The organism is Mycobacterium sp. IDUB_39, from assembly GCF_055419205.1.
This window is the reverse complement of the sequence record NZ_JBVAXF010000011.1, coordinates 55,513-112,356: the sequence shown is the minus strand read 5'-3', so window position 1 is coordinate 112,356 and position 56,844 is coordinate 55,513. Positions and strand designations below refer to the sequence as shown.

General features: G+C 66.9%; 55 protein-coding genes and 1 tRNA gene (2 of these 56 cut by a window edge). 24 read left to right on the top strand and 32 right to left on the bottom strand.

Annotated features, from left to right (window positions below):
* On the top strand, positions 1-108 hold the 3' end of the coding sequence (locus tag ACZY0X_RS29400; RefSeq protein WP_463775426.1) for a TetR/AcrR family transcriptional regulator. The gene continues 471 nt to the left of window position 1, outside the view; 108 of the gene's 579 nt are visible here — the last part of the coding sequence; the start codon falls outside the window, past its left edge; the stop codon is at positions 106-108.
* Positions 109-117: 9 nt separating this feature from the next.
* On the opposite strand, the gene ACZY0X_RS29395 is transcribed toward ACZY0X_RS29400, so the two are convergent.
* From ACZY0X_RS29395 to ACZY0X_RS29360, 8 genes are all read right to left on the bottom strand, one after another.
* Positions 118-807, bottom strand: coding sequence for a recombinase family protein (locus ACZY0X_RS29395; RefSeq protein WP_463775425.1), 690 nt, complete (start codon positions 805-807; stop codon positions 118-120).
* Positions 808-840: 33 nt separating this feature from the next.
* Positions 841-999, bottom strand: coding sequence for a hypothetical protein (locus ACZY0X_RS29390; RefSeq protein WP_318990736.1), 159 nt, complete (start codon positions 997-999; stop codon positions 841-843).
* Positions 996-1,178 carry a hypothetical protein gene (locus ACZY0X_RS29385; RefSeq protein WP_463775424.1) on the bottom strand — a complete coding sequence of 61 codons (183 nt, stop codon included), beginning with the start codon at positions 1,176-1,178 and terminating at the stop codon, positions 996-998. The genes ACZY0X_RS29390 and ACZY0X_RS29385 overlap by 4 nt, the downstream gene beginning before the upstream one ends.
* A gap of 29 nt (positions 1,179-1,207) precedes the next feature.
* Positions 1,208-1,744 carry a flagellar hook-length control protein gene (locus ACZY0X_RS29380; RefSeq protein ID WP_463775423.1) on the bottom strand — a complete coding sequence of 179 codons (537 nt, stop codon included), beginning with the start codon at positions 1,742-1,744 and terminating at the stop codon, positions 1,208-1,210.
* Positions 1,741-2,232 (bottom strand): hypothetical protein, encoded by a 492-nt coding sequence (locus ACZY0X_RS29375; RefSeq protein ID WP_463775421.1) that lies wholly within the window; start codon positions 2,230-2,232, stop codon positions 1,741-1,743. The genes ACZY0X_RS29380 and ACZY0X_RS29375 overlap by 4 nt, the downstream gene beginning before the upstream one ends.
* Before the next feature lie 544 nt (positions 2,233-2,776).
* On the bottom strand, positions 2,777-4,486 hold the full coding sequence (locus ACZY0X_RS29370; protein ID WP_463775420.1) for an AAA family ATPase: 1,710 nt from the start codon (positions 4,484-4,486) through the stop codon (positions 2,777-2,779).
* A gap of 124 nt (positions 4,487-4,610) precedes the next feature.
* Positions 4,611-4,832 (bottom strand): helix-turn-helix transcriptional regulator, encoded by a 222-nt coding sequence (locus ACZY0X_RS29365; protein WP_463775419.1) that lies wholly within the window; start codon positions 4,830-4,832, stop codon positions 4,611-4,613.
* A gap of 300 nt (positions 4,833-5,132) precedes the next feature.
* Positions 5,133-5,387, bottom strand: coding sequence for a helix-turn-helix domain-containing protein (locus ACZY0X_RS29360; RefSeq protein ID WP_463775417.1), 255 nt, complete (start codon positions 5,385-5,387; stop codon positions 5,133-5,135).
* Between the two features lie 69 nt (positions 5,388-5,456).
* Here ACZY0X_RS29360 and ACZY0X_RS29355 point away from each other — a divergent pair, with 69 nt between their 5' ends.
* From ACZY0X_RS29355 to ACZY0X_RS29345, 3 genes are read left to right on the top strand one after another with little or no spacing between them, the layout of a single operon-like run.
* Positions 5,457-6,035, top strand: coding sequence for a hypothetical protein (locus ACZY0X_RS29355; protein WP_463775416.1), 579 nt, complete (start codon positions 5,457-5,459; stop codon positions 6,033-6,035).
* A complete protein-coding gene (locus ACZY0X_RS29350; RefSeq protein WP_463775415.1) occupies positions 6,032-7,417 on the top strand; it encodes a site-specific integrase in 1,386 nt (461 codons plus the stop codon). Before ACZY0X_RS29355 ends, ACZY0X_RS29350 begins: the two co-directional genes overlap by 4 nt.
* Before the next feature lie 52 nt (positions 7,418-7,469).
* The gene (locus tag ACZY0X_RS29345; RefSeq protein ID WP_463775414.1) at positions 7,470-8,825 is read left to right on the top strand and encodes a hypothetical protein; all 1,356 of its coding nucleotides are present in this window, start codon (positions 7,470-7,472) and stop codon (positions 8,823-8,825) included.
* Positions 8,826-8,911: 86 nt separating this feature from the next.
* Here ACZY0X_RS29345 and ACZY0X_RS29340 read toward each other — a convergent pair.
* The 4 genes from ACZY0X_RS29340 to ACZY0X_RS29325 form a co-directional block, all read right to left on the bottom strand.
* Positions 8,912-8,986 (bottom strand) — tRNA-Val (locus ACZY0X_RS29340).
* Positions 8,987-9,032: 46 nt separating this feature from the next.
* On the bottom strand, positions 9,033-9,497 hold the full coding sequence (locus ACZY0X_RS29335) for a peroxiredoxin (RefSeq protein ID WP_463775413.1): 465 nt from the start codon (positions 9,495-9,497) through the stop codon (positions 9,033-9,035).
* 7 nt (positions 9,498-9,504) lie between these two features.
* Positions 9,505-9,927: a DUF3052 domain-containing protein gene (locus ACZY0X_RS29330; protein ID WP_354526214.1), complete on the bottom strand. Its 423-nt coding sequence runs from the start codon at positions 9,925-9,927 to the stop codon at positions 9,505-9,507.
* Positions 9,928-10,021: 94 nt separating this feature from the next.
* Positions 10,022-10,597 (bottom strand): hypothetical protein, encoded by a 576-nt coding sequence (locus ACZY0X_RS29325; RefSeq protein WP_463775411.1) that lies wholly within the window; start codon positions 10,595-10,597, stop codon positions 10,022-10,024.
* A gap of 158 nt (positions 10,598-10,755) precedes the next feature.
* Between ACZY0X_RS29325 and aceE the strand changes: the two genes are divergently transcribed.
* From aceE to ACZY0X_RS29290, 7 genes are all read left to right on the top strand, one after another.
* The gene (gene aceE / locus ACZY0X_RS29320) at positions 10,756-13,545 is read left to right on the top strand and encodes a pyruvate dehydrogenase (acetyl-transferring), homodimeric type (RefSeq protein ID WP_463775410.1); all 2,790 of its coding nucleotides are present in this window, start codon (positions 10,756-10,758) and stop codon (positions 13,543-13,545) included.
* 55 nt (positions 13,546-13,600) lie between these two features.
* Positions 13,601-14,887: a PucR family transcriptional regulator gene (locus ACZY0X_RS29315; RefSeq protein ID WP_241404591.1), complete on the top strand. Its 1,287-nt coding sequence runs from the start codon at positions 13,601-13,603 to the stop codon at positions 14,885-14,887.
* 126 nt (positions 14,888-15,013) lie between these two features.
* On the top strand, positions 15,014-15,943 hold the full coding sequence (locus tag ACZY0X_RS29310) for an ACP S-malonyltransferase (RefSeq protein WP_463775408.1): 930 nt from the start codon (positions 15,014-15,016) through the stop codon (positions 15,941-15,943).
* 76 nt (positions 15,944-16,019) lie between these two features.
* Positions 16,020-16,313, top strand: a complete 294-nt coding sequence (gene acpM, locus ACZY0X_RS29305) for a meromycolate extension acyl carrier protein AcpM (protein ID WP_463775407.1) — start codon at positions 16,020-16,022, stop codon at positions 16,311-16,313.
* Positions 16,310-17,560, top strand: coding sequence for a 3-oxoacyl-ACP synthase KasA (gene kasA, locus ACZY0X_RS29300; RefSeq protein WP_463775406.1), 1,251 nt, complete (start codon positions 16,310-16,312; stop codon positions 17,558-17,560). The genes acpM and kasA overlap by 4 nt, the downstream gene beginning before the upstream one ends.
* 37 nt (positions 17,561-17,597) lie before the next feature.
* Positions 17,598-18,851 carry a 3-oxoacyl-ACP synthase KasB gene (kasB, locus tag ACZY0X_RS29295; RefSeq protein WP_463775405.1) on the top strand — a complete coding sequence of 418 codons (1,254 nt, stop codon included), beginning with the start codon at positions 17,598-17,600 and terminating at the stop codon, positions 18,849-18,851.
* A 48-nt stretch (positions 18,852-18,899) separates the two neighbouring features.
* Positions 18,900-20,321: an acyl-CoA carboxylase subunit beta gene (locus ACZY0X_RS29290; protein WP_463775403.1), complete on the top strand. Its 1,422-nt coding sequence runs from the start codon at positions 18,900-18,902 to the stop codon at positions 20,319-20,321.
* A 90-nt stretch (positions 20,322-20,411) separates the two neighbouring features.
* On the opposite strand, the gene ACZY0X_RS29285 is transcribed toward ACZY0X_RS29290, so the two are convergent.
* Positions 20,412-21,161, bottom strand: coding sequence for an SDR family oxidoreductase (locus ACZY0X_RS29285; RefSeq protein ID WP_463775402.1), 750 nt, complete (start codon positions 21,159-21,161; stop codon positions 20,412-20,414).
* A 63-nt stretch (positions 21,162-21,224) separates the two neighbouring features.
* Here ACZY0X_RS29285 and ACZY0X_RS29280 point away from each other — a divergent pair, with 63 nt between their 5' ends.
* Positions 21,225-22,100: a LysR family transcriptional regulator gene (locus ACZY0X_RS29280; protein ID WP_463775401.1), complete on the top strand. Its 876-nt coding sequence runs from the start codon at positions 21,225-21,227 to the stop codon at positions 22,098-22,100.
* A 2-nt stretch (positions 22,101-22,102) separates the two neighbouring features.
* Here ACZY0X_RS29280 and ACZY0X_RS29275 read toward each other — a convergent pair whose 3' ends face one another.
* On the bottom strand, positions 22,103-23,662 hold the full coding sequence (locus ACZY0X_RS29275) for a glycerol-3-phosphate dehydrogenase/oxidase (protein WP_463775400.1): 1,560 nt from the start codon (positions 23,660-23,662) through the stop codon (positions 22,103-22,105).
* A gap of 19 nt (positions 23,663-23,681) precedes the next feature.
* Positions 23,682-24,266, bottom strand: coding sequence for a TetR/AcrR family transcriptional regulator (locus tag ACZY0X_RS29270; RefSeq protein WP_463775399.1), 585 nt, complete (start codon positions 24,264-24,266; stop codon positions 23,682-23,684).
* Between the two features lie 50 nt (positions 24,267-24,316).
* Here ACZY0X_RS29270 and ACZY0X_RS29265 point away from each other — a divergent pair, with 50 nt between their 5' ends.
* Positions 24,317-25,897, top strand: a complete 1,581-nt coding sequence (locus ACZY0X_RS29265) for an FAD-binding oxidoreductase (RefSeq protein WP_463775466.1) — start codon at positions 24,317-24,319, stop codon at positions 25,895-25,897.
* A complete protein-coding gene (locus ACZY0X_RS29260) occupies positions 25,894-26,799 on the top strand; it encodes a diacylglycerol kinase (RefSeq protein ID WP_463775397.1) in 906 nt (301 codons plus the stop codon). Before ACZY0X_RS29265 ends, ACZY0X_RS29260 begins: the two co-directional genes overlap by 4 nt.
* Before the next feature lie 16 nt (positions 26,800-26,815).
* Here ACZY0X_RS29260 and ACZY0X_RS29255 read toward each other — a convergent pair whose 3' ends face one another.
* The 3 genes from ACZY0X_RS29255 to ACZY0X_RS29245 all read right to left on the bottom strand — a co-directional run bounded on the left by ACZY0X_RS29255 (position 26,816) and on the right by ACZY0X_RS29245 (position 29,077).
* Positions 26,816-27,328: a DUF3145 domain-containing protein gene (locus tag ACZY0X_RS29255; RefSeq protein WP_463775396.1), complete on the bottom strand. Its 513-nt coding sequence runs from the start codon at positions 27,326-27,328 to the stop codon at positions 26,816-26,818.
* 110 nt (positions 27,329-27,438) lie between these two features.
* On the bottom strand, positions 27,439-28,263 hold the full coding sequence (locus tag ACZY0X_RS29250) for a serine hydrolase domain-containing protein (RefSeq protein WP_463775394.1): 825 nt from the start codon (positions 28,261-28,263) through the stop codon (positions 27,439-27,441).
* Between the two features lie 34 nt (positions 28,264-28,297).
* The gene (locus ACZY0X_RS29245; RefSeq protein ID WP_463775393.1) at positions 28,298-29,077 is read right to left on the bottom strand and encodes a dioxygenase family protein; all 780 of its coding nucleotides are present in this window, start codon (positions 29,075-29,077) and stop codon (positions 28,298-28,300) included.
* 30 nt (positions 29,078-29,107) lie between these two features.
* On the opposite strand from ACZY0X_RS29245, the gene ACZY0X_RS29240 reads away from it, so the two are divergent.
* Both ACZY0X_RS29240 and ACZY0X_RS29235 read left to right on the top strand, forming a co-directional pair.
* The gene (locus tag ACZY0X_RS29240) at positions 29,108-30,193 is read left to right on the top strand and encodes an S-(hydroxymethyl)mycothiol dehydrogenase (RefSeq protein WP_463775391.1); all 1,086 of its coding nucleotides are present in this window, start codon (positions 29,108-29,110) and stop codon (positions 30,191-30,193) included.
* The gene (locus tag ACZY0X_RS29235) at positions 30,193-30,816 is read left to right on the top strand and encodes an MBL fold metallo-hydrolase (RefSeq protein WP_463775390.1); all 624 of its coding nucleotides are present in this window, start codon (positions 30,193-30,195) and stop codon (positions 30,814-30,816) included. The genes ACZY0X_RS29240 and ACZY0X_RS29235 overlap by 1 nt, the downstream gene beginning before the upstream one ends.
* Positions 30,817-30,838: 22 nt before the next feature.
* On the opposite strand, the gene ACZY0X_RS29230 is transcribed toward ACZY0X_RS29235, so the two are convergent.
* Positions 30,839-31,546, bottom strand: coding sequence for an SHOCT domain-containing protein (locus tag ACZY0X_RS29230; RefSeq protein WP_463775388.1), 708 nt, complete (start codon positions 31,544-31,546; stop codon positions 30,839-30,841).
* An 87-nt stretch (positions 31,547-31,633) separates the two neighbouring features.
* Here ACZY0X_RS29230 and ACZY0X_RS29225 point away from each other — a divergent pair, with 87 nt between their 5' ends.
* Both ACZY0X_RS29225 and ACZY0X_RS29220 read left to right on the top strand, forming a co-directional pair.
* Positions 31,634-32,719, top strand: a complete 1,086-nt coding sequence (locus ACZY0X_RS29225) for a class I SAM-dependent methyltransferase (protein WP_463775387.1) — start codon at positions 31,634-31,636, stop codon at positions 32,717-32,719.
* A gap of 135 nt (positions 32,720-32,854) precedes the next feature.
* Complete coding sequence (locus ACZY0X_RS29220; protein ID WP_463775386.1) at positions 32,855-33,478, top strand: hypothetical protein; 624 nt, start codon at positions 32,855-32,857, stop codon at positions 33,476-33,478.
* Here the strand turns inward: ACZY0X_RS29220 and ACZY0X_RS29215 are convergent.
* The 6 genes from ACZY0X_RS29215 to ACZY0X_RS29190 form a co-directional block, all read right to left on the bottom strand.
* Complete coding sequence (locus ACZY0X_RS29215; protein WP_463775385.1) at positions 33,455-34,354, bottom strand: SPFH domain-containing protein; 900 nt, start codon at positions 34,352-34,354, stop codon at positions 33,455-33,457. The two genes, ACZY0X_RS29220 and ACZY0X_RS29215, sit on opposite strands and share 24 nt — an antisense overlap.
* Before the next feature lie 90 nt (positions 34,355-34,444).
* Positions 34,445-36,220 (bottom strand): acyl-CoA dehydrogenase family protein, encoded by a 1,776-nt coding sequence (locus tag ACZY0X_RS29210; RefSeq protein WP_463775384.1) that lies wholly within the window; start codon positions 36,218-36,220, stop codon positions 34,445-34,447.
* A 10-nt stretch (positions 36,221-36,230) separates the two neighbouring features.
* A complete protein-coding gene (locus ACZY0X_RS29205) occupies positions 36,231-37,988 on the bottom strand; it encodes an Hsp70 family protein (protein ID WP_463775382.1) in 1,758 nt (585 codons plus the stop codon).
* Positions 37,985-38,803: a potassium channel family protein gene (locus ACZY0X_RS29200; protein ID WP_463775465.1), complete on the bottom strand. Its 819-nt coding sequence runs from the start codon at positions 38,801-38,803 to the stop codon at positions 37,985-37,987. Before ACZY0X_RS29200 ends, ACZY0X_RS29205 begins: the two co-directional genes overlap by 4 nt.
* Positions 38,804-38,815: 12 nt before the next feature.
* Positions 38,816-39,868: a DUF4185 domain-containing protein gene (locus tag ACZY0X_RS29195; protein WP_463775463.1), complete on the bottom strand. Its 1,053-nt coding sequence runs from the start codon at positions 39,866-39,868 to the stop codon at positions 38,816-38,818.
* Positions 39,865-40,392 carry a hypothetical protein gene (locus ACZY0X_RS29190; protein ID WP_463775381.1) on the bottom strand — a complete coding sequence of 176 codons (528 nt, stop codon included), beginning with the start codon at positions 40,390-40,392 and terminating at the stop codon, positions 39,865-39,867. Before ACZY0X_RS29190 ends, ACZY0X_RS29195 begins: the two co-directional genes overlap by 4 nt.
* Before the next feature lie 62 nt (positions 40,393-40,454).
* On the opposite strand from ACZY0X_RS29190, the gene ACZY0X_RS29185 reads away from it, so the two are divergent.
* A complete protein-coding gene (locus tag ACZY0X_RS29185) occupies positions 40,455-41,195 on the top strand; it encodes an SDR family NAD(P)-dependent oxidoreductase (protein ID WP_463775380.1) in 741 nt (246 codons plus the stop codon).
* A gap of 116 nt (positions 41,196-41,311) precedes the next feature.
* The gene (locus ACZY0X_RS29180) at positions 41,312-43,816 is read left to right on the top strand and encodes a glycogen/starch/alpha-glucan phosphorylase (protein ID WP_463775378.1); all 2,505 of its coding nucleotides are present in this window, start codon (positions 41,312-41,314) and stop codon (positions 43,814-43,816) included.
* Here ACZY0X_RS29180 and ACZY0X_RS29175 read toward each other — a convergent pair.
* Both ACZY0X_RS29175 and ACZY0X_RS29170 read right to left on the bottom strand, forming a co-directional pair.
* Positions 43,810-44,745 (bottom strand): LLM class flavin-dependent oxidoreductase, encoded by a 936-nt coding sequence (locus ACZY0X_RS29175; RefSeq protein WP_463775376.1) that lies wholly within the window; start codon positions 44,743-44,745, stop codon positions 43,810-43,812. The two genes, ACZY0X_RS29180 and ACZY0X_RS29175, sit on opposite strands and share 7 nt — an antisense overlap.
* A 36-nt stretch (positions 44,746-44,781) precedes the next feature.
* A complete protein-coding gene (locus tag ACZY0X_RS29170) occupies positions 44,782-45,183 on the bottom strand; it encodes a DUF732 domain-containing protein (protein WP_463775375.1) in 402 nt (133 codons plus the stop codon).
* A gap of 220 nt (positions 45,184-45,403) precedes the next feature.
* Between ACZY0X_RS29170 and ACZY0X_RS29165 the strand changes: the two genes are divergently transcribed.
* Genes ACZY0X_RS29165 through ACZY0X_RS29155 form a run of 3 tightly spaced genes read left to right on the top strand, consistent with a single transcriptional unit; the run spans position 45,404 to position 49,226 of the window.
* Positions 45,404-45,835: an MmpS family transport accessory protein gene (locus tag ACZY0X_RS29165; RefSeq protein WP_463775374.1), complete on the top strand. Its 432-nt coding sequence runs from the start codon at positions 45,404-45,406 to the stop codon at positions 45,833-45,835.
* The gene (locus ACZY0X_RS29160) at positions 45,832-48,741 is read left to right on the top strand and encodes an MMPL/RND family transporter (RefSeq protein ID WP_463775372.1); all 2,910 of its coding nucleotides are present in this window, start codon (positions 45,832-45,834) and stop codon (positions 48,739-48,741) included. Before ACZY0X_RS29165 ends, ACZY0X_RS29160 begins: the two co-directional genes overlap by 4 nt.
* Positions 48,738-49,226: a DUF5078 domain-containing protein gene (locus ACZY0X_RS29155; RefSeq protein ID WP_463775371.1), complete on the top strand. Its 489-nt coding sequence runs from the start codon at positions 48,738-48,740 to the stop codon at positions 49,224-49,226. The genes ACZY0X_RS29160 and ACZY0X_RS29155 overlap by 4 nt, the downstream gene beginning before the upstream one ends.
* A 135-nt stretch (positions 49,227-49,361) precedes the next feature.
* Here the strand turns inward: ACZY0X_RS29155 and ACZY0X_RS29150 are convergent, their stop codons facing one another.
* From ACZY0X_RS29150 to ACZY0X_RS29130, 5 genes are all read right to left on the bottom strand, one after another.
* Positions 49,362-51,032: a hypothetical protein gene (locus tag ACZY0X_RS29150; protein WP_463775370.1), complete on the bottom strand. Its 1,671-nt coding sequence runs from the start codon at positions 51,030-51,032 to the stop codon at positions 49,362-49,364.
* Positions 51,033-51,169: 137 nt separating this feature from the next.
* Positions 51,170-52,816 carry a dipeptide ABC transporter ATP-binding protein gene (locus tag ACZY0X_RS29145; protein ID WP_463775368.1) on the bottom strand — a complete coding sequence of 549 codons (1,647 nt, stop codon included), beginning with the start codon at positions 52,814-52,816 and terminating at the stop codon, positions 51,170-51,172.
* The gene (locus tag ACZY0X_RS29140; protein WP_463775367.1) at positions 52,813-53,694 is read right to left on the bottom strand and encodes an ABC transporter permease; all 882 of its coding nucleotides are present in this window, start codon (positions 53,692-53,694) and stop codon (positions 52,813-52,815) included. The genes ACZY0X_RS29145 and ACZY0X_RS29140 overlap by 4 nt, the downstream gene beginning before the upstream one ends.
* A complete protein-coding gene (locus tag ACZY0X_RS29135) occupies positions 53,691-54,659 on the bottom strand; it encodes an ABC transporter permease (protein ID WP_463775462.1) in 969 nt (322 codons plus the stop codon). Before ACZY0X_RS29135 ends, ACZY0X_RS29140 begins: the two co-directional genes overlap by 4 nt.
* A gap of 2 nt (positions 54,660-54,661) precedes the next feature.
* Positions 54,662-56,197, bottom strand: coding sequence for an ABC transporter substrate-binding protein (locus ACZY0X_RS29130; RefSeq protein ID WP_463775366.1), 1,536 nt, complete (start codon positions 56,195-56,197; stop codon positions 54,662-54,664).
* 186 nt (positions 56,198-56,383) lie between these two features.
* On the opposite strand from ACZY0X_RS29130, the gene ACZY0X_RS29125 reads away from it, so the two are divergent.
* Positions 56,384-56,844, top strand: partial view of a hypothetical protein gene (locus ACZY0X_RS29125; protein WP_463775364.1) — the 5' portion only. It continues 61 nt past the right edge of the window; 461 of the gene's 522 nt are visible here — the first part of the coding sequence; it begins with the start codon at positions 56,384-56,386; its stop codon lies beyond the right edge, outside the window.

The window sequence follows — 56,844 nt, the reverse complement described above, 5'->3', positions numbered from 1 at the left end:
TGGTACTGGCCCCTCCAAGACGCCGATGCCGAGCATCAGATGGTGCGTCGATTCCTCGGACCGCCGTACGCAGCCGACGGGAACTTGGTAGCTCAGCCACCCGCATAGCTAGTCGGGTTATACCGCCGCTCGCTTATGGATGCGGGCAACGGTGTTCGGGAACCACTTCGAGCCGCCCTGGCCGGTCGGTGTGCCGTCGGTGTTGAGCCCGTCGGCGATAGCAGCCCACGTCGCGCCTGCAGCGCGCTCCGAGGCGATGCGGGCCACGACCGACGGCGGCACGGTCGTCGGGCGACCGAGGCGTACGCCCTGCGCCTTGCGGACCGCCAACGCGGCCTTGGTCCGGTCGCTGATCAGACCTCGCTCCAACTCCGCCACGCTGCCCATGATCTGAGTCGTGAACCGTCCTGCTGCCGTGCTGGTGTCGACCGTCCCATCGACCGCGACGACCACGCCGCCCGCACGCTCGGTCCGGTCGAGGACGTCGAGCAAGGTCGGCAGACTCCGTGCGAGCCGGTCGGACTTGGCGACCATCAGCACCGCTGCCGCGCCGGATTCCACGGCGCGCAGCGCGGCGGTCAGCTTGTGCCTGGCGTCGACTGCCTTACCTCCGCTGACGCCTTCATCGGCGTGCCAGGCCACCACGGTCCACCCGCGACGCTCGCACTCGCCGGAGATGGCGGCGCGCTGTGCGTCGAGGCCTGCACCGCTGGCGGCTTGCTCCTCGGTGGAGACGCGAATGTAGGCGGCGACGGTGCCAGCGGGCGCGGTCTGAGTGCGGCGGCGACGGGTGCGGGGCGCGGTCATACCCCGATCCTATAACGCAATCGACCGTTTGGGTTAAACGGCTGGCGCGTCTCCGGCCAGCGCGTCGAGCGCCGCCACCGCGCCCTCAAGCCGGGTGCGCTCGGTCGCGGTGGCCTCCAACTCGCCCCGCTCGATCGCGCCGAGGATCAGCCGCAATTGCCCTGCCGTGGCGGCGATGTCGGCGCGCTTCACGAACCGGCGCGGCTCGGACGCCACCCCGGCTCACCCGTCGTCGCCAGCGAGCCGATGAACGCATCGTTCGGACGCTGCACGCGCCAGTCGTCGCCGAGGTCGGTCGTCGGCGCAGCCGTCGAGCCACGGTTCGACCGAGTGGCCCGCCAGTCCGATCCCAGTCCACTGTTGTTTGCCATGTGTTGATCCTCCTCTATCGGGGTGAAACTCAGAGCCGTCGAGTTGCGCCGGGGTTGAAGCCGCGCAACGGGTCGTATGAGCCGCCGTCGGCCCGGCGCTGCGGTGCAGGCTCAGCGTGAGCCTGCTGGGCAGCGGAGGCGAGTGCGGCCAGCGCCCCGGCCACCGACACGCCCTGCAGCGCAGCGGGTTCGGGTTCATCGTCCGGCCCGCCGTCATCGTCGGTCGATTCTGACTGGCTCTCGTCAACGCTCGCCAACGGAACCGCCGGCAAGGGGTCATCGTGTGGGGCGGGCGGTTCCACGGCTTCTCCGGCCTTGTGGCGCATCACCGCCGCCCACTCGGACAGTTCATCGGCGCTCAGTGCCCCGAGCGACACCGCCTGCCGGGCGACGTCGGCGTGCAGGCTCCACAACGGATCACCCTCGCCCACAACGGAGCCGAACAACTCGCGGCACTCCGCCACGGCCTGCGCTTCGAGGTCGGCGGGTGACAGCTTGCCGTCGGCGACGTCGCGAGCGACCGATGCCGCCGCCTTGATCGCGTCCTCGGGGGTCATGGTGGTCATCGGGTGATCTCCTCGACTTCGGCGTCGATGATGTTGCCGCCCAGAGCGGTCTGCGGAGGGCGCTGCGAAACCAGCGCCAACAGGTCGGTTTCCAGCCGGTCGATGATCGCTGCCGGGTTGGCGCTCACGTTGACGTCGACCTCGGCGCGCTGGGGCGGATACGCGCCGCTCAACTTGGCGCGCTCGGCGACAGTGGATCGCAGCTCCTTGGCGTACCGCAGCGCAATGTCGTCGTCGCCGCTCTGCAGGGCGGTCAGGTAACGGGTGAATCCGCTGCGCTGCAGCAGCCGCAGCGCGTTGTCGTGCTTGCGCCGCGCCGCCTCGACCGACTCGGGCGGAGTGCGGTCGCCCAAGCGCCGCACGGCCTGTTGTGCAGCCTGCCGCGAGCGGTAGCCCAGCTGGGTGGCGATCTCCTGCCACGTCGCGCCCGTCGCCGCCATGCGCTCGGCTGCCTCGGCGCGGGCGCGGGCGTCCAGTCGATTGGTCACGTCAACAGAATGTCAACAAAACACTCATCCCTCTAGTACCCGACAACGGAGGGGAAAAGGGTTGTGCCGCTGCTTTTCTCGCCGATCCCCGCCCGGCGATGCGAGAGGGTCACCGCCGCCGCTGCTCGCCTCGACGCCGCCTGCTGCCGGGTCGGAGTCGGTCTCGGTAACGGACTGCAGGGGGCGGGGTCTCGTCGTCGGTATCCCTTCCTCTAAGTCCCCCCTATAAGGGGGGGAACGACACTTAGAGGGGGTAGGCCTCGATTTGGACCCCCGCTTAGAGGGCTTATAAACATGCAGGTCAGAGCGTTTAGACCCCATTTAGAGGGCTTTAGACCCCCGGTTGCCTAACTAACCTGGGGTCTAAGTGGCTTCATTTAGACCCCTCACCCACTCTGACCTGCGCTTTTGCGCCCCGGCGGTGGGCCGGAGCGGTCCATCTCGCTTCCGCTGACCCCGATCGGCCACTGCTTCAAACATAAACCGCTGTTCGGAGGGGGTCTAAAGCCCTCTAAATCGCACTTAGACCCCCCTCGGTTGAGGCCTACGCAGCGTCTCCGGCGGCATCCCTGGCCGCGTCGTCGGGTTCGGTCGCCTGCAGCGCGACACGCTCCGCATCGGTGAGTTCGACGTCGACCTTGGGCTGCCAGTACGTGTGCTGCAGGGAGTCGACACGGGCGACCACCAACTTGCCGCCCTGTGCGAGCAGCTTGATCGCCGTGGTGGCGGTGCCCGTGCTGCACACCCGCCGCTCCTTCTTGGTGCGCCCCTTGTGGTCGGTGTACTCGCGGACCACCTCGGCGGCGATCTCGGCGAGGCGCGTTTGGGTCAGACCGACGCTCGGGATGCAATTGGCCTGCGCGAGCTTGAGCATGGGCAGCGCGAATTGCGCACCGTGGCCGGTCCACTCCTCGATCGGGGCGGTGGTGAGGTCGACTTCGATGGCAGCCGGGTCGATGGCCTCCGGTGCCAGCACTAGGGTGCTGCGCCCTCCGGCGAGGTCGACCTTCGTGGCCGTGACGGCGACCGCGTGGCCGTCCGCACCGTTCTTGTTCTTGCGGTTCTCCAACCGGACGGCGAACTTGCCGGGGTCGAGCCGCAGCACCGCCCACTCGGTGTCCAGGGCATTGGTCCACGCGATCGTGCCGCGCCCGACCTCGGGGTTGCTCTTGGGCGTGTGGTGCAGCAGCAGCGCAGTGACCCCGGTGTCGTTGACCAGTTCGGTGACCTTCGCGATGGCGAGGCCCTGCTGCGTGGCGCTGTCCTCTTCGAGGCCGACCGTGCAGCGCGCCTGCGTGTCGAAGACGACCAAGGCGGTACCCCGCGCCTCGACCGTCGCCCGAATGTCGGCCATGTCGGCATCGGAGGCCAGTTGCGCCGCGCCGTTGAGGAACGTCACGTTCTCCACGGCCTGGCTGCGGGGCACCCCGCGCTCCTGGCACCATCCCTCCACGCGGTCGTTGATGCCCGCCAGACCCTCGCCGACGACGTAGACGACGTGCACTGGCTCGGCTCCCCCGACCGCGAACCGCCGCCCACCGAGGAATGGGGTGGCAGTCGCCAGCGACAGAGCAGCATCGAGGGCCAGGAAACTCTTGAGCGTGCCGGACATGCCGACCCAGCGTTCGAGCGTGCCGGTGCCCATCAGCGTCGGAATCAGGTCGACCGGCGCGGGCAGCGCGGCAAGCTGATCGAGCGTCATCCAACGGTCGCGCACGGGGTTGGTGTTGCGGCGCTGCGCGGCGAGGCTCTGCCCGGCTTCACGCGCCTGTATGCGGCAGTCCTCACGCACCGCCGCCGCCTCGAATCGCAAGGCGGCGACCTCGCCGTTGGTCATCTCGGTCAGGGCCTCGATCTGGGCATCGGACATGCCCACCTTCACGGCCTTCTCGCCGCTGAACATCAGCACGGGCGTGTCCTTGGTCGGATCACGCCGAGCGTTCCAGTTGTCGAAGTCGGCGGCGATCTTGCGCGCCCACGGTTCGGTGCGCCCGTCGAGACTGCTCAGTGCGTACCGGCGAGACCTGAACTTGTCGATGCGCTGCAGCTTGATCCGCTGCTTCGCCGCGTCCTCGGCGACCGTTGCGGAGCGGTCGGGGTACGGGCTGTGCTCGCCGGGCGGGCGCTCGTTGAGCTTGCGCGGGCGCTCACCGAAGTCGGCGGGCAGGTCGATGACGAACCCGTTGTCGCCGTTTCCGCTGGCCTGCTCTGCACCGCTGCCGGTAGACTCAGCAGCGTTCTCCTTGCGAGACATGGTGTTGCCTTTCTGAACTGGTGACTCGGAGAGGGTGCGGTGGCCTTCGTGGTTGTGGGCGTCGCGGGCACTGAATCGTTGGGGGTGATGCCGTCGGGACTGGTGCCCGGCGGCATCACTTATCTCACTCCTGTTGCGGCACTGGCGTTCCCGGCGTAATCGTGTGGGCGGCGAGGTACGCCTCCACGTCAGCGACGCGGTACCTGATCCGGTGCGCGATGCGCACGTACGGCAGCCCGACGCCACGGTGCCGGTCGGCCCGCAACGACCCCGGCTTGATCCCGATCTTGGCGGCGGTCTGCTTCTCGTCTAGGTACTCCGGCGCGGGGGCGGTGGCTGTGGTCACGTCCGTTGTCCTCTCTCGTTTGGCCCGAACCTGTTGTGCTAACTGACGTTACGGGTCTGGGATGCAGGCCTTGGGCGAGCCGCAGCGGAGTCCCCCGACATGGGAGGGGTTGTCGCCGTGTCGATTTCGTGCCTCACCGCTGCGATCGAGTGCACGCCGATGCAGCACGGCCCGCACGGGGTGAGCTGATCCCGAGCCTGTTCGGCGTCCTGCCGCGACGCCCAATAGGTCCACTCGGCGCTGAGCTTGTGCCCGTCGTCGCGATAGCAGACGAGGACGAACCTGCAGCCGGTTGACGCGCTAACGGTCGCCGCCGTCGCCGGTCGCCGCGTCGGACTCCCCTTCCAACAGCCGCAGCAGCTTCACGGTCGGCACCCGCATCCGCGTCCCGCTCAACCGGATCACCGGCAGGTGGCCCGACTTCGCCATCGTGTACGCGAATCCGCGTGACACGCCGAGGTATTCGGCGGCGGTGTCGATGCTGACCGTGGGTGGACCCTCGCGCAGGCGTTCCAGTGACGGGCAGGGGTTCTTGGTGTCGGTTAATTCAGGCATGTCTATAGAATCGCCTAGATAATGATAGCCGTCTAGACGGTTAGCTATCGTTAGGGTTATCGTCTTTTCGTGACTTCCGATAACCCTTCGTTTGCTCCGATCCTCGGCGACGTGATCGCCGACGGTATCCGCCGCTGCGACGGCACGCCCGGCAGCGATGACGGCCTGATCGAAATCCCCTTGTACGGGCACGATCTGCGCTATCAGGTGCGCATCGACCGCAGCACCGGCACGCCGCACCTCACCGAGTTGCGGATGGTCGCCCCTGACGACGGCGGCGACATTGACCCCGCCGCCGTGAAGCAGGTGCCGGTGCGTCGACTGGCCAAGGCGGCGGCGCAATTCATCTCCATGACCGAGCACGGCGTGACCAACGTCGGCGACCTGTTCGACCCGACCGGCTCCACCCGGCCCGACCTCGAACCGGGCAAGCGCCGACGCAACCTCGGTCCCGAGCACTACCGCCAAGTTGCCGCACTGCTGCAAGAGGCGCGTGAGATCGGCGTTCCACCCCGGCAGCACGTCGCCGACTACTTCGGGGTGGCGCTGCCGACGCTGGACCGCTGGATCGCCGAGGCGAAGAAGCGCGGGTTCCTCCCCCGCGATTGGAGCAACACCACCGACACCGAGAAGGCCGACCCGTCATGACCACCGACCCGCAGCCCCGGCGCGCCCGCCGGAGTGAACCAATCACCAAACACACCGCCGTCAACGGCAAGACCACCTACCGTTTCCGGCTCGACGTCGGCACCCGGCCCGACGGCAGCCGCGAGCGACAGTGGTTCACCTACGCCACCCTCGCGGAGGCACGCAAGGAGTACCGGCGGATCTGCACCGAGGTCGAGGCGGGCACCTTCGTCAAGCGCGACAAGACCACCGTCGGGGTGTTCCTGACGGAGTGGCTGGACGGTCGCCGCGACGTGCGACCCAACACACTCGCCGGGTACCGCTATGACCTCAAGCCCGTCATCGACCATCTCGGCTCGGTCCCGCTGCAGCAGCTGCGTACCGCCGACATCGACGCCCTGGTGACGTTGCGGATGGCGGGTGAGCCGGTGGCCCAGCGCGACAAGCGCGGGCGGCGCAGCGCCGAGGTGCTGGCGTGGCTGCGGGCGCGGCCCGAGGGTGCCAGCTTCGGCGAGTTGTACGCCGAGTTCGGCAACGCCGGAGAGAAGACCCTGAGCCGTCTGATGGCCTCCGGCGAGGTGGTCCGGCCCGCACGCGGGCGCTACGCCGCCGCCCGGCTCGCCGACCCCGAGCGCCCCAAGGTCGCCGGAGGCATCAGCGCCCGCACGATCGTCTCGATGCTGGTGGTGTTGTCCTCGGCGCTCGATGACGCGATGGCTCAGGGGTTGGTCGCCCGCAACGTCGCCCGGCTGGTCAAGCGGCCCAAGGTCACCAACGCCGAGATGGCCACCTGGACACCGGAGCAGGCCGCGACCTTTCGCGCACATATAAGTAGTGACCGGCTGGCCGCGTGCTGGCTGCTGACGCTGGCCGGGCTGCGCCGGTCGGAGGTGCTGGGGTTGCGGTGGGCTGACGTTGACCTCGACGCCGGGACCATCACCGTCGCTCAGGGGCGTGTCGTCGTCGGCGGCGGTACGGTGACCGGCGCACCGAAGTCGACGCGCTCGGCGCGGACGCTGCCGATGCCGCGTGACGTGCTCGCCGCACTGCGGGCGTTCAAGACGCGCCAAGCCGAGGAGCACCTGGCGCTCGGCGGCGGCTGGCCCGACACCGGCCTGGTGGCGGTCAACGCTGACGGCTCCCCCATCCGGCCCGAGACGTACTCGAAGGCCTTCGCCGCGCACTGCGCTGCAGCGGGGGTGCCGGTGATCCGGCTGCACGACGTTCGGCACACCGCCGCCACGATGCTGCTCGACGGCGGCACCACGCCATCGGCGACGGCCAAGTGGCTGGGCCACGACCCGGCGATCACGCTGCGGGTGTACGGCCACGTCTATGACGATGCGCTGGCGTCGGCGGGCGATGCGCTGCTGGGGCGCTCGCGTGCTACCGGCGACCGCTGAGTGACAGGCGCGGCTGCGCCGACTCGTCGGTGGTCGTCAATACGATGGCGATATGTCCACACAGTTAGCGGACGCCGACCCCGGTGATGACGGTTCATCGGGAAGCACCGAGGAGCCCCCGCGCCCCGGCTTCCATGAACGCGACCCATCAGAAATAGCCGACCAGGCCAACCTTGGCGAGAACGGTCTGCTGCAAGTCGAGCGCGTGCAGGACTTCTACCGGCAGATTTTCGAGCTGGTCGAGGATGAAGCGTGGCCCGGCGCACCGGCTGGTCCGCTCGGCGACCAGTGGCGCGGTGTCGGTGGCGCGCAATCGACCTACTACCTGATGAACGTCGCGACGGTGCTGTGGGAGTTGATGCGGAACGCCTCGCCGGGTGTCGGTCGAACGATCACCCAGCGGCTCAAGACGGTGCTCCGACCGACCGACGATCACGCGTATGAGGAGGCGCTGGTCGAACTGGAAATCGGCGGCATGATCGCGAACCGCATCACCCCAGTGCTGCTCGAACCGCTGGTGCCCGACACGTGGAGGCCAAGCCACGGTGAGCAACCGATGTCCCCCGACTATGGGGTGCGGGTGCCCGAAGGACTGGTCACCGTCGAGGTCACGGTGTGGCACTGGGAGGCCTACGCGGCGTGGCACCGGATGAACCAAACGATCAATACTGCGTTGTCGGCACGCATGCTGAAACGTGGCGTGGCACGAAACGTGCGCATCGAGCTTCCGATTGGCTCACCCCAGGAGGCCGTTGAATACCTATGGAGCCATGAGTTCTGCGACCGGGTGTGCGACACCGAGTTCGGCGACATCGTGACTACCGATGGAGTTGCGCCGCGCCCGATCCGAGCATCCTGGCGTCCGATGCTGCACTTCCCAGACCCCGATGACATCGACTGGGATGCCGTCGCCGCCAACGGCGGGTTGCCCTTCGCCGCCGGACCGAACATCGGGCAGATGTTCGGATATTCGATCAACCCATGTATCGGCGACGATGATCGGAATGACGCGCTCGCGTCTCTCCGCAACTCGATCGACCGCAAGAAGCGCCAGCGAGACCCCAACTTGCCGCACTTCGTTGCCCTGGCCTCGACCTTCTCGCAGATTGCGGTGGGGCCGAACGAGTTTGCCGACACTTGGGACGTGTTTGGCCCGCTGATTGAGGAGCGGTTGTGGCCAAATCCCCGATATAGGTGGTTGTCGGGCGTTCTCCACCACCGGCGCAGCCGCGTCGCCCCGCCATCCGACTTCGCGTACTTCAACGACTACAACCCGAACCCGAACGCCGCCATCCCTGCGCCGGACACACTGATGCGCGCACTGACGGGCGAAACCGAGTTCCACCTGATGTGGCAACGGCCCAGGCGTCCCGAAGCGGCACCGTTGCCGTCGGAGAGCACCGCCTAGACCGTAGGCCTATTCTCGGCCTAGCGGGGGGTCGGCGGAACAGACGCCGAGGAACCCGAATACCACTCTTTACATGGCACTTTGGTTGGTGGGCGCGGACGGTATCGAACCGCCGACCGCTGGTGTGTAAAACCAGAGCTCTACCACTGAGCTACACGCCCGTGCTCGGGGGAGGCTACACGTCGAAACGCGTCCCCGAAAAATCCGTCAGCTCCCGCGCAGCGCCGCCAGTGCGTCGGTCCACACCGCTTGGTCGCGCATCTCACCGGGTGACTTCATCTCCGCGAACCTGACGACACCGCCCCGGTCGACGACGAACGTCCCTCGGTTGGGGTAGCCGCTGTCGTCGTTGAACACGCCATAGGCCGACGAGACCTCCCCGTGCGGCCAGAAGTCCGACAGCAGCGGCAGGGTGAAGCCGCTCTGATTCGCCCACACCTTGTGTGTCGGCGGAGGCCCCACCGAGATCGCCAGCGTCTGCGTGTCCGCGTTCTGGTAACTCGCGAGGTTCTCCTGGATCTGCGCCAACTCCCCCTGGCAGACCGGAGTGAACGCCAGCGGAAAGAACACCAGCAGCACGTCGCGATCGTCGCGGAAGGTACGCAGGGATACGGGCTGGCCCGCCTGGTCCTTCAGGGTGAAGTCAGGCGCCAAAGCGCCTGGTTCCAGCATGTCGTCCCTATCGGCGCCCGGCGCTCTTCGACTTCGGCTGCACGAGGCGACTGGCGATCCAGTCACCAAGATTCGCCGAAGACGTCTGCATGAGGCCCGCGGTAGGTGCGGACTCGGCGATCTCCGCCGGCTGCACGTGTCCCGGCTTGCCGGTCTTCGGTGTGATCACCCAGATCACGCCGTCCTCGGCCAGCGGAGTTATCGCATCCATCAGGCGGTCTACGAGGTCACCGTCGTCGTCGCGCCACCACAGCAGCACTACGTCTACGACCTCGTCGGAATCCTCGTCGAGCAGCTCGCTGCCAGAGGCGTCCTCGATATCCGCCCGGATGTCGTCATCGGTGTCTTCGTCCCAGCCAAGCTCCTGGACAACCAGATCCTTTTCTATGCCCAACCTGCTGGCATAGCGCGGCGAATCCGCCGTAACCACCCTGTCCTCCTTCAGCCTGCGGGTATGCACTAGGTGCGTCGGCCCTATAGTCGCACGCTGCGGCCGATGTGCACGTCACAGGCACGCAAGTTGCTCAATATGCAGCGTCGCAGAGACCCAATGCCGCCGCCTGGGAATCGTTGAGTCGGCCGACGGCGGAGTTGAACTCATCCATCCCCGCGTCCTTGCCGACAGCCGCCGCAAGGGCCCTAGCTGCATCAACCCAGCCGGTGAGGGCGGCCTTCAGCTCGGGCGAGAGCGGCTCGGAGATACTGCCCGCCACCTGGTCGGCACTGCGGTTCAGGGCATCGATCGCGGGTACCGCCTTGGCCACCACATCGGGTGCGTTGTCGTTGTAGGCCCCGACGTAGCCGTTGAGCGCCGCGACCGCATCGACGCTGGTGGAACTCAACGCGTCGCAGGCCGTGTGCACCGCCTTCGTCGACGACGACGACTGCCGCTGGGATTCGCGGGCACTCGAGCTGGCCGCGGACTCCTCGCTCGAAGCCGACACCGACGCCCGGTAGACCGGCGGGTCCGCGGCATCCACGGTCGCGTCACCCTGGGTCACGCTCTGGCAGCCGACGACGACCATGAGCAGTCCAGCCGCGCATCCCGCGACAACGCCCACGGCGCGCAGGCGTCCCGCCTGCAGCTTTCCCCCGGTCACGGTCTACAGACGTTACCGGTTTGCCGCCCTCCCTACCGAGTCATGGCATAGGCCAACCCGGGCGCACTTCCGGCGCACGATTGAGGCAGGATGAAGTAGTTCGCGATGACCACCCTCATTGTCGCGAGCAATCGATTCCGCCAAACCAAGGAGCGGCAGTGACAACCGAGTTCGCGCGTCAAGATCTGGCCCAAAACTCTGGCAGCCCAAGCGAACCGGACCGAGTTCGAGTCATACGCGAAGGTGTTGCCTCCTATCTACCCGATATCGACTCCGACGAGACCGCCGAGTGGCTTGAGTCGTTCGACGCCCTGCTCGAGCGGTCCGGCCCGGCCCGGGCCCGATACCTCATGCTGCGGCTTCTGGAGCGCGCCGGCGAACAACGAGTCGCCATCCCCGCACTGACGTCGACCGACTACGTCAACACAATTCCGACCGAACTCGAGCCCTGGTTTCCCGGTGACGAGGACGTCGAGCGCCGCTACCGAGCCTGGATCCGGTGGAACGCCGCGATCATGGTGCACCGCGCGCAGCGGCCGGGTGTCGGTGTGGGCGGCCATATCTCGACATACGCATCGTCGGCCTCGCTCTACGAGGTCGGCTTCAACCACTTCTTCCGAGGCAAGTCCCACCCGGGCGGCGGCGACCAGATCTTCATTCAGGGTCACGCCTCCCCTGGCGCCTACGCCCGCGCATTCCTCGAGGGTCGGCTAACTGCCGACCAACTGGATGGTTTCCGCCAGGAGCACAGCCATCCCGGCGGCGGACTGCCGTCCTACCCGCACCCGCGGCTCATGCCCGACTTCTGGGAGTTCCCCACGGTGTCGATGGGCCTTGGCCCGATGAACGCGATCTATCAGGCCCGGTTCAACCACTACCTGCACGACCGCGGCCTCAAGGACACCTCCAATCAGCACGTGTGGGCGTTCCTCGGTGACGGCGAGATGGACGAGCCGGAGTCTCGCGGCCTCATCCAGGTCGCCGCCAATGAGGGGCTGGACAACCTGACCTTCGTCGTCAACTGCAATCTGCAGCGCCTCGACGGCCCGGTGCGCGGCAACGGCAAGATCATCCAGGAGCTGGAGTCGTTCTTCCGCGGCGCCGGCTGGAACGTCATCAAGGTGGTGTGGGGCCGCGAGTGGGACGCGCTGCTGCACGCCGACCGCGACGGTGCGCTGGTGAACCTGATGAACACCACGCCCGACGGCGACTACCAGACCTACAAGGCCAACGACGGCGGCTACGTCCGCGACCACTTCTTCGGTCGAGACCCCCGGACCAAGGCGCTGGTCGAGCCGATGACCGATCAGGAGATCTGGAACCTCAAGCGCGGCGGGCACGACTACCGCAAGGTGTACGCGGCCTACCGCGCGGCCACCGAGCACAAGGGCCAGCCGACGGTGATCCTGGCCAAGACCATCAAGGGCTACACGCTGGGTGCGCACTTCGAGGGTCGCAACGCCACCCATCAGATGAAGAAGCTGGCGCTGCAGGACCTCAAGAGCTTCCGCGACGCGATCCGGATTCCGGTCACCGACGCGGCGCTGGAGGAGAATCCGTACCTGCCTCCCTACTTCCACCCGGGCCCCAACGCGCCGGAGATTCGCTACATGCTGGATCGGCGACGCACGCTTGGCGGCTTCCTTCCCGAGCGGCGGACCAAGACCAAGCGGCTGAACCTGCCGCCAACCGAGACCTACAAGGCACTGAAGAAGGGTTCGGGCAACCAGGAGGTCGCCACCACCATGGCGACGGTCCGTACCTTCAAGGAGTTGTTGCGGGACAAGGAGATCGGCAAGCGGATCGTGCCGATCATCCCCGACGAGGCGCGCACCTTCGGGATGGACTCGTGGTTCCCGTCCTTGAAGATCTACAACCGCAACGGCCAGCTGTACACCGCCGTGGACGCCGAACTGATGTTGGCGTACAAGGAAAGTGAAATCGGGCAGATCCTGCACGAGGGCATCAACGAGGCCGGATCGACCGCGTCCTTCACCGCCGTGGGCACCTCCTACGCCACCCACGACGAGCCGATGATCCCGATCTACATCTTCTACTCGATGTTCGGGTTCCAGCGCACCGGCGACGGGTTCTGGGCAGCTGCCGATCAGATGGCCCGTGGCTTCGTCCTCGGCGCCACCGCGGGACGCACGACGCTCACCGGTGAGGGGCTGCAGCACGCCGACGGCCACTCGCTTCTGCTGGCGTCGACCAATCCGGCTGTGGTGACCTACGATCCGGCGTTCGCCTACGAGATCGCCCACATCGTCGAGAACGGCCTGGAGCGGATGTTCGGCGACACGCCGGAGAACGTCTTCTTCTACATCACCATCTACAACGAGCCCTACATCCAGCCGGCCGAGCCGGAGAACTTCGACCCCGAGGGCGTGTTGCGCGGCATCTACCGCTTCCGCGCGGCGAAGGAGAAGCGCAGCAACGTCGCGCAGATCCTGGCCTCGGGTGTCGCGATGCCCGAGGCGCTGCGCGCAGCCGACATGCTGGCCGCCGACTGGGACGTCGCAGCCGATGTCTGGTCGGTGACGAGTTGGGGTGAGCTCAACCGTGACGGCGTGGCGGTCGACAGGGAGGCGCTGCGCCATCCCGACCGAGAGGCCGGCCAGGCCTATCTGACGAAGGTGCTGGGCTCCACCGTCGGACCGGCCATCGCGGTCTCGGACTGGATGCGCGCGGTGCCCGAGCAGATTCGGCCGTGGGTGCCCAACACCTATGTCACGCTGGGTACCGACGGATTCGGCTTCTCCGACACCCGGCCGGCCGCGCGGCGCTACTTCAACACCGACGCCGAGTCGGTCGTGGTGGCGGTGCTCGAAGCACTGGCCCGCGACGGTGAGATCGACCCCTCGGTCGCCGTCGCGGCGGCCAAGCAGTACCGCATCGATGACGTGCTGGCTGCCGGGGTCTCCTTCAAGGACACCGGCAGCGCCTGAGGGCGGGTTCCCCGGTTTGTAGGAAACTGCCAGACGAGGCGCGTATCTTTTAGGGATGACCGACAAACTGCCCGACGCGGCGCGGTCGTCGCTCGAGCTGCTGGACTCCGTCCCAGAGGCCCTGCTGCGCCGTGTGAAGCAGTACTCGGGGCGGTTGGCCACCGAGGCCGTCCACGTGATGGGAGAACGGCTGCCGTTCTTCGCCGACCTCGAGGCGTCTCAGCGCGCCAGCGTCCAGCTCGTCGTCCAGACGGCGTTGGTGAACTTCGCCGAGTGGATGCGCAACCCACGCGGCGACGTCGGGCTGACCGCCGATGCGTTCGCCCTGGTTCCTCAGGAGCTCACCCGGCGGATCGCGCTACGGCAGACCGTGGACATGGTGCGGGTCACGATGGAGCACTTCGAGGAAGCCGTGCCGATGCTGGCCCGCAACGACGACCAGATGACGGCACTCACCGTGGGCATCCTGCGCTACAGCCGCAACCTCGCGTTCGCCGCGGCATCGGGATACGCCGATGCCGCGGAGTCGCGCGGCGCCTGGGACACCAGAATGGAGGCCAACGTCGTCGACGCCGTTGTGCGAGGTGACGTCGGACCGGAACTCTCGTCGCAGGCGGCCGCGCTGAACTGGGATGCCACCGCGCCCGCCACTGTCCTGGTCGGCCTGCCGCAACCCGGACGGATCGACTACACCAGCGAGGACATCCACGCGATCGTCGCGGCACACGGCCGCAGCGCACTGACCGACGTGCACGGCACATGGCTGGTGGCCATCGTGTCGGGCCGCCTGTCCCCCACCGACAAGTTCCTCAACGAACTGCTCGAGGTCTTCTCCGACGGACCGGTCGTGATCGGGCCTGTGGCGTCCTCACTCTCCGCGGCGCACTACAGCGCCGCCGAGGCCATTGCCGGCATGAACGCCGTCGCCGGGTGGAGCGGCGCGCCGCGGCCCGTCACCGCCCGCGAACTACTGCCCGAGCGCGCGCTGCTGGGCGACCCGTCAGCAATCTCCGCACTGGACACCGACGTCATGCGCCCACTGGCCGACGCCGGACCCGCGCTCGCCGAAACACTGGACGCGTACCTCGATTCCGGGGGCGCCATAGAGGCTTGCGCACGCAAATTGTTCGTTCATCCAAACACCGTGCGCTACCGGCTCAAACGGATCGCGGACTTCACCGGGCGAGATCCGACCCTGCCGCGGGATGCCTATGTACTGCGCGTTGCCACCACCGTGGGCCGACTCGGCCGTCATGGATCACACACCAACTCGTTAAATGGTGGTATGGCCCCGCCGATCCGCCCTCGCGCGGGCACATCTGCCCCCACCGTCCTCGGCTGAAGGTCGCGGTCAGATATCGAACGTGTCGCTTCACATGCGGTTTTGTGGACTACCTACAAAAACATAAGACGAGGTTCATAATCTCTTACACCGCGGAAACCCGTCTTCACAGTGTTCTCTTAATTCGTGCCTAAAGACACGCTTGCTCTGCTTGCCCCCGGCCAGGGGTCTCAGACCCCCGGCATGCTCGAGCCGTGGCTCGCACTGGCCGGCACCGCTGAGCGTCTCGCGACCTGGTCCGAGATCAGCGGCCTGGACCTCACGACCCTCGGCACCACGGCGACCGCCGACGAGATCACCGACACCGCGGTCACACAGCCGCTGGTGGTCGCGGCGACGCTGCTGGCCTACGAGGAACTGACCAAGCGCGGCCTGTTGTCGGGAGCCCCGACCGTCGTGGCCGGACACTCCGTCGGCGAGATCGCGGCGTACGCCATCGCCGGCGTCATCTCCGCAGACGACGCCGTCAGGCTCGCCGCCATCCGCGGCGCCGAGATGGCCAAGGCCTGTGCAGTCGAGCCGACCGGTATGGCCGCGGTTCTCGGTGGCGACGAGACCGAGGTGCTCGCACGCCTCGAAGCACTGGACCTCGTGCCGGCCAACCGCAACGCCGCGGGCCAGATCGTCGCCGCGGGTGCACTGTCCGCGCTGGACAAGCTGATCGAGGATCCTCCCGCCAAGGCCCGTGTCCGCAAGCTGGCCACCGCCGGCGCGTTCCACACCCGCTACATGGCCTCGGCGCTGGACGGCTACGCCGCTGCCGCCGAGCGCGTCAGCACCAATGAGCCCACCACCACCCTGCTGTCCAACGCCGACGGTCAACCCGTGACCTCAGCCGACGACGCCATGACCAAGCTGGTGGCCCAGCTGACCAAGCCGGTCCGCTGGGACCTGTGCACCGAGTACCTGCGCAACGCCGCCCAGGGCCCGGTCGCCGCGATCATCGAGTTCCCGCCCGCCGGGACCCTCACCGGGATCGCGAAACGAGAGCTTCGGGGAGTACCGACGCACGCCGTCAAGACCCCCGCAGACCTGGACGGGCTCGCCGAGCTCTAACCAGTACAACCGCAAGACATTCATTCCCGCCCTCCACCGTGGAGCGCGGGACACCGAAGAGATAGAAGGAGCCATCGTGGCCGCCAATCAGCAGGAAATCATCGCCGGACTTGCCGAGATCATCGAAGAGGTCACGGGCATCGAGCCCTCCGAGGTCACCCCTGAGAAGTCGTTCGTCGACGACCTGGACATCGACTCGCTGTCGATGGTTGAGATCGCGGTGCAGACCGAGGACAAGTACGGCGTGAAGATCCCCGACGAGGACCTCGCGGGTCTGCGCACCGTCGGAGACGTCGTCGCCTACATCCAGAAGCTCGAGGAAGAGAACCCCGAGGCCGCCGCCGCACTGCGCGATAAGTTCACCCAGTGACCAGGCCTTCCACTGCTAACGGCGGTTTCCCCAACGTCGTCGTGACCGCCGTCACGGCGACCACGTCGATTGCTCCGGACATCGAGAGCACGTGGAAGGGTCTGCTTGCAGGCGAGAGCGGCATCCGCGTCCTCGAGGACGAGTTCGTCGACAAGTGGGACCTCGCCGTGAAGATCGGTGGGCACCTCAAGGAGCCGCTCGATCCGCTGATGAGTCGACTGGATATGCGACGCATGTCGTATGTCCAGCGGATGTCGAAGTACCTCGGCAACCAGCTCTGGGAGTCCGCGGGTAGCCCCGAGGTCGACCCGGATCGGTTCTCGGTGGTCATCGGAACCGGACTCGGTGGCGGCGAGAAGATCGTCGAGATGTACGACGCGATGAACCACGGCGGGCCCCGCAAGGTGTCCCCGCTCGCGGTTCAGATGGTCATGCCCAACGGTGCCGCCGCTGTCGTCGGCCTGGAACTCGGGGCACGCGCCGGGGTCATCACCCCCGTGTCGGCCTGTTCCTCGGGTTCGGAGGGCATTGCACACGCGTGGCGACAGATCGTCATGGGTGACGCCGACATCGCCGTCTGTGGCGGCGTGGAAGGCACCATCGAGGCGCTGCCGATCGCGGCGTTCTCGATGATGCGGGCCATGTCGACTCGCAATGACGATCCGGAAGCGGCTTCGCGTCCGTTCGACAAGGACCGTGATGGGTTCGTGTTCGGCGAGGCGGGTGCGCTCATGGTCATCGAGACCGAGGAGCACGCCAAGGCTCGTGGCGCCAAGCCGCTGGCCAGGCTGCTGGGCGCGGGCATCTCCTCCGATGCCTTCCACATGGTGGCTCCGGCACCGGACGGCCTGCGGGCCGCTCACGCGATGAAGCGGGCGATGGAGACGGCGGGCCTCTCGCCGACGGACATCAACCACGTCAACGCGCACGCCACGTCCACCTCGATCGGTGACGTCGCCGAGGCAAACGCCATCCGGGAAGCCGGAGTGCAACACGCCGCGGTGTACGCACCGAAGTCAGCATTGGGGCACTCCATCGGCGCCGTCGGCGCACTGGAGTCCATCCTCACAGTGCTCGCACTGCGGGATGGCGTCATCCCACCGACACTGAACTACGAGACACCCGACCCCGAGATCGATCTCGATGTCGTCGCGGGTGAGCCTCGAAATGGCGACTACCAGTACGCCATCAACAACTCGTTCGGTTTCGGTGGACACAATGTCGCTCTAGCCTTCGGGCGCTACTGATCATCTTCAGGCGTAGAGGGGAACGTTCGGAGCAGTAATGGCAGGGTTGACTACAGGCAGCGGTTTCCCCAACGTGGTCGTCACGGGTTACGCCATGACGACCGCGTTGGCGACCGATGCCGACAGCACCTGGAAGCGGCTACTGGACGGCGAGAGCGGCATCCGCACGTTGACTGACCCGTTCGTCGAGCTGTACGACCTACCGGTTCGCATCGGTGGCCACCTCCTGGAGGACTTCGACAGCGACCTGACCCCCGCGGAGCAGAGTCACCTCTCGTACCTGCAGAAGATGTCCACCGTCATCGGTAGGCGGGCCTGGGCGCACGCTGGTGCACCCGAGGTCGACACCCGTCGTCTGATGGTGTCGATCGGCACCGGAATCGGCAGCAGTGAGGAACTGCTGTTCGCCTATGACGATTTGCGGGAGAAGGGCTACAAGGCCGTATCCCCGCTGGCCGTGCAGACGTACATGCCCAATTCGCCTGCGGCGGTGGTTGGTCTCGAGCGCAATGCCAGGGCCGGCATCGTGACGCCGGTCTCGGCGTGCGCGTCGGGGTCCGAGGGCATCGCGAACGCATGGCGCAGCATCGTGCTCGGCGAGGCAGACATCGCCATCTGCGGTGGCGTGGAGACCAAGATCGAAGCGGTGCCCATCGCCGGGTTCGCCCAGATGCGCATCGTGCTCTCCACCACTAATGAAGATCCGGCGGGTGCCTGTCGTCCGTTCGACAGGGATCGCAACGGTTTCGTCTTCGGCGAGGGCGGCGCGCTTCTGGTCATCGAGACCGAGGACCACGCAAAGGCGCGTGGCGCGAACATTCTGGCCCGACTGATGGGTGCCAGCGTCACCTCGGACGGCTACCACATCGTGGCGCCCGATCCGACCGGTGGCCAAGCAGGACACGCGATGACCCGGGCGATCCAACTCGCCGGGCTCACGCGAGATGACATCGACCACGTCAACGCCCACGCGACCGGAACCTCGGTTGGGGACGTGGCCGAGGGCAAGGCCATCAACAATGCCCTGGGTAGCAACAGGCCCGCGGTCTACGCGCCGAAGTCGGCGTTGGGCCACTCCGTCGGCGCCGTCGGCGCGGTGGAGTCCATCCTGACCGTGCTGGCGTTGCGAGACGGAGTCGTCCCGCCGACGTTGAACCTGCGAAACCTCGATCCGGAGATTGATCTGGACGTCGTCGCCGGGGAACCACGAACGGGCAATTACCAGTACGCGATCAACAATTCGTTCGGATTCGGCGGGCACAACGTTGCGCTCGTCTTCGGGAAGCACTGACTTCTCACGAAGGCGCACGCCGAAGTTCGACGGTTACAGGAGGTTTCGATGACGATCATGGCCCCAGAGACGGCTGCTGAGTCGCTCGACCCGCGCGATCCGCTACTGCGGCTGAGCACGTTCTTCGACGACGGCACCGTTGAGCTGCTGCACGAGCGCGACAAGTCCGGCGTGCTGTCGGCCGCAGGCAACGTCAATGGTGTGCGCACCGTCGCGTTCGCCACGGACGGCACCGTCATGGGTGGTGCGATGGGCATCGAGGGCTGCAAGCACATCGTCAATGCCTACGACACCGCCATCGAGGAGCAGAGCCCGATCGTTGGCATCTGGCACTCTGGCGGCGCGCGGCTGGCCGAGGGCGTCAAGGCGCTCCACGCAGTGGGCCTGGTCTTCGAGGCCATGATCCGCGCCTCGGGCTACGTCCCGCAGATCTCCATCGTGGTGGGGTTCGCAGCGGGCGGCGCGGCCTACGGTCCCGCATTGACGGACGTCGTGATCATGGCGCCCGAGGGCCGGGTCTTCGTCACCGGACCCGACATCGTGCGCAGCGTCACCGGCGAGGACGTCGACATGGCGTCGCTCGGCGGCCCCGACACTCACCACAAGAAGTCGGGCGTGTGCCACATCGTCGCCACCGACGAACTCGACGCCTATGCGCGCGGCCAGCGTCTGGTCGGACTGTTCAGCCAGCAGGGTCACTTCGACCGCAGCAAGGCCGAGGCCGGCGACACCGACCTGCATGCCCTGCTGCCGGATTCGCCGCGCCGGGCCTATGACGTGCACCCGTTGATCGACGCGCTGCTTGACGCTGGCACCCCGTTCGAGGAGTTTCAGGCCAAGTGGGCGCCGTCGATGGTGGTCGGGCTGGGCCGCCTCGCCGGTCGCTCCGTTGGCGTGCTGGCCAACAACCCGCTGCGCCTCGGTGGCTGCCTGAACTCCGAAAGCGCCGAGAAGGCAGCACGTTTCGTGCGTCTGTGCGACGCGTTCGGCATTCCCCTGATCGTGATCGTCGACGTGCCCGGCTACCTGCCCGGTGTGGACCAGGAGTGGGGCGGCGTGGTTCGCCGCGGCGCCAAGCTGCTGCACGCCTTCGGCGAGGCGACGGTCCCCCGCGTCACCCTGGTGACCCGAAAGATCTACGGCGGGGCCTACATCGCGATGAACTCCCGCTCGCTCGGCGCCACCAAGGTGTTCGCCTGGCCGGATGCCGAGGTCGCCGTGATGGGTGCCAAGGCAGCGGTCGGCATCCTGCACAAGCGCACTCTGGCCGCCGCCGCGCCCGAGGATCGGGACGCCCTGCACGAGGAGTTGGCCCTCGAACACGAACGGATCGCCGGTGGTGTGGACAGCGCCGTCGAGATCGGTGTCGTCGACGAGAAGATCGACCCGGCGCACACCCGAAGCGTGGTGACTCAGGCTCTCGCCGAGGCACCTGCGCGCCGCGGCCGGCACAAGAACATCCCGCTGTAATCTGCCTGCGGCGCTAGCCGCGAGCAGTCGCAAACTCCCCTGATACCCGGTGTATCAGGGGAGTTTGTGTCTGCTCGGCAGGACAGAGTCTCAGCGTGTCGTGTAGCCGCCGTTGGCGAATATCGTCTGACCGTTGATCCAGTGCCCATCCCCGGCGAGGAACACGACCAACGGGGCGATGTCGGAGATATCGGTGAGCCGGTTGCCCATCGCCTGCGATTTGTGGAACTCGGCGCGTTCCGGCGTCTCCTGCGGGTAGAAGAAGGGTGTGTCCATGGGCCCTGGTGCGACGTTGTTGACGTTGATGCCACGCACGCCGAACTCCTTTGATGCGGCGCGGGTGAAGTGCTCCACCGGGCTCTTGGCACCCGCGTACGTCGAATAGCCGTCGGTGTAGGCCGCCAACAGCGATGTCACGATGGATATCACCGACCCGTTGTCATTGAGTCGTTTGCCAGCCTCCTGGAGGAAGAAGTAGGCGGCCTTCGAGTTGATGTCGAACATCGAATCATATTCGGCTTCAGTGGTTTCCGCGATCGGCTTACGGAGCACCTTGCCTACGGTGTTGACCGCGATGTCGACCCCACCGAAGGCCCCGACTGCCGCGTCGAAGAGCGCGGTGACGTTGGCCGGTTTGGTCAGGTCGCCCTGCACCTTGATCGCTCGCGCTCCCGCAGCCTCGACGGCGGCGACGGTGCTGTTTGCATCGGCTGCGCTCGAGTCGCTGTTGTAGTGCACCGCTACGTTGACTCCCCTCTTGGCGAGGGTGGTGCTGACCAGTCCACCGAGATTCTTGGCTCCGGCGGCGACGACTGCTGACTTGCCTGCGAGTTCGCTCATACCTCGACGCTAACGACCCATTTCACAAATGAAAAACACGACAATCCGATGTTTTCACAAGTAATGTTTGTAGTTGTGATACCTGATCTTCGGCGGCTCCAGCAGTTCATCGCCGTCGCTGAGGCAGGCAGCTTCACCCGCGCCGCGGTCGAACTGCACCTGAGCCAGCAGGCGTTGAGCAGCTCGGTAAGGCAGCTCGAATCTGAACTGGGCACAACGTTGTTCAACCGCGAGGGCCGCCGCATCTCGTTGACCCCCGCCGGTCGTGCGTTGCTCCACGAGGGGCGACCACTTCTAGCGGCAGCTCACACGATCGGCGACCACGTCCGGCTCGCCGCTGTCGACCAGCAGGCCTGGACCGTGGGGCACAGTCCCGCACTCAGCGGGGCTGAGGTCTACGCCCTCCTCGAGCCGGCGATCGATGCGTTCCCCGAGGTGTCGTTCACCCTGCGACAGATGTATCCCGACCTTCTCACGGAGGCAGTGCTCAACGGGACCATCCAGCTCGGACTGCGACGCGGCGTCGTCCCGACAGGAGAATTCGCAGCGGCCGTCATCGGATATCACCGAGTGCGCGTGGCGATTCCATCAGATCACCGGTTCGCAGCGGTGTCGAGCGTCGATATCACCGACCTCAAGGGTGAGCGGCTCGCGTTGTGGGCGCCGCCGGGTGCGTCGTACTTCACCGACTTCCTGATGGGTGCATGCCGACGCGCGGGATTCGAGCCGGACTACGTCGTCAGTCGCGTCCAGGGTGCCGCGATGGTGGCGGCTCCCCTCACAACTGGCGCCATCGCCCTGGTCACCGCAGACACAGGATTGGCGATGCAGGGTCGAATCACCGTTGTCGACCTCGAACCGCCGTTGCTCGTGCCGGTTCAGGCGATCTGGCAACGCCACACCGTCTCCGCGGTGCGAGACGCGCTGATCAACGCCTAACCTCAGCCGCGTGTAAGGCCTGCGAACTCCTCCGCGGCCGGCACGGCGCGCTCGCGGTCGCCGGCGACCAGGCCGATGCGGGTGCGCCGGTCGAGGATGTCATCGACGCTCAGCGCACCCTCGTGGGTGACGGCGTACTCGAATTCGGCTCGGATGACGTCGATTCCATCGGCCACGGGTGCCGTGGGCCGATCGCAGGTCGCCCGGGCGATCACGTTGGGCGCCTCCGCACCGTAGCGGGCGACCAGCGACGAGGGCATCGCCGCGGGCAGTTCGGCCGGCGAGCGCAGGGTCGACACCGGGTTGGCGGGTGCGCCGACCAGGGGCAGGTTGCGCGTCCGGCAGGGTCCGGCGTCCAGTCCGCGCAGTGCGGCGGCGCGGTCGAGGACATCCTGGGCCATGTACCGGTACTCGGTGAGCTTGCCGCCGATGACGCTGATGACGCCATTGGCGGACTCGACGACGGCGTGCTCACGCGACACGTCGGCGGTGTGGCCCGATCCGGAGTCGATAAGTGGCCGCAGACCGGCGTACGCGCCGATCACGTCATCGCGAGTCAGCGCGACGTCGAGGGCCGTGTTGACGGTGTCGAGCAGGAACGTGGTCTCCTCCGCTGTCGGCTGCGGCACGTCCGGGATCGGCCCCGGCGCATCCTCGTCGGTGAGCCCCAGGTAGACCCGGCCGAGCTGCTCGGGCATCGCGAAGACGAAGCGATTGATCGCACCGGGAATCGGAATCGTCAGGGCCGCAGTCGGATTACCGAACGTCGCGGCGTCGAACACCAGGTGGGTGCCGCGGCTGGGCCGCAGCCGGATGGCGGTGTCAACGTCACCCGCCCACACGCCCGCGGCGTTGATCACCGCGCGCGCCCGCAGGTCGACGGTTTCACCGGTCAGTTCATCGGTCAACCGCACCGACGTCCCGGTGGCCTCCGACGCGGCGACCCGCGTGAGGATGCGCGCACCGTTCTGCGCGGCGGTGCGCGCCACCGCCGCGACCAGGCGGGCGTCATCGATCAGCTGTCCGTCATGAGCCAGGAGGCCGCCCTGCAGACCGGCGCGGCGCACGGTCGGAGCCAGCTCCACGGCACGGCGGGCGTCGATACGACGCGAACGCGGCAGGGTCGCCGCAGGCGTGCCAGCGAGCTTGCGAAGCCCATCCCCCGCAACGAAACCGACGCGCACCAACGCCCGTGACGCGGCGTTCATCGACGGCAGCAGCGGAACGAGTTGCGGCATCGACTTGACCAGATGAGGGGCGTTGCGCGTCATCAGGATTCCCCGCTCGATGGCGCTGCGGCGAGCGATGCCGACATTGCCGGTGGCCAGGTAGCGCAGCCCGCCGTGCACCAGCTTCGAACTCCACCGACTGGTCCCGAACGCGAGGTCGTGCTTCTCCACCAGCACCACCGACAGGCCCCGGGTGGCGGCGTCGAGCGCGATGCCGGTGCCGGTGATGCCGCCGCCGATGACGACGACGTCGACGGTCTCGCCGTCGCCGAGTGCCGCGAGGTCGGCGGCGCGGCGGGCGGCAGACAGGGCAGTCACAGTGCCGATTCCCATGTCGCTTCGCTCCTTCTGGTCATGGCTTGAGGTATCCGTTCAGGGCGTGCGCCAGCTCGGTGGCCAGCGGCTCGGTGTCGAGGATCGGCCTGATCAGGTCGGCCGACAGGATGGTGGACTGGGCGATCAGCAGGCTCATCGCGGCGAGTTCGCGGGCGTCACCGGATCGGACGGTGCCCTCGTCCTGGGCGGACTTGATCTCGCCTGCGACGGTGTCGAGCAGGATCTGCTGGCTGGTGCCCAGCCGCTCGGACAGGTACACCATCGCCATGTCCGGCGCCTGGTGTAGGACGGCCATCATGACCTCATCGCGCCGCAGCAGATCGGCCACCCCGACGACACGTGCGACCAGCAGTTCGCGGCCCACGCCGCCAGACGGCACGGCGTCGAGCGCACGGGTGATCCGCAGCGTGAGCAGGGCGGCCAGGATCGAGCGGGTATCGGGAAACCGCCGGTAAACCGTGGGCCGGCTGATGCCGGCGCGGCGGGCGATCTCGGCGAGGGTCACGCGGTCAACGCCGTAGGAGAGCACGCAGCTCGCGGCGGCGTCGAGGATGCGATCGCCGACCGGTTCCGCCATGTCATCGTTACTGATTGACATCATCTGTAATACTGTAACGCATGACTCGATCGGACGACCAGATGCTGCCCCCGATGTCGTGGAACGCGTGGGGTGACCCCGCCGCCGCCAAGCCGCTCTCCGACGGCATTCGCACCCTTCTGAACCAGGCCCTGGGCGTGGAGGCCATCGCGGGCACCGAACTGACGGCCGAGGAGGTCCGGTTGCGGCCGTCGGCACTGTCGGCCGCTGACGCGAAGGCTCTGATCGCCATAGTCGGTGAGGCGCACTGTGTCTCCGACGACATCGGCAGGCTGCTGCGCGCCGGAGGAAAGTCGACACTCGACCTGTTGCGCCGCAGGGATACCGGAGTCCAGGACGCACCCGATGCGGTGCTGCTGCCCGGCGACGAGGACGAGGTGGCCGCCGTGTTGTCGTTGTGCGCGCAGCGCAGCATCGCGGTCGTACCGTTCGGTGGCGGCACCAGCGTCGTCGGCGGACTCGACCCGCTACGGGGTGACTTCAAGGCCGTCGTCTCGCTCGACCTCCGACGTCTCGACCAACTGCACGGCCTCGACGAGGTGTCGGGTGAGGCTGAACTCGGCGCTGGTGTAACCGGTCCCGACGCCGAACGCCTCCTCGGCGCACGCGGTTTCTCGCTCGGCCACTTTCCGCAGAGCTTCCAGTTCGCCACCATCGGCGGGTTCGCCGCGACGCGGTCCTCAGGCCAGGACTCCGCGGGCTACGGGAGATTCGACGATATGGTCCGGGGCCTGCGCGTGGTGACACCGGCGGGTGTGCTCGACCTGGGCCGCGCCCCGGCATCTGCGGCGGGTCCCGATCTGCGCCAGTTGATCCTCGGATCCGAGGGCGTCTTCGGCGTCATCACCCGGGTACGCGTTCGCGTGCACCCCGTCCCCGAGGCCACCCGCTACGAGGCCTGGTCCTTCCCCGACTTCGCCACCGGCGCCGCCGCGCTGCGGGCAGTCGCGCAGACCGGCACCGGACCGACGGTGATCCGGCTGTCCGACGAGGCCGAGACCGGCGTCAACCTCGCCACCACCGACAACATCGGCGAGCAGTCGATCACCGGTGGCTGCCTAGCGATCACGGTCTTCGAGGGCACCGCAGCGCATGCCGACAGCAGGCACGCCGAGACGCGTGCACTGCTCGAGAGCCAGGGTGCGACGTCACTCGGTGAGGGTCCGGCACGCGCGTGGGAGCACGGCAGATTCGGAGCGCCCTACCTCCGAGACTCGCTGCTGTCGGCAGGCGCCCTGTGCGAGACCCTTGAGACGGCGGTCAACTGGGACCGCGTGCCCGCACTCAAGGCCGCCGTCACCGAGGCGCTCACCACCTCGCTGGCCGAATCCGGCACTCCAGCTCTGGTGCTGTGCCACATTTCCCATGTGTATCCCACCGGGGCGTCCCTGTACTTCACCGTCGTCGCCGGGCAGCGGGGCAACCCGATCGAGCAGTGGCGCAAGGCGAAGCAGGCGGCATCGGACGCGATGGTCAGCTGCGGCGCGACGATCACGCACCATCACGCCGTCGGCGCCGATCACCGGCCGTGGATGCGCGACGAGATCGGCGACCTCGGCGTCGAGGTGCTGCGCGCCGTCAAGGCGGTGCTCGACCCCGCCGGAATCCTGAACCCGGGCAAGCTGATCCCGTGACCCGCACACCACCGGGCCGCGTCACCGTGCTGACCAACCCCGCATCGGGGCACGGCAGCGCGCCGCACGCGGCCGAGCGGGCGGTGGCGCGATTCCAGCAGCGCGGTGTCGACGTCTGCGCGATCGTCGGGCACGACGCCGCCCACGCCCGTCGACTGCTCGACGAGGAACTCGCGCGTGGCACCGATGCCCTGGTGGTCATCGGGGGTGACGGCATCGTGTCGGTGGCCCTGCAGGCGTTGGCGCTCGGCGATGTTCCGCTGGGCATCATCCCTGCCGGCACTGGCAATGACCACGCCCGCGAATTCGGCTTGCCGACAGACAATCCCGCGGCAGCCGCCGATATCGTGCTCGACGGCAGAGCCGAGACCATCGACCTCGGTCGCATCCGCGGCACCGATGGAACCGACCGGTGGTTCGGCACCGTGATGGCCGCCGGATTCGACTCGCTGGTCACCGACCGGACCAACCGCATGACGTGGCCGCACGGACGGATGCGCTACAACCTGGCCATGATCGCCGAGCTGTCCAAGCTGCGCCTCCTGCCGTTCCGGCTGACCTTCGACGGCGGCGAGGAACTCGCCATCGACCTCACCCTGGCGGCGTTCGGAAACACCCGCAGCTACGGCGGCGGCATGCTGATCACCCCGGGCGCCGACCACTCCGACGGCATGCTGGACGTGACGATGGTGCAGTCGGCCTCGCGCACCAAGCTGATCCGACTGTTCCCGACGGTGTTCAAGGGCACCCACGTCAACCTCGACGCGGTGCGCACGGAACGCGCCAAGGTGATCACCGTCGAGTGCCCCGGCATAAACGCCTATGCCGACGGGGAATTCGTCTGCCCGCTGCCTGTCGAGGTGTCCGCGGTGCCGGGCGCGCTGACGATCCTGCGGCCGTAGTCCCGTCGCTAGGGGATCAGCCGACGCCGCGGTTGAGCCAGGTCATCTCGCCGGTGTCGCCGCCGCCACGATAGGGCTCCAGCGCTTCGTCCCACGCCGTGCCGAGCACCGTGTCGAGTTCGGAGGCAAGCGTCTCCGCGCCCGAGTTCATCAGACCGCGCAGGCGCATCTCGCCGACCATCACATCACCGTTGGCGCTCATGGCGCCGTTCCACAGACCGAGCTGAGGAGTGTGGCACCAGCGGTGCCCGTCCACTCCCTCACTCGGGTCCTCGGTGACCTCGAAGCGCAGCACCGACCACGACCTCAGGGCATTGGCCAGCGACGCACCGGTGCCCACCGGGCCGATCCAGTTGGTGACCGCGCGCAACTGGCCAGGCATGGCCGGTTGCGCCGTCCACTTCAGGTTCGCTCGCGCCGACAGGGTCGACGAAAGCGCCCACTCGACATGTGGGCATACCGCCGCGGGTGAGGCGTGCACGTACACCACACCTGTCGTCGCGTCGGCGAATTGGTTCGACGCACGCATACTCTGCTCCTTCGGCTCCACCTGGGACGTCTTCCCCAACGGCCTGGCGTTACCGAATAGATGCAATTGTTTCGCGCGTGTCTATTGTGCCTTGTGGGACCCGTGTTGCGCTAGTGTCGTTCGAATTCTCTCAGCACTCCATCAGATAACGCTGGCCACAGCGGGTGGGCCCACGCATCGAAATCACGGTCCGTCAGCACCACGAGTGCCAGGTCAGCGGCCGGATCGACCCAGATGAAAGTGCCCGACTGGCCGAAGTGCCCGAACGTCCGCGCGGAGTTCGCGGCACCGGTCCAGTGCGGCGTCTTGCCGTCGCGGATCTCGAAGCCCAGACCCCAGTCGTTGGGGCGCTGGCTCCCATACCCGGGCAACACGCCGGCCAGACCCGGGAACTGCACCGACGTCGCGTCGGCGTGCATCTGCGGCGACACCAGGGCGGGACGGAGCAGTTCGGCCCCGAACAGGGCCAGGTCGGCGACCGTCGACACGCCACCGAAGCCCGCGGCCTCCGCCCCACCCAACAACGTCGACGACGTCATCCCGAGCGGTTCGAACACAGCCTCGGCGAGGTAGCGGTCGAACGGAATGTCCGACGCCTGCGCAATGGCCTCGGCCAGAACCTCGAAGCCGTAGTTCGAGTAGATCCGCCGCGTGCCCGGCTCCGCCTGCGTCGTCTCCGAGCGCATCGAGTAGCCGGAGGTATGCGCGAGCAGGTGGCGAATCGTCGACCCCGGTGGGCCCGCGGGCGTGTCCAGATCGACGACGCCCTCCTCGACCGCGACCTGCGCGGCGCGCGCCACGAGCGGCTTGGTCACCGACGCCAGCGTGAACCGGCGCCCGACGTCCCCGTACTGGGCCAGCACACCGGACGGCCCGAGCACCGCTGCCGCGGCGGTCGGCACCGGCCATTCGGAGATCACGTCGAGCGCGGTCACGCGCTGGATGCTACTCGTGGCGCGGCCGATACCGTCACACCAGTTGGATCGATCGCTTCGCCAGACCCATCCAGTAGCCGTCGATCACCTGTCGCGGCGCCTGCTCGGGATCGTCGGATGCCCCGAGCGCGACGAACAGCGGCGCGAAGTGCTCGATGGTCGGATGGGCGTACGGCATTCCCGGCGCCTTGGCGCGAAAGTCGACCAGCCCGTCGAGGTCGCCGGCCGCCAGCCGCTCAGAGGCCCACGCGTCGAACTCGACGGACCACCCCGGTGGCGTGGCGTCCGGCGCCGGGTCGGTCAGGTACGGCAGGCCGTGCGTAGTGAAACCGGATCCGACGATCAGCACGCCCTCGTCCCGCAGCGGGCGCAGACGGGCACCGAGCTCGAGAAGTCCCTGCGGGTCCAGGGTCGGCATGGAGATCTGCAGGACGGGAACGTCGGCCTGTGGGTACATCACCGTCAGCGGCACATAGGCGCCGTGGTCCAGCCGTCGGTCCGGATCGTGTACGACAGGCACGCCGTCGGGCATCACGGCCGCGACGGCGGCGGCCAGCCCTGGCGCGCCGGGCGAGTCATAGGTGACGTCGTAATAGCGGTCCGCGAAACCCCAGAAGTCATACGTCAAAGGGGTTTCGGTGGTGGTGGAGCCGATGGTCAGAGGAGCGGCCTCCCAGTGCGCCGACACCATCAGGATCGCGGTGGGCCTGGGCAGTTCGGCCGACCACTGCCGAAGTTCCGACACCCAGCGCTCGTCGTCGACGAGCGGTGGCGCGCCATGCGAGAGGTACACCGCGGGAGGTCGAACGCTCACCCGACAAGTGTGCCCCACTAGGTTGTAGGCATGAGTCAGACAGTGCGCGGTGTGATCTCCCGGAGCAAGAAACAACCCGTCGAGTTGGTCGACATCGTCATCCCCGATCCGGGTCCGGGTGAGGTCGTGGTCGACATCATCGCCTGCGGGGTGTGTCACACCGATCTGACCTACCGCGAGGGCGGTATCAACGACGAGTATCCGTTCCTGCTCGGCCACGAGGCGTCGGGCACCGTGGAAGCGGTCGGCGAGGGCGTCACGCATGTCGCCCCCGGCGACTTCGTCGTCCTGAACTGGCGCGCGGTGTGTGGGGAATGCCGGGCCTGCAAACGCGGCCGCCCGCAGCTGTGTTTCGACACATTCAACGCCACCCAGAAGATGACGCTGACCGACGGCACCGAACTCACCCCCGCGCTGGGCATTGGCGCCTTCGCCGACAAGACCCTCGTGCATCAGGGACAGTGCACCAAGGTCGACCCCGAGGCCGACCCGGCCGTGGCCGGGCTCCTGGGCTGCGGCGTGATGGCCGGTATCGGTGCGGCGATCAACACCGGCGCGGTCACCCGCGACGACACCGTCGCGGTGATCGGCTGCGGCGGCGTCGGTGACGCGGCCATCGCCGGTGCGGCACTGGTGGGCGCGAAGAAGATCATCGCCGTGGACACCGACAACACCAAGCTGAACTGGGCGCGCGACTTCGGCGCCACCCACACCATCAACGCCAAGGAATTCGACGTCGTCGAGACCATCCAGGACCTGACCGAAGGTAACGGCGCCGACGTCGTGATCGACGCGGTCGGACGGCCCGAGACATGGAAGCAGGCGTTCTACGCCCGCGATCTGGCCGGCACTGTCGTCCTGGTCGGCGTGCCGACACCGGATATGACCCTCGAGATGCCGCTGGTGGACTTCTTCTCCCGCGGCGGTTCGCTGAAGTCGTCGTGGTACGGCGACTGCCTGCCCGAGCGTGACTTCCCCACCCTGATCAGCCTGTACCGCCAGGGACGACTTCCGTTGGAGCGCTTCGTCTCCGAGCGCATCGGCCTGGACGGTATCGAGGACGCGTTCCACAAGATGCACGCCGGCGAGGTCCTGCGTTCGGTGGTGATCCTCTAATGGTCAGCATCGAACGCCTGGTCACCAGCGGAAAGTTCGAACTCGACGGCGGCAGCTGGGACGTCGACAACAACATCTGGCTCATCGGCGACGACTCCGACGTCATCGTCTTCGACGCCGCCCACGCCGAACAGCCGATCGTGGACGCCGTGCGCGGCCGCAACGTCGTCGCGGTGGTGTGCACGCACGGCCACAACGATCACATCACCGTCGCTCCTGAACTCGGTAAGACGCTGGACGCGCCGGTGCTGCTGCATCCGGCCGACGACGTGCTGTGGCGGATGACGCACCCGGACAAGGAGTTCCGCTCCTTCGAGGATGGCGCCACCCTGTCCGTCGGCGGCGTCGAACTCAAGGCCATGCACACCCCCGGGCACTCGCCGGGCTCGGTGTGCTGGTACGTACCGGACCTGAACGCCGTCGTCAGCGGCGACACACTGTTCGAGGGCGGGCCGGGCGCCACCGGACGGTCCTACTCAGACTTCCCGACCATCCTCGACTCCATCTCCAAGCGCCTTGGCATGCTGCCCGGCGAGACGGTCGTCTACACCGGCCACGGGGACACGACGAAGATCGGCGACGAGATCGTGCACTACGACGAGTGGGTCGCCCGCGGGCACTGACGCCTCAGTCAACTTTGTGTTGCTAGTGACCTTCGAGGATTCGCTTCTTCTCACCGTCGAACTCATCCTCGGTGAGTGCGCCTGAATCGCGCAGCCGGGCAATGGTGTTCAACTGCTCGATGCGGATGCCCTGATCGGTGGGGATATACGAGCTGATCGGCTGCTCCGGATTTGGCGGTGGCCCGTGGCGCGACCTGACCCGGCCGGCCCAGACTCGCGCGATGACCAGGTCGAGAACGGCAATGCCGAACACGACGGCGAAGACAACCGGCAGGTAGCCGTGGTTGCTCGAATGGCCGAAGGCCAGTCGAGGATCCAGGAAGGCGCTGACGTTGCCGTTGGTGGTGATGTCGTAGGTGCCCGCGGCGGGGACATGCGCCACCCACACCCGCACCCGGGCGTCGTTGTTGACCGTCGTGGTCCCCCCGATGTCCTCGGTGAGGACGGGGTCGGGTACGCCCTCGGGCGGCACGATGTTGATCGACATCCGTGGGACGGGTAGCCCGCTACCGCTGGTGCCCCCGATGACCACCGTGTGAAAGGTGATGAGAACCTCGCCCTCGGGCAGCACCAGGCTGCTCGAACCGGGGATCGGCACCTCGCCGTAGGCGTCGTACTCGTCGAAGACGAAGGCGTTCAGGATCAGCGCGACCACGAAGCCGATGGCCGACACCAGCATTGTCAGCACCGCTACCAGCGTGAGTACACGTGGTGCAGTCCCCCGACTCATGGTCCGCAGTCTGACACGCCGGCCAACGCACCGCCATCTCGTCAACTGACAAGCGTGACCGGCACCTGACGGACTACCGTCTCAGCCATGCGCGAATCAAGCGTCGTGGTGCGGCCGGAGGCCAAGGACAGCGCGTGGTACAGCGCTGCCTCGCGGCTCCAGGCAGCCGGATTGCGGCAGGCGATAACGCTTTTCGAGAACGTCGCCGAGGTGGTGCCCATCCCGCGCTCACCACGTCCGATCGTGATCGCCGACTACGGCGCCGGAACCGGGTACAACTCGGTTCTTCCGATCGGCGCGGCGATCGCGGTGTTGCGCAAGCGCACCCGGCCCGAGCATTCGATCCTGGTCACCCACACAGACGTGCCCGAGAACGACTTCACCGCGTTGTTCCGCACCCTGACCGACGACCCGGACAGCTACCTGCAGCGAGATCATGCATCGTTCGCGTCGGCCGTCGGACGGTCGTACTACTCGCAGATCCTGCCGTCGAACAGCGTGAACCTGGGCTGGTCGTCGTGGGCACTGCAGTGGCTGGCCAAGGTACCCATGCCTGTCGACGGTCACCTCCTGGCGGCCTACAGCGGTGACGAGCGGATTCGCGCGGCGTATGCCAGGCAGGCCGCCCACGACTGGCACGAGTTCGTGGCGTTCCGTGGTCGCGAGCTGTGCCCCGGCGGGCAGATAGTCGTGACCACGATGGGCGTCGACGAGGACGGTCAGTTGGGTTTCGGTCCTGTCCTGGACGCCCTGATGGACACGCTCGCCGAACTCGCCGGCACCGCCGCGCTCACCGCCGAGGAACACGGTCGCATGTCGGTGCCGATCGTCGGACGCACCGCCAAGGACTTCCAGTCGCCGTTCGCGCCGTCGGGCACATTCGAGAAGTTGTCGATAACGCACATGGAGTTGTTCGACGCCGAGGATCGGTTCTGGAAGCTGTACCAGAGCGACCGCAGCACGGACACCTTCGGCACGCGCTGGGCCGCGTTCCTGCGGGCCTCGCTGTTCCCGACGCTGGCGCTGGCACTCGATGACACTCGCGCCCACACTGTGAATTCATTTCTCGACGCACTGGAGACCGGTGTCGCCCAACGTCTGGCCGCCGCGCCTGTGCAGATTCGAATTCCCCTGGCGCAATTGGTGATCGAGAAGAAGTCGCCCACCCACTGACCGTCAGCGCGGGCGCGATCGCTGATCGCCACCGTGCCGAGATATGGCCACCCATTGCCACTCGGCGCTCGGCGGAGGACTATGAGACCCGACGGCGGCGCCGTCGGGACGCTGCCCCGTCAGAGGGAGCAGATTGTGTATGCACGAACAACGACGGTTGAGGCCACGCCCTCATCTGTAGATGCCGGCATTGCCTATATTCGCGAGACTGTGATGCCCCTGCTCGAAGGCCTAGATGGCCACATCGGCCTATCCGTGTTGGCGGACCGGAAATCCGGCCGCTGCATCACCACCAGCGCCTGGGAGTCCGAGGACGCGATGCGCGCGAGCGGACCGGCTGTCCAGGAAGTCCGCAACCGCGCCGCCGAGATCTTCGGTGACGGCGGCAGCCCCACCGTCGACGAGTGGGAGATCGCGGTCATGCACCGAGAGCACGAGGCCGGTGAGGGCGCTTGTGTCCGAGTGACCTGGGCCAACGTCGAGCCCGCAAACGTCGACGCGGGTATCGAGGTCTTCAGGTCATCCCTGCCGGCCATGCAGGAACTTGACGGACTCTGCAGCGCAAGCCTATTGGTGGACAAGGCAACCGGCCGCGGGGTGACATCGGTGGCCTTCGAGAGCGCCGAGGCGATCGAGCGCAACCGCGACGAGATCGAGCGACTCAAGGGCTCGGTGTCCGAGGATGCGGCCGCCCTGATCTTCGAGGAACGTGACTTCGAGTTGGTGATAGCCCACCTACGCGTCCCTGAGATGGCCTGACCGCACGGCCAGCCCGTCCGGCTGCGGTGCACTCAGTTGCGGCGGATCCGATGCCGCGACCGAGCGATCCGTGGTGTCTTCGGTGTCCTCGGTATCCTGGGCGACCGCTGGCGTGGACCCCGGTGGCGTGGACCGTTCGAGGAACCGCAGCAGTTCGACGGGGAACGGCAGCACCAAGGTGGAGTTCTTCTCCGCCGCGACCTCGACGACCGTCTGCAGGAGACGTAGCTGCAGTGCCGCCGGCTGTTCGGCCATCACCTCTGCCGCCTGCGCCAGTTTCGTCGACGCCTGAAGCTCGCCGTCGGCGGTGATGACTCTGGCACGTCGCTCGCGTTCCGCCTCGGCCTGGCGGGCTATCGACCGCTTCATCGAATCGGGCAACACCACGTCCTTGATCTCGACGCGGTCGATGTGGATTCCCCACCCGAGTGCCGGACTGTCGATCAGCAGCTCAAGACCCTCGTTGAGTCGCTCGCGGTTGGACAGCAGGTCATCCAGGTTGCTCTTGCCGATGATCGACCGCAGCGACGTCTGCGCGACCTGCCCGATGGCGGAGTGGTAATCCTGCACGTCGACCACGGCGCGCACCGGGTCCTCCACGTTGAAGTAGATGACGGCATCCACCCGAACGGTCACGTTGTCTCGGGTGATGCCGTCCTGCGCGGGCACGGGCAGCGTGATGATCTGCATGTTCACCTTCTGGAGGCGATCGGCGACGGGTAGCAGCATCGCGATTCCCGGCCCCTTGACGCTCGGCCTCACCCGGCCGAACCGAAGCACGACACCTCGTTCGAACTGCTTCACGACGCGAATGCTCTGCCCGAGAAACAGCAGGCCCAGGCTTGCCGCCGCGGCCAGTGCGTAGATGGTGATCATGGTGTCTCCATTCCGACCGAGGTCCGAACGGAACACGCTATCCGGCCCGGACGGGCCCGAGTCCATGTATCAATTCTGGCACCGCCGCGGTCAGGGCGCCATCTCGTAGGCGCCGTCGTAGGCGCGTACCCGCTCCCATATCCGCGTGAATCGACCGGGATCAGGTACCGGCTTGCGGATCGCCGACAGCGCCCACTCCTGCTGGGCGGCTGTGGCGGTCGGCTTACCGTGCAGCGCAACGGCGTAAGTGCTGAAGTCGCGGACCTGGAAGTCGAAGATCTGGTCCACCATGTCGTCGTCGAGACCCGTCAGCTCGGCCTGCTCCAAGATCAGCTGGCCGTAGACGATGAGCGAGAACAGGTGCCCGACGTTGAGCAGGAAGTCGAGGTCCTTCTGCTGGTCGGCGTCGGGCGCGGCGGTGACGAGAAGCTCCCGGAATGCTTGGGCCTGCTCGTAGAACACCGCGACGTTCGGAATCCGGGTGTGCTGCTCGTAGACCGGCGCCCAGTCGGCGAACTGCACCTTGCCCGCCCCGCGGGTCGGCCCCTGGTTCCAGAAGAACACGTCATCGCTCGGGTCGTCGCGGACCGGAATCGGCGGGTACTGCTTGGGATTGAGCATGTAGTTCGGCATGAACTTGAGCACCAGGCCGACGTTGACGTGCACCGTGCCCTCCAGTCGGGGCAGGCACCCGATCAACTGGGCGACCTCACGGAACATCGTGTTCTTCTCGTAGCCCTTGGCGGCGATGACGTCGTGCAGGGCCCGCATCACTGTCTCGCCCTCCATCGTGACCTTGGCCTTTGTCATCGGGTTGAACAGCAGATACCGGCGATCCTCGAGGCTCGCGCTGCGGAAGTAGTCGACGGCGCGCCTGCTGAACAGCTTCATCGCGACCAGGCGCGAGTACGCGTCGACGAAGTTGGCCCGCACGTGGGAGAAGTCGGTGACCGGGTTGCCGTAGAGGATGCGGTTCTGCGCGTGGGTGATGGCCTCATAGAAGGCGTGCTCGGCCATCCCTATGGAGGCCGAGCACAGGTTGAACTTGCCAACATTGACCGTATTGAGCGCCGCGGCAAAGGCTTCCACGCCGGTGTGCAGGATGTCCTCGGCGCGTACCGGGTAGTTCTCGAGACGGAACGTGCTCACGTAGATCTGCATGTGCACGACATTGCCGATCAGCCGGTAGTTGTCGTGGCGGCTGTCGGCGGCGAAGAAGACGTAGGCGTCGTCGCGATCGCCGGACCCGGCCACGTCATCGCGGCGACCGAACACCGACACCAGACTGGCGACATTGCCGTTGCCGATGTAGTACTTCTCCCCCGTCGCCCGGTACAGGATGCCATTGGCCCGGTCCTCCTCTCCGGCGGGTGTCAGGACCATATCGGTGCTGTACACGTCGGCGCCGTGCTCGCGCTCGGACAGTCCGAACGCCATCACCTCACCGGCCTCGAGATCGTCGGCGGCCCTGAGTTTGGCGTCCTTGTTCTCGCTCTGCCAGACCGGCCCCAGGCCGAGGATCGTGACCTGCTCGGTGTACCAGTAAGTCAGCCCGTAGAAGCCGAGGATCTCTGCCAGCGCCGCGTTGCGGGCCGCGTCCCAGCGCTTGTTCGGGTTCACTGCACCCGAATTGCTCCTCGCGTCCGCACCGGCGAATTCGGACGGCGTGAGGAACGTCGCGAACAGCTTCTCCCGCTTCACGAAGTCGACGAAGTCGGCGGGCCACTGCGCGGTGAGATCGTCGTCGAGGATGCGGTTCTTGCCCTGCCCCTCGAACCAGTCGATGGTCGCCCGCAACAACCTGCGCGTCTCGGCGTCGAACTGCTGCGGGTCATAGGTGTTCGGATCGAAGAGCAGACCGTCCATGACCGCGAGCCTATGACTGCGGCGGCTGGAACGGTGATGGAACGAACGGGAGCCCCGGAATGGTCTCGTAGGGCAGCGTCGGGATCAGTGGCGGCGGACTGCTCGGCGGTGGGCTGCTCGGCGGCGGGGGCGGTGGTGGCTCCGTCGGCGGTGGTGGCGGTGGTGTCTCAGTGACCGTCGGCGCTGGTGGCGCGGGCGGTGGCGGCCCGTCCTCGGTCACGGTGACCGTGCGTGGTGGCGGGTTCACCACCGCGGGTTCCGACGGGGGCACCGGCGCGGGTGCCTCCGGGGCGGGGGCCGGTGGTGCCGATGATGTCGCCGTGGTGGTCGTCGCCGTGGGGGTGGTGGTGGTCGTGATGGTCGACGCCGGTTCGCCGCCGCCGACCAGGAACACGGCGGCCGCAGCGATGGCCGCGAGGACCACGGCCAGGCCGCCGGCCATCATCACAAATGGACTGCGGTACCAGGGCGCAGGTTTCTCCTCGGGTTCCTCGGGCGCGGCGAACTCGACCTGGGGCCGAGCACTGTCCCAGCCGTCGACGGGCGGTTCGTCGACGGGAGGCGCGGCCACGTCGGGGATGTCGTCGCCCGCATCCGACCAGGCCAGCCCGCCCACCGGGCCGGGAGCCGCGCTCGGTGCGGGCGCAGCGGGAGCGAGGCCCGTGGCCGCGGCAGCGGCGGGAGCGGCAGGAGCGGCGGGAGCCGCTGGAGCCATGGCGGTGGCACCCTCGACGACGGTGCCGCGCACCGCGCGCAGCCCGGCGCCGATGGCCGCCGCCAGCTCGGGATGAGCGGTGGTGATGACGGGTACCCGAAGGTTCTCCGACAGCGTGGTGGTGATGATGGGGATGCGCGCTCCACCGCCAACCGTTGCGACGGCGACCAGGTCGGTGGGCCGAATCCCACTGCGCTGCAGGATGTCCTGCAACTCCTCGATGAATCCTGCGAGCGGTTTCCGGATCGCGTCGTCGAGTTCGGTTCGGGTCAGGCGGATCTCACCGCGGTGACCGGGTAGGTCCGCCGACACCGTCGTCGCCGCGGTCGTCGACAGTCGCTCCTTGGCCGCCCGGCACTGCGCCCGCAGCCGTGACAGTGAGCCGATCGCCGAGGTACCCGTCAGATCCACCGACCCCGCAGAACTCAGGCCGCCGATCACGTGGGTGAGCAGCGCCTGGTCGATGAGGTCACCCGACAGGTCGACGTGGCGTTGTGTCGGCGCGACGGGAGCGAAGTCCCGGGCGGCATCGGCCAAGGTGATGCTGGTACCCGTGGAGCCGAAGTCGCACAACACGATCACACCCCGCGCGGGCACGCCCGGGTCCTGTTGCACCGCCGTGAGCGCGGCGACGGAATCGGGCGTCAGCAGCACCGGGTTGGGCGCACCGAACTCCAGCATCGTCGACAGCGCGCGACGCAGCGCGTCGACGGCCGGGGCCCGCCAGTGCGCCGGGTGGCTCACCCCCACGGGCCCGGACCCCGGGCGCGCGACGGTGTGGAACATCGCCCGCAGACCGTCGGCCAACAGGGCGTCGGCGCGGTGCGACGAGCCGTCGGGGGCCAGCAATCCGATGGGGTCGCCGACCCGGTCGACGAAGTCGGTGATGACCAGGCCGCGCTCGTCCAGCTTCGGGTTCTCACCGGGAAGCCCGACCTCCGAGGGCCGGTGGGTGAACTTGGTCAGGACCGCGGTGCGCCGCACGGCCGTGCGACCCACCACCACCGCGGTCAGGTTGCCGGCACCAACCGAGAGCCCCACACCTTGCGTCACGTCAACGAATTGTGCCCGTCCCCGCGATGAGCGGTAGATCCAGTGTGGTCACCCCGGTTGCCCGATTCACCGTTGGAGCGGCTCGGGTCGCCGGGTGTCGAACGGGACAGCGCCTCGCTCAGCTGGCGAATCTCGTCACGAAGCTCGTCGATCTGGGCCGCGGTGGCGGCACGGATGGTGGTGTCCTCCGCCGCGACCCGCTCCACGATCCAGGACGCCAGCGTCGCAGTGACCACACCGAGCAGGCTGACACCGGCGATCATCAGCGCGACCGCGACGAATCTGCCCGTGACGGTCGAGGGCACGGTGTCGCCGTATCCGACGGTCGTGACAGTGGTGACCGACCACCACAGCGCGTCACCCAGGTTGGCAAAAGCGTGGTCGGGATGGACGCCGCGTTCGGCCTCCAGGATCGCCAGTGACGCCGAGTAGACGATGACGACGGCGCCGCACACTGTGTAAACGATGACCTTGCCGCGGATGGTGTGCCCGATGGCCCGCTGCAGGACGTTGATCACCACGGTCAGGCTCAGCAGCCGCAGCGGACGCAACGCGGGCAACACGATGATCGCGAGATCGAGCAGGTGGCGCACGAACCACTTCAGCCTCGCCTCGGCCAGCCCGAGTCGGATCAGATAGTCCGCGCAGAACACGCCCCAGCAGAGGAACATCGCGTACTTGACGATGTGGTCCACGGTGCCCTGTGGTTGGTACAGGACGTCAACGGAGAACAGGGCGAGGAAGGCCAGGGCGATGGCCGCCAGCGGCCACTCCATCCGGAGTTCGTAGCGCTGCAGGCGGGATTGCTCGACCATCACGGGCCGACCCTAGCCGCCCGCATCGGGGCTCCGCAGAGTCGCCTTGAACTGCATGACCCGGTAGGGCCATCCGCTGTCGGTGTGCCACTGGGACACCATCAGGCCGACGCCGCCGGGCACGTCGAGCACCGAACCCGGCAGGACGTAGCCGCCGTAGAGCTGGGCCACCGCGTTGCGTCGGTGGTCCTCATCGCGCCACGCCGTGCCGATGACGGGTGTCTGCAGCGGCATGGTGTCCAACCGCACGGTGGGTGCGGCGATCACCCGGTAGCCCAGTGCGTACCGCGAAGCGGCGAAGCCGCCGAGAACCCATCGGCCGCAGTCCAAACGGCGCAGCGACAGCTCACCCCAGGCCTCGCCGTCCGGCGTGATCGCGGTGGCCTGCTCCCCCCACGTCCACCGTCCGCCCGCCTGACCCCATGCCGCATACCGCGAGCGGTCAGCCAGGTGTTGGGGTCGCACCCGCTGCAGCACGATGCCCTTGTCGCGCTGGAATCCCGTGGACGCGACGTACACCCAGCCGTCGGACGGGTCGTAGTCCCATGACCAGCACTGTGCGTGCCCGTCGTGGAGGTCGGCCGGGAAGACCGCGTCATCACCCAGATGGGACCAGCTGGTCCCCGAGTCCTGTGATGTCCATATCTCGGTCCACACCACGTTGCCGAAACCGCGGTTGACGATCACGTGCAGGTAGAGGGTGTCCTCAACGCGCAGCAGGTCAGAGGGGATGACGGTGCTGATGCCGCTGCGGGTCCAGCCCGACGCCACGTTGTCGTGGTCGTAGTGCCACAGCTGCCTGGCGTAGCGAGGGTCCGGGCCGCCCGCGCGGTCGTAGGTGATCCGTGCGGTGGCATCTCCGGTGCCGATCAGGACGACCGGCGAACGCCAGTCGCCGCGCCCCACCTTGCGGCCGGAGAAGGTGTCGCCGAAAACCGAGACGAGCCTGCCGTTCGGGGCCGTCACCGAGGCGCCGAGATCGGTGCATGTGGCACCCCAGCGCCGAGTCTGGCGTGGCCCGGTCAGGTCGGCGAGCTTGCCCCCTGCCGCCGCGGAAGGACTCAGAAGCAGCGCTTCAGGCCGCCGGGCTCGCAGTACAGCGGGTACTGCTGGACGGGCATCGGCAGTGGCCGATTGAAGGCCAGGGTGAACGGATACTTGTTGAGGCTTGCGGGCACCTCGTTGTTGCAGACGTTGCCGTAGGACACCGTGCGCGTGCCAGTCATGGCACCGTCGTCGAACTCGTAGGTCTCCAGGATCGGCGCGGTGCTACCGTCCGAGCACTTGAAGCCGTCCGGCACCGGCTTGTTGAACAGCCACTTCGCGCTGCTCGGCCGAGCATCACCGCCCTGCACGTCCGGCGTGGACGACGCGACGTGCAGCCGGCAGGCCACTGGTAGGCGCAGTTCCTCGCGTAGGTCACCGACGGTGGGCACGCAGCTCGGGTAGATGGTCCACTCGGCGACGACGTCGCCCTGGGTGTAGGTGTAGATGCCCTCCATGACGCGTTCAGCACTGGCGGGGCTGGCTACGCCTAGCGCAACGGTGGCGAACGCGGCGGCGACAGCGAGGGCACGGGTGATCCACATGTTCGCAGTATCGCAGCTTGTCCACCAAGATCAGCGGAATTCCGGCATGAGAGGGTGCAGCCATGACTGCACTCACGGAAAAGGTCGCGCTGATCACCGGCGCATCGGCAGGACTCGGCGCGGCGACGGTGAAGGTTTTCGCCGAGCGAGGCGCGTCTGTCTTCGGCATCGCGCGGGACGCCGAGAAGATGACCGAGGTGTTCGCCGATGTACCCGGCGGGAAGTTCGCGTCGGTGGATATCGCCACGTCTGCGGCGTGCAGGCAGGCGGTGGCGGACTGCATCGAGGAGTTCGGCAGGCTCGACATTCTGGTCAACGTCGCGGGATTTCACCAGATGCGCCACACCCCGACCATGACCGACGAGGAGTGGGAGCGCGACCTCGCGGTGAACCTGCACGCCCCGTTCTATCTGTGTCGGGCCGCGCTGCCGCATCTTCTCGAGACCGGCGGGAACATCGTGAACGTCAGCTCGATCGCGGGCGTGGAGGGTGAGGTCTACTCGGCGGGCTACTGCGCGGCCAAGCACGGTCTGATCGGCTTGACCCGCGCGCTGGCGATCGAGTTCACCAAGGAGAAACTGCGTGTCAATGCCGTGTGCCCGGGCGGCATGCCGACGGCGCAGAGCACCGAGTTCGTTGCGCCGGAGGGGGCTGACTGGGATCTCATCATGCGCATCGCCTCACCTCGGGGATTCATGGAGACCGACGACGTCGCCAAGACCATCGCGTTTCTGGCCAGCGACGACGCCGCGGCGATCCACGGTGCGGTGTACCGCGTCGACAACGGCAAGGGTGCTGGCTGAGGCGAATCCGCGCTCAGCACCCGTCGCCGCGCATTCACGCGGCCGTCGACGCATACTCGTCCGGTGTGCACGCAGCGCTGCCACACTGCGATCGCCACGAGGGACTGGAGGACGATATGACCGACGTCGTAGGTACCCACACCGGGATTCCCGCCGAGCCCTCGCACATCCGCACCGGTTTGGACGCCGAGGATCTGCGGGAGGCGATCGCCGATCACCTGCGGTACTCGATCGGCCGACCGGCGGCCGCCCTGACACCCGAGCACTACTATCGGGCACTCGCGCTGGCCGTGCGGGATCGCATGCAGGACAACCGGGTCGCATCCACGCAGACCTCGCTCGACCTCGGCAAGAAGGTGACCTGCTATCTGTCGGCCGAGTTCCTGATGGGACCGCAGCTGGGCAACAACCTGCTGAATCTGCAGATCGAGGAAGCCGCCCGAGCGGCGCTGAACGCGCTCGGCCAGGAGTTCGACGAGGTGCTCGCGTGTGAGGTGGAGCCCGGGCTTGGCAACGGTGGCCTCGGACGTCTCGCGGCGTGCTACCTGGACTCGCTGGCGACGCTGGAGCGCCCGGCGATCGGCTACGGCATCCGCTACGAGTTCGGCATCTTCAAGCAGGAGTTCGCAGAGGGCTGGCAGGTCGAGAAGACCGACAACTGGCTGGCGAACGGGAACCCCTGGGAGATAGCCAAACCCGATGTGAACTACCTCATCAACTGGGGCGGCCACACCGAGCAGTACGTCGACGACGCGGGTGCCGTCCGTGTGCGCTGGCTGCCGAAGCAGGTCATCAAGGGCGTCGCCTACGACACGCCGATTCAGGGATACGGCGTGAACACCTGCAACACGCTGACGCTGTGGAGCGCCCGAGCCGTCGATTCGTTCGCATTGGATGCCTTCCACACCGGCGACTACTACCGGGCAGTCGAGGAGGAGGTCACCTCCGAGACGGTCACCAAGGTGCTGTATCCAAACGACGAACCCGATGCGGGCAAGCGGCTGCGCCTGCTCCAGCAGTACTTCTTCGTGTCGTGTTCGCTTCAGCACATCGTCCACATCATGGACGACCTGGCCGACGCCTCGTTGCACGACCTGCCCCAGCGGTTTGCGGTGCAGCTCAACGACACCCACCCGTCGATCGGCGTCGCAGAACTCATGCGGATCCTTGTCGACGAGCGCAGGGTCGACTGGGACGAGGCCTGGGCGATCACCGTCGCCACGTTCGGCTACACCAATCACACCCTCCTGCCGGAAGCGCTGGAGAAGTGGCCGCTCGCCCTGTTCCGAGAATCCCTACCGCGGCACCTGGAGATCATCTACGAGATCAACTCCCGCTTCCTGGACGAGGTGCGGGCACACTTCCCCGGTGACGTCGAACGTGTGCGACGCATGTCGCTGATCGGCGAGGAAGGCGGCCAGACCGTGCGCATGGCGCATCTGGCGACGGTCGGCAGCCATGCCATCAACGGGGTCGCGGCGCTGCACTCGGACCTGTTGAAGGCCAGTGTGCTCAAGGACTTCTACGAGCTGTGGCCAGAACGCTTCTCGAACAAGACCAACGGTGTCACACCGCGCCGCTTCCTGGCCCTGTCCAACCCGGGCCTTCGCGATCTGCTCGACAAAACGATCGGTGACGGCTGGCTGACTCACCTGGAGCGCCTCCGCGGGCTGGAGGACTACGTGGAGGATCCCGAGTTCCGCCAGAAGTGGCGGGACGTGAAGCGCGCCAACAAGGCTCGGCTGTCCGAGTTCCTCCACTCGGCCACCGGGGTGGAGCTGGACCCAACCTGGATGTTCGACATTCAGGTCAAGCGGATCCACGAGTACAAGCGCCAGCACCTGTCCGTGCTGCACATCATCCGGCAGTATCTCCGGCTCAAGGCGAACCCCGGACTGGAGATCGCGCCGCGCGCCTACGTGTTCGGCGGTAAGGCCGCGCCGGGCTACTTCATGGCCAAGCGCATCATCAAGCTCATCAACGCCGTCGGCGAGACGGTCAACCACGACCCGGACGTCAGTCGTTTCATGCGGGTCGCGTTCGTGCCGAACTTCAACGTGCAGAACGCTCACCTCATCTATCCCGCCGCGAATCTGTCGGAGCAGATCTCGACCGCGGGCAAGGAGGCCTCGGGTACCGGAAACATGAAGTTCATGCTCAACGGTGCGCTGACCATCGGCACGTTGGATGGTGCCAACGTCGAGATACGCGAAGAGGCGGGGCCCGAGAACTTCTTCCTGTTCGGGTTGACCGAGTCCGAGGTGGCACAGGTCAAACGCGATGGATACCGCCCGTCGGACTACATCGACGGAAACGACGAGCTGACAGCGGTTCTGGGGCTGATCTCGTCGGGGCAGTTCTCCCACGGCGACACCGAGGTGTTCCGGCCGTTGGTCGACAACCTCGTCCATGACGATCCGTTCCTGGTGATGGCCGACTACGCGTCATACGTGGAGTGCCAGGACCGGGTGGCGGCGGCGTGGCAGGACCGAGACGCCTGGTCACGCATGTCGATCTTGAATACTGCACGCAGCGGCAAGTTCTCGTCGGACCGTACCATCGCCGAATACTGCGATGACATCTGGAACGTCGGCCCCGTGACGATCGAAGTGGACTACTGAAGTGCGCTGATCACCTTTGACGCCAGCAGATCGAGCGTCTCATCGGATGCGCGATCGTGGGTGAAGAGCACGATCTGACCGAAGCCCAGTGCCTCGTACTGCTTGATCCGGTCGACGATCTGCGGTGCCGTGCCGACAAGGCCGCCCTCCCGCAGGCCGAACATCGGCGCACCGAACCGCTTCTCGGCGAGTTCGCGAACCCTGGGCAGCGAGGCATCGTCGGGTGCCAGTGCCATGACGGCCTCCACCGACAGCACGATCTCATCCGGGTCGCGGCCGATGTCGGCACACAGCGAGCGCAGCACGTCGACCTTGTGCTCCAGATCGCCGAGCGCGTAGGTGGGCACATTCCACACGTCGGCGTAGCGCGCGACCAGGGGCAGGGTGTAGCGCTCCCCGACACCGCCGACGACGATCGGCGGCCGCGGGCGCTGCACAGCGCCGGGCACGATCGGCATGTCCTTCACGGTGTAGTGCGTGCCCGCGAAGTCGACCACCTCATTGGTGAAGGCCTGGGTCAGGATCTCCAGCGTCTCGCCGAGGCGCTCGGATCGCTCACCGAACGTGCCCCACGGCAGCCCCATCCGGTCGTGCTCCTCGGGGATGGAGCCACTGCCGAGACCGAGTGCCAGCCGCCCGCCCGAGATCTGGTCGAGCGTCGTGGCCATCTTGGCCAGCACGGCCGGATGACGGAACTGATTGCACAGCACCATGTGTCCGACCCGAAGCCGTTCGGTGTTCGCCAGTAGCGCCGTCGCGAGGGTCCATGCCTCCAGCGACGGAGCGCCGGGCACGCCCGGCCCGTACATGTGGTCGTAAAGCCACAGCGAGCCGATCCCGAGGTCCTCGCAGCGCTTGGCGCGGTGCAGGATGTCGGCGTAGGAGAAGGCCATCTGCGGGACATACACGCCGATGTCGAGGCCCGTCATGGCCGCAAACCCCGCCTAGCTTCGCAGGGGTATGCCTTAGCCCTGCTCTGCCGGCAACGGAGCACCGGCAGGTAGCGGCGCCGCGGAAGGAACGCCCGCGATGCTGTCCACGACCGGCCGCTGGTCGATGCAGTAGAAGTTGATCGCCGCGTTGAGGAACTGATACACCTGCTGCTCGGTGCTGTCCTTGTGCAGATTCTTCTTCAAGAAGACAGCGGCCTCGCCCGCATTGGCGTCGAGCCCGGTACGCAGTCGCTTACAGGTGATCTTGCCGATCCAGGCGTTGTAGTCACGCTGACCGTAGATACCGTAAACGTGCAGTTCGTTGGCGAAGTCTGTGTCGACGTCCGCGTTCGCCGGCCCCGCAAGGCCGATCGACGCCGCGCCAAGAGTCGCCAAGGCCGCCGCCTGAATCCAGCGAATTTTCTTTGTACTCATTTGCGGACATACCCTATCCCACGCACGACGTGATTGACTTGGCTTCCAACCCCTTTGATCCCGCCCTACCGCGCTGAGTGGCGTGCGCCACACGGCGCGCGGTGATGTGGGGGTCGCCATGATTAACTTAACCGAGCTAAGCTCTAAGTTACATTAGCTAACCGGTGGCGAACAAGCAGGTCGGACGCATGAAGAATCGACGCGAGCGAAGAGGAGTACGGTGACGGGCCTGTTGAAGAGGGCGTGGATACCGCTCCTTATCGTCGTGGTCGTGGTGGTCGCCGGTTTCACGGTGGCGCGCATGCGGACGTTCTTCGGCGCGGAGGGCATCATCGTCACGCCCGTGCAGTTCGCTGACGATCCCGAACCCTTCGAGCCCAAGATCGTCACCTACGAGATCACCGGGGAGCCCGGCGCCTACGCCGACATCAACTACCTCGACCTCGACGCCAAGCCGCAACGCCTCGATGGCGTCACCCTGCCGTGGACTTTGACGTTGAGCACAACTGCGCCCGCGGCCCAGCCCAACATCGTGGCGCAGGGTGACGGCAGTTCGATTACGTGCCGTGTCATCGTCGACGACGTCCTGAAGGCCGAGCGGACCTCCACCGGCCTGAACGCCCAGACCTATTGCCTGGTGAAGTCCGCATGAGCGCTCCTACATCCGAGCCGCCAACCGACGCAATTCCCACGCAAACTGCACACCCTGAACGTCCATTCGTCCCGCGGATAATCCGCACCTTCGCGTGGCCGATCGTGCTCGGCTGGATCGTCCTCATCGCATTCCTCAACGTCTCGGTCCCGCAGCTGGAGACCGTGGGACAGATGCGTGCGGTGTCGATGAATCCCGATGACGCGCCGTCGATGATCGCGATGAAGCGCGTCGGCCAGAACTTCCACGAAGGCGAATCCGACAGCTCGGCGATGATCGTCCTGGAGGGCCAGGAGCCCCTGGGCGCCGACGCTCACGCCTATTACGACGAACTCATCAAGAAGCTGCGCGAGGACACGACCCACGTTCAGTCCATCCAGGACTTCTGGAGCGACCCGCTCACCGCCACGGGCTCCCAGAGCTCCGACGGCAAGGCCGCCTACGTGCAGGTCAAGACCGCGGGCAACCAGGGCGAGACCCTGGCCAACGAGTCGATCGAGGCCGTCCAAGAGATCGTCGACAGCGTTCCGGCGCCCACTGGCGTGAAGGCCTACGTCACCGGACCCGCCGCTCTTGCCGCCGATCAGCACATCGCCAGCGACCGAAGCATGACCATGATCGAGCTGGCCACGTTCTCGGTCATCATCGTGATGCTGCTGCTGGTCTACAGGTCGATCGTCACCGTTCTGCTGACGCTCGTCATGGTGGTGCTCTCGCTGGCGGCATCGCGCGGTGTCGTCGCATTCCTGGGCTACCACGAGATCATCGGCCTCTCGACCTTCGCGACCAACCTTCTCGTGACACTCGCGATAGCCGCGGCCACGGACTACGCCATCTTCCTGATAGGCCGATATCAGGAGGCTCGAAGTGTCGGCGAGGACCGAGAACAAGCGTTCTACACCATGTTCGGTGGCACCGCGCACGTAGTGCTGGGCTCCGGCATGACCATCGCCGGTGCGACGTTCTGTCTGTCGTTCACCCGGCTGCCGTACTTCCAGACCCTCGGCGTTCCGCTCGCCATCGGCATGGTGGTCTGTGTGATGACCGCGCTATCGCTCGGGTCGGCCATCGTCACCATCGCCACCCGGTTCGGGCTGCTCGAGCCCAAGCGCGCAATGCGGACCCGGGGTTGGCGCAAGATCGGCGCCGCTGTGGTGCGCTGGCCGGGACCGATTCTGATCGGAACCGTTGCGTTGGCTCTGGTGGGCCTGTTGACGCTGCCGGGCTACCGCACCAACTACAACGACCGGAATTACCTGCCAGCCGACCTTCCGGCGAACGAGGGTTACGCGGCTGCCGACCGGCACTTCTCCCAGTCTCGGATGAACCCCGAACTGCTGATGGTCGAGAGCGATCACGATCTGCGCAACTCGGCCGACTTCCTGGTGATCGACAAGATCGCCAAGGCGGTGTTCAAGACGGAGGGCATCGCCCGGGTGCAGACGATCACGCGCCCGGACGGAAAGCCGATCGAGCACAGCTCGATCCCGTTCCTGATCAGCATGCAGGGCACCACGCAGACGATGAACGAGAAGTATCTGCAGGACCGCATGGCCGACATGCTCGTTCAGGCGAACGAGATGGAAAAAACCGTCAACACGATGGAGAAGATGTCGAGCCTGACCGCTCAGATGGCGGATACCACCCATCAGATGGTCGGCAAGATGAAGGACATGACGATCGATATCGCCGAATTGCGAGACAACATCTCCAATTTCGACGACTTCTTCCGTCCGATGCGCAACTACCTCTACTGGGAACCGCACTGCTACGACGTCCCGGTCTGCTGGGCTGTGCGATCGGTTTTCGACACGCTTGACGGCATAAACACGATGACCGACGACATCCAAGAGCTGTTGCCACTCATGGAACGGCTCGACACGCTGATGCCGCAGATGGTCGCGTTGATGCCCGAGATGATCTCGACGATGAAGACCATGAAGACCATGATGCTGACGATGTATGCCACCCAGAAGGGCATGCAGGATCAGATGGCCGAGGGCCAGGAGAACTCGACCGCCATGGGCGAGGCGTTCGACGCCTCGATGAACGACGACTCCTTCTACCTGCCACCGGAGATCTTCGACAACGAGGACTTCAAGCGCGGTATGAAGAACTTCATCTCGCCCGACGGCAAGTCGGTGCGGTTCATGATCGTCCACGAGGGCGATCCCATGTCCCCCGAGGGCATCGCGCGGATCGACAGCATCAAGATGGCCGCCAAGGAGGCCATCAAGGGCACCCCTCTTGAGGGCTCCAAGGTGTATCTGGGCGGCACCGCGGCGGTGTTCAAGGACATGTCCGACGGGAACAACTACGACCTCATCATCGCCGGCATCTCCGCGTTGGCGTTGATCTTCATCATCATGCTGCTCATCACGCGCAGCGTCGTGGCGTCGGCTGTCATCGTCGGTACCGTGGTGCTGTCGCTTGGTGCGTCGTTCGGCCTGTCGGTGCTCATCTGGCAGCACCTACTGGGCATCGAGCTGCACTGGATGGTGATGGCGATGGCCGTGATCATCCTGCTTGCGGTGGGCGCCGACTACAACCTGTTGTTGGTGGCGCGCTTCAAGGAGGAGATACACGCCGGCTTGAACACGGGCATCATCCGCTCCATGGGCGGTACCGGGTCGGTGGTGACCTCGGCAGGCCTGGTGTTCGCGTTCACGATGATGTCAATGGCGGTAAGCGAACTGACAGTGATCGGACAGGTCGGCACGACTATCGGCCTGGGCCTGCTGTTCGACACGCTCATCGTCCGGTCATTGATGATGCCGTCCATCGCGGCGATCCTCGGACGGTGGTTCTGGTGGCCGCAGAACGTGCGCACCCGACCGCTGCCCGCACCGTGGCCAACTCCCCCACCCACCGCCAACAAGAATCCCGAATCGGTTCCGACCGCATGACGACAAGGAGCATTATGAAAAGCATGCGCAGTCTCTCGCTTCGGAGTGGCCTCGCCGCTGCCGCCTGTGCCATCGCCGCGACGACGTTCGCCCCGATGGCCACCGCCGACTCGACCGATGACTACCCGATCCCGAAGCGGCAGATCGAAACCCAGTGTGATGCAGAGCAGTTCCTGGCTGCCGCGCGTGACACCAGCCCGGTGTACTTCGAGCGCTACATCATCGACAAGAACAACCGGCCGCCGGAGATCCAGCAGATGGCCGTCGACCGCATCCACTGGTTCTACTCGCTCGACGCAGCCGGCCGTCGCCAGTACTCCGAGAACACCGCCACCAACGTGTACTACGAGCAGGTGGCCACCCGGTGGGGTAACTGGGCGAAGATCTTCTTCAACAACAAGGGCGTGGTGGCCAAGGCCACCGACGTGTGCATGGAGTACCCACGCGGCGACATGTCAGTCTGGGGCTGGCCCGTCGCCCGGTAGTACACCCCGAGACGCACAAGAGCCCGGATGCCGACTGGCATCCGGGCTCTTGCGTTTTGACCGTATCCACCCGTGCGATTTCGGCGCGGTTTCGTTCGCTGAGCGACGGTTAGCGCGCCGAAATCGCCTGGTGGATCAGGTGTTGCGGCGCCGCCCGATGGCCACGCTGAGCATCACCGCGCCCGCACTGAGCAGGGCGCACAGCACGGCCGCGGCCATCAGATACACGTCGCGGCCGGTGAATCCGCTCGACGCCGAGTCGTCGGACGCCAGCCGCAGCTGGTAGTCACCTGGCAGTGGCGCTTCACGCGGTTCGTCGAGACCCGGGAACTGCTGAGTCCGGTGCACCTCGAACTGCCGCTCGCCGCTGGGCGTCTGATTCCACTGACCCCATGCCGGAGTGACGCCGTCGAGCAGCACCTTGTGCTCGCCGTACCGGGTGTCGGGGCCGACGTCGACGATGCGCTGCACACGGAACGGCTCGTACCGCTGCTGCGAGTAGTTGACGAAGACCGGCACGTTGTCATACCGCAGCAGTGGCGGCGGTGGGGGCGGCAGCGGCAGACCGATTCCTGGGAAGAAGCCACCTCCAAAGAAGCTGCCGACCGCCACGTTGACCGCGGTGTTGACGGCGTTCATCACCACGGCGGTGAAGCTGTAGGCCGCGTACTGGGCGACCTCCAGCACGATGCGCGACAGCGGCGGAATCCTCAGGATGCGCTGCGCATTCTGATACACGTAGATGATCTGCACGGGATCGCGATACGGGTTGGCGAACACCGGCCGGTAGTAGTCGTCGTACTGCACCCAGTCCGGGCTCCACTGCCGCACATTGCGGTCCCACGCCCCCGCCAGGCGGACCCTGTCGTTGGCGCGCAGGTCGTTGTCGCGCCGTTGGCGGTCGAGCGTGGGCACGTCGATGATCCTGGCGATGGCTGCGACGTCGGCGACCTCTGCGGGCGCCGGCTCAGCTTGTTCGACGACCTTCGCGGTCTTGGCGATCTCGACGTCCTGTGCGGGCGCCTCCACCGTCTCGGGTGTCACGGCCTCGATCTCGCGAGCCGCCCGCGACACACTCGATGAGGTCGACTGATCCGGGCTCGATGCGTCCGCGGCCTCAGGTGCGGTGCTCGTCTCGGTGGCGGGCGACGTCGGCGTTGTGGGAGACGTCGGCGTTGTCGGAGAGGTCGGAGCGGCGGGTGCCTCGCTGGGCTCCGAGGCCGGTGTCCCGCGGTCAGCCGGGGGCGTGGACGTCTCCGGGGCGGACGTGGCCGTCTCACGGTCGGGCGTGGCCGAGGGCTCGACCGAGGGGGTCGCCGACGGAACGACGCTGGTCGCTGTCGTGGTCGGCGGCTTCGATGCCTGCGTCTCGGGCGCGGGCTTGGGCGCCTGCGTCTGCGGCGCGGGCTTGGGCGTCTGCGTCTCCGGTTCGGCCTCGATCTGCGTCTCAGGCGCCACCTGGGTCTGTGGAGTCTGCGTCTGCGTCTGCGTCTGCGTCTGTGGGGCCTGTTCCACGGCAGGCGGGGCCGTCGGCGCAGTGACCGCTGGCGCAGTGGCTGTGGACGATGCCGGTGGCGCCTCTTCGACGGCGCTCGGCTTCTCCTGCTTGGCCGGCTTCTCCTGCGTCTCCGGCGCCGCGGCCTCCGGCTCGGGCACGGCGACCGTCGTCGTGGGCGCGCGGGGGCCATCGTCCGGATCGGCGGACGCCGGCGCGAGGCCGACGTTGAGCGCCGTCATCGCGACCACGACACCCGACGCCAGAATGGCGACAGCCCGGTTACGAAGATCCCAGTTTGGTGCACGCATCGTGCGTCTACTCCTCTGAGTTCACGGAGCATGACGTCTCCGCCAGTGCTTCCATGCGCAGCCATCTCCCCCAACGCTGGCCCTGAACCAGCAGCTGCCGCGGCTTCACTACATCCATCGTCGATTCGGTGGATCCGTTACAGCCGAGGCAATGTCGCGGGTCGCGCGGGTGGCACCGCGGCGAGCAGCGCGCGCGTGTACTCCTGCTCGGGTGCGGCGAACAGCTCCGTTGCGGGTCGATACTCCACCGCTCGTCCGGCCCGCATCACCAACACGTCGTGGCTCATCCGTTGGATCACCGCCAGGTCGTGGCCGATGAACAGGTAGGTCAGGCTCATGTCGCGCTGCAGGTCGGCCAGCAGATCGAGCACGCGCGCCTGGACCGACACGTCGAGCGACGCGGTGGACTCATCGAGGATCATCAGGTCGGGATCGGGGGCGAGCGCCCGGGCGATGCTCACCCGTTGACGCTGGCCACCGGAGAGCTCATGGGGATACCGCGACGCGAACGAAGCGGGCAGTCCGACGAGATCGAGCAGTTCGGCGACGCGCGCCGCACGCTGCCGCCGGTCCGACACGATGCGGTGCACCGCCAGCGGCTCCGCGATCGCCGTGCCCGCCGTCCGGCGTGGGTCCAGCGACGAGAACGGGTCCTGGAACACCAGGCTGATCCGGCGACGTAGCTCCTTCTGCGCGCGGCCCCGCACCGCCAGGACGTCAGTGCCGTCCAGGGACACCCGGCCGTGGTCCGGTGCGACCAGCCCGGTCAGCGCGGCCGCCACCGTCGACTTACCCGAGCCCGACTCGCCGACCAGACCGAGCGTGGTGCCACGCCGGATCTGGAAGGACAGGTCCTGCACGGCGTGGACGGTGCTGCGGCCAGTCGGCGTGATCACCGGGAAGCGGACGTCGAGATCACGGACGTCGAGCAGCACCGTGGCGTCCGGCGCGGGAGGCGGTGGGCCACTCGTCCCGACTAATGGCCGGGCGGCGAGCAGCTCGCGGGTGTAGTCCGTTGTGGGCCGGTCGAACACGTCAAGAACCGGCGCCTGCTCAACGGCGGCACCGTCGCGGAGCACCGTGACGTCATCGGCGACCTGGCCGATCACACCGAGGTCGTGGCTGATCCACACCACGGCGGTGCCGAAGTCGCGCTGCAGGGTGCGGATCAGTTCGATGATCTGCGCCTGCGTCGTCACGTCGAGTGATGTCGTCGGCTCGTCGGCGACCAGTAGTTCGGGGTCACACGCCAGCGCGATCGCCACCATCACCCGTTGGCGCTGCCCGCCGGAGAGCTGATGCGGGTAGGAGTGCAGTCGGGCCGGTGGGTCGGGCAGGCCGACCGCCTCGAGCAGTTCAAGGGCACGGGAGGTGGCCTCGCGGCGCGTCACCCGACGGTGCGCCTCGACCGATTCGGTGATCTGACGTTCGAGTGTCAGCAGCGGGTTGAGCGAGGTGCCCGGATCCTGGAACACGAAGCCGATCCGGCTGCCGTGCACGCCACGCAGCACCCGCGGGGAGGCTCCGACGAGTTCAGTCCGCCCCGAGCCGCCCGTGCCCGCAAGGGTGCTCGACCCCGTGGCGACGGCGCCGGGCGCGTCGAGGAGGCCGGTCGCGGCGAGCACCGTCATCGACTTGCCCGATCCGGACTCGCCGACGATTCCCAGCGTCTGCTCGGCGGCGACGCTCAGCGTGACACCGCGGACGATGTCGCGCCGGCCGATCCGCACGTGCAGATCGTTGACGGCAAGGATGGGGCCGGTCTCCCCCGGTGTCGAGGTCACTGATTCCTCCGCGATTCCAGCATCGTGCGCTGTTTGGGATCCAGGACATCCCGTAGTCCGTCACCGAACAGGTTGAACGCCAGGACGATGACGAAGATCGCCGCGCCGGGGAACACGGCCATCCACCACGCCAGCGTGACGAAGCCCTGCGAGTCGAAGATCATCCGCCCCAGTGACGGCTCCGGAGGTTGTATTCCCAAGCCCAGAAAGGACAGTGCGGCCTCGGAGAGAATGGCGAACGCGAGGGACAGCGTGGTCTGGACGATGAGCGGGCCCGCGATGTTGGGCAGGATGTGGCGGGCCAGGACGTACGCGTGGCCGGTGCCCATGGTGCGCGATACCGCAACGTACGGTTCGACGCGCACCGACAGCGTGCTGGCTCGCGCCACCCGCGCGAAGATCGGCGTGTAGACGACACCGATGGCCAGCATCGTGGTGGTGACGCCGGGCCCCAGGATCGCGACGATCGCCAGGGCGAGCAGCAGCACGGGGAGCGCGAACATGACGTCGACGACGCGCATGAACACCGTGTCGAGCCAGCCACCTCGATATCCGGCGACCACCCCGACCGTCACGCCCACGACGACGGCGAACGCCACGCTGACGACGGCAACCTGCATCGACGCCTGTACTGCCACCAGGACGCGCGACAGCACATCGCGGCCGAGTTCGTCGGTGCCGAACCAGTGCGCGGCGCTGGGTCCCTGCAACGCGCTGGGAACGTCGACGTCGTTGATTGCGTACGGCGCAATCCATTCCGCGGCGACGGCGATCACTGCCACGATCGCGAGCAGGGCGCCGCTGGCCACCGTGACGGGGTTGCCGAGCAGCAGCCGCCACGAGGTGATGCGCGGCTGATTCAGCGTCTCGTCGGTCATGACAGCCGGATCCTCGGGTCGACGACGGCGTAGAGGAGGTCCACGACCAAGTTGATGAGCAGGAACAACGCGGCGATCAACAACACCGCACCCTGGATCACCGGGTAATCCCGCGCGGATACGGCGTTGTAGACCAGCCGACCCAGGCCCGGCCACGCGAACACCACCTCGACGACGATGACGCCACCGAGAATCGTGGCGAGCTGGATCCCGGTGATGGTGAGGATCGGGACCAGAGCGTTGCGGACGGTGTGGCGGAAGGTCACCACCGCCGGCGACAGTCCCTTGGATCGGGCGGTGCGCACGTAACCCATTGCGGCGACGTCGAGTACGGCCGATCGGACGTAGCGAGTCATGATCGCACCCGCCACCAGTCCGACGGTGAGACCGGGCAGGACGATGTGGCTGAGCCAGCCCGCGGGATCACCGAACAGCGGTCGGTATCCCGATGTCGGCAACCACCCCAGCGTCGTGGAGAACAGCGCGATGAGCAGGATCGCCATCCAGAAGTCGGGTACTGAGACACCGAACTGACTGGTGACGCGGACGATGGCGTCGCTGAGCCTGCCCTCCCGAAGGGCCGACCAGATGCCTGCGGGCAGCGCGATGCACAGGGCGATCAGGATGCCGACGACGGCCAACGACACCGTGGCGGGCAGTCGCTCGATGAGGATCTCGGCGACGGGATCGCCATTGCGGAAGCTGACGCCGAGGTCACCGCGCGCGGCCGACGCGATGTAGCCGAAGAACTGCTCGACGATCGGCCGGTCCAGTCCGCTTGCCGCCCGCAGTGCGTCGTAGGCCTCGGGTGTGTAGCGCGTGCCCAGCGCGATACGCACCGGGTCACCGGGGACGAGGTGCACCAGGGCGAACACGACGATCAGCACACCCACCAGAACGACCAGCGAGTACGTCACCCGTCGCGCCAGGAATCGTATCGCCGGGTGAGACATGAACGCGGGCATGGTCATTGGTCGCCATCTCCGGCCAGGGCAGCGGTGCGGAACCGGATCGCGCCGTCGCGGCGCGCTTCATAGCCGGTGAGTGCCGGCGTCCACCCCTGGATCACCGACGGGTTGTAGAGGTAGATGTAACTGACCTGATCGGCGATGAGGGTGGCGGCCTTGGCGTAGTCATCGGCGCGCGCGTCGCGGGCCGTCTGCACGCGGCCGGCGTCGAGCAGGCGGTCGACCTCCGGGTCGGAGAACTTCTGTGCGTTGCTCGACCCACCGGTGTGGTGTTGGGCGTAGTAGAAGTCATCGGGGTCGATGTTCCCGAGCCAGCCCATCATCAGCATGTCGAAGTTGCCGGTGTTCTGTTCGTCGAGCCAGGTCGCCATGTCGACTGTGCGGATGTTGACCGTGATACCAAGGGGTTTGAGGTTGTCGGCGATCACCTGGGCCGCTGTCACGGTCTCCGGGTACTCGCTGGTGACGAGCATGTCCATCTTGGTGGGCGCGTTGCCCGCCTCGGCCAGCAGGCGCTTGGCCTCCTCGATGTCATAGCGGTAGGGGTCGTAGTGGATGTACCAGGGATTGCCCTCGGGGATCGCCAGTTGATTGGCCACGGCCGTGCCGTAGCTGGTGGCCGCCACGATGGCGTCGCGGTCGATGGCGTATGCGATGGCCCGCCGAACCCGTACGTCGTTCCAGGGCTGACGGGCCTCGTTGAGTGCGAGGTACCAGTAGTCGTTGCTCGGGGTCACCGCGAGGTGAATCGAGTCGTCGCCGGCGAGCTGCGCGACCCGCTGGGTGGGTATCGAGTCGGTCCAGTCGATCTCACCGGCCTGCAGCGCCGACAGCGCGGTTGAGGGTTCGGAGATGAACTGGAACGTCACGCCCGGCACCTTGGGGGCGCCGCCCCAGTAGTCGGCGTTGGCCGCCAACGTGATCGAGTCACCACTGCGCTGTGCGACGAAGGCGAACGGTCCGGTACCCACTGGATGCCTGGCGATCTGGCCGGACTCCACGTTGGCGCGCGACACGATCGCCATGCCCTTGAACCCGCCGAGATTGGTCAGCAGATTCGGGGTGGGCTGTTTGACTCGGATCACGACGGCGTCCTCGTTGGGCGCGCTGACGTCGGCGACCGCGCTGAACTTGTCGACGTTGGACAGCTTCTCGTCGATGATCCGCCGGTAGGAGTACACGACGTCGTCGGCGCGCAGCGGGCTGCCGTCATGGAACGTCACACCGTTGCGTAGGTGGAAGGTCCACGTCAGCTGATCTGGTGTCACCTCCCACGATTCGGCCAGAGCGGGCCGCATCTCGAGGTTCGCATCGGGTTCGACGAGCGTGTCGAACACGTTCTCGAGAACCTCGAAGGAGAAGTAGGAGCTGGTCTTCTGCGGGTCGAGTTGATCGGGCTCACCGGCGATCGCAGCGATCAGATTGCCCGCGGAGTCGCCCAGATTCACTCGCTGCGCGGGGGCACATGACGCCGACACCAGAACCGCCACGAGCAGCGCGACCATCGCGGCGGTCGCGGCCGCTGGTCGTCGCATTCACTTCTCTTTCGGGCTCAGTCGGTGGGCAGCGCCTCACGAGGCGCCGGTGCTACGCAAGACGTCTGTACCCACTGACCCGATTTCCACACCTTCGCCATGGGATCGCGGCCGCAGTTACGACGTGACAGTGAGTGCCGGGCCTAGACTCAACCGCTAGTCGACCGGCGCGGATCGGAGGCGGGCATGCGAAGTCGGACTCGTTGCGGCAGGTGGGCGCTACTCGCCGCCGTCGCACTACTTACCGCCTGTGGGGCGAGTGACTCCGGGTCTGGCGAATCGTCGGTCGCCGCACCGGTGTCGGAACCCGCTTCGGTGTCATCGACCGCCTCGGCCGTTCCTGGGATGTCCGCGCCACAGACGAAGCAGTGGGTCGACCTGCAGGTCGGTGAGTGTGTCGCCGAGGTGCCCGCCGTCGATGTCGGCGAGGCCACCGTCACCGCCGTCGACTGCTCGGGCCCGCACCGGGCCGAGGTGTACCTGTTGGCGCCCGTCGCGGTCAACGCCGCCATCGCCGACGTCGCGGATCGGGCATGTGCCGCGGGTGTCGACCAGTACACGGGCGGCGCCCCCGAACGCACCCTGTCCGTCACCTACCTCATCGACTCGAAGCAGGATCGAACCGGCGCGATTCCCCTGCCCAGTAC

Excerpts from the sequence above, each read along its gene's own strand:
- ACZY0X_RS29395 (WP_463775425.1), bottom strand. The coding sequence starts at position 807 with ATGACCGCGCCCCGCACCCGTCGCCGCCGCACTCAGACCGCGCCCGCT.
- ACZY0X_RS29385 (WP_463775424.1), bottom strand. The coding sequence starts at position 1,178 with ATGGCAAACAACAGTGGACTGGGATCGGACTGGCGGGCCACTCGGTCG.
- ACZY0X_RS29380 (WP_463775423.1), bottom strand. The coding sequence starts at position 1,744 with ATGACCACCATGACCCCCGAGGACGCGATCAAGGCGGCGGCATCGGTC.
- ACZY0X_RS29370 (WP_463775420.1), bottom strand. The coding sequence starts at position 4,486 with ATGTCTCGCAAGGAGAACGCTGCTGAGTCTACCGGCAGCGGTGCAGAG.
- ACZY0X_RS29360 (WP_463775417.1), bottom strand. The coding sequence starts at position 5,387 with ATGCCTGAATTAACCGACACCAAGAACCCCTGCCCGTCACTGGAACGC.
- ACZY0X_RS29350 (WP_463775415.1), top strand. The coding sequence starts at position 6,032 with ATGACCACCGACCCGCAGCCCCGGCGCGCCCGCCGGAGTGAACCAATC.
- ACZY0X_RS29345 (WP_463775414.1), top strand. The coding sequence starts at position 7,470 with ATGTCCACACAGTTAGCGGACGCCGACCCCGGTGATGACGGTTCATCG.
- ACZY0X_RS29335 (WP_463775413.1), bottom strand. The coding sequence starts at position 9,497 with ATGCTGGAACCAGGCGCTTTGGCGCCTGACTTCACCCTGAAGGACCAG.
- ACZY0X_RS29315 (WP_241404591.1), top strand. The coding sequence starts at position 13,601 with ATGACCGACAAACTGCCCGACGCGGCGCGGTCGTCGCTCGAGCTGCTG.
- kasB (WP_463775405.1), top strand. The coding sequence starts at position 17,598 with ATGGCAGGGTTGACTACAGGCAGCGGTTTCCCCAACGTGGTCGTCACG.
- ACZY0X_RS29290 (WP_463775403.1), top strand. The coding sequence starts at position 18,900 with ATGACGATCATGGCCCCAGAGACGGCTGCTGAGTCGCTCGACCCGCGC.
- ACZY0X_RS29285 (WP_463775402.1), bottom strand. The coding sequence starts at position 21,161 with ATGAGCGAACTCGCAGGCAAGTCAGCAGTCGTCGCCGCCGGAGCCAAG.
- ACZY0X_RS29280 (WP_463775401.1), top strand. The coding sequence starts at position 21,225 with ATGTTTGTAGTTGTGATACCTGATCTTCGGCGGCTCCAGCAGTTCATC.
- ACZY0X_RS29275 (WP_463775400.1), bottom strand. The coding sequence starts at position 23,662 with ATGGGAATCGGCACTGTGACTGCCCTGTCTGCCGCCCGCCGCGCCGCC.
- ACZY0X_RS29270 (WP_463775399.1), bottom strand. The coding sequence starts at position 24,266 with ATGATGTCAATCAGTAACGATGACATGGCGGAACCGGTCGGCGATCGC.
- ACZY0X_RS29265 (WP_463775466.1), top strand. The coding sequence starts at position 24,317 with ATGTCGTGGAACGCGTGGGGTGACCCCGCCGCCGCCAAGCCGCTCTCC.
- ACZY0X_RS29255 (WP_463775396.1), bottom strand. The coding sequence starts at position 27,328 with ATGCGTGCGTCGAACCAATTCGCCGACGCGACGACAGGTGTGGTGTAC.
- ACZY0X_RS29240 (WP_463775391.1), top strand. The coding sequence starts at position 29,108 with ATGAGTCAGACAGTGCGCGGTGTGATCTCCCGGAGCAAGAAACAACCC.
- ACZY0X_RS29235 (WP_463775390.1), top strand. The coding sequence starts at position 30,193 with ATGGTCAGCATCGAACGCCTGGTCACCAGCGGAAAGTTCGAACTCGAC.
- ACZY0X_RS29230 (WP_463775388.1), bottom strand. The coding sequence starts at position 31,546 with ATGAGTCGGGGGACTGCACCACGTGTACTCACGCTGGTAGCGGTGCTG.
- ACZY0X_RS29225 (WP_463775387.1), top strand. The coding sequence starts at position 31,634 with ATGCGCGAATCAAGCGTCGTGGTGCGGCCGGAGGCCAAGGACAGCGCG.
- ACZY0X_RS29215 (WP_463775385.1), bottom strand. The coding sequence starts at position 34,354 with ATGATCACCATCTACGCACTGGCCGCGGCGGCAAGCCTGGGCCTGCTG.
- ACZY0X_RS29210 (WP_463775384.1), bottom strand. The coding sequence starts at position 36,220 with ATGGACGGTCTGCTCTTCGATCCGAACACCTATGACCCGCAGCAGTTC.
- ACZY0X_RS29200 (WP_463775465.1), bottom strand. The coding sequence starts at position 38,803 with ATGGTCGAGCAATCCCGCCTGCAGCGCTACGAACTCCGGATGGAGTGG.
- ACZY0X_RS29190 (WP_463775381.1), bottom strand. The coding sequence starts at position 40,392 with ATGTGGATCACCCGTGCCCTCGCTGTCGCCGCCGCGTTCGCCACCGTT.
- ACZY0X_RS29185 (WP_463775380.1), top strand. The coding sequence starts at position 40,455 with ATGACTGCACTCACGGAAAAGGTCGCGCTGATCACCGGCGCATCGGCA.
- ACZY0X_RS29180 (WP_463775378.1), top strand. The coding sequence starts at position 41,312 with ATGACCGACGTCGTAGGTACCCACACCGGGATTCCCGCCGAGCCCTCG.
- ACZY0X_RS29175 (WP_463775376.1), bottom strand. The coding sequence starts at position 44,745 with ATGACGGGCCTCGACATCGGCGTGTATGTCCCGCAGATGGCCTTCTCC.
- ACZY0X_RS29170 (WP_463775375.1), bottom strand. The coding sequence starts at position 45,183 with ATGAGTACAAAGAAAATTCGCTGGATTCAGGCGGCGGCCTTGGCGACT.
- ACZY0X_RS29160 (WP_463775372.1), top strand. The coding sequence starts at position 45,832 with ATGAGCGCTCCTACATCCGAGCCGCCAACCGACGCAATTCCCACGCAA.
- ACZY0X_RS29155 (WP_463775371.1), top strand. The coding sequence starts at position 48,738 with ATGACGACAAGGAGCATTATGAAAAGCATGCGCAGTCTCTCGCTTCGG.
- ACZY0X_RS29150 (WP_463775370.1), bottom strand. The coding sequence starts at position 51,032 with ATGCGTGCACCAAACTGGGATCTTCGTAACCGGGCTGTCGCCATTCTG.
- ACZY0X_RS29140 (WP_463775367.1), bottom strand. The coding sequence starts at position 53,694 with ATGACCGACGAGACGCTGAATCAGCCGCGCATCACCTCGTGGCGGCTG.
- ACZY0X_RS29135 (WP_463775462.1), bottom strand. The coding sequence starts at position 54,659 with ATGCCCGCGTTCATGTCTCACCCGGCGATACGATTCCTGGCGCGACGG.
- ACZY0X_RS29130 (WP_463775366.1), bottom strand. The coding sequence starts at position 56,197 with ATGCGACGACCAGCGGCCGCGACCGCCGCGATGGTCGCGCTGCTCGTG.